The 57,671-nt window shown below is 57.1% G+C and carries 43 protein-coding genes and 7 tRNA genes (1 of these 50 running past the window's edge); 14 read left to right on the top strand and 36 right to left on the bottom strand.

The window, feature by feature from the left end:
* The 9 genes from KO088_RS07995 to KO088_RS07955 all read right to left on the bottom strand — a co-directional run.
* On the bottom strand, positions 1-113 hold the 5' portion of the coding sequence (locus KO088_RS07995; protein WP_009433277.1) for a DUF4295 domain-containing protein. 37 nt of this gene lie to the left of the window's left edge; 113 of the gene's 150 nt are visible here — the first part of the coding sequence; the start codon lies at positions 111-113; its stop codon lies off the left edge, out of view.
* A gap of 18 nt (positions 114-131) precedes the next feature.
* Positions 132-320: a 50S ribosomal protein L33 gene (rpmG, locus tag KO088_RS07990; protein WP_009433251.1), complete on the bottom strand. Its 189-nt coding sequence runs from the start codon at positions 318-320 to the stop codon at positions 132-134.
* A 10-nt stretch (positions 321-330) separates the two neighbouring features.
* Positions 331-582, bottom strand: a complete 252-nt coding sequence (rpmB, locus tag KO088_RS07985) for a 50S ribosomal protein L28 (protein ID WP_009433260.1) — start codon at positions 580-582, stop codon at positions 331-333.
* A gap of 210 nt (positions 583-792) precedes the next feature.
* Positions 793-1,341, bottom strand: a complete 549-nt coding sequence (locus KO088_RS07980) for an FHA domain-containing protein (RefSeq protein ID WP_060935608.1) — start codon at positions 1,339-1,341, stop codon at positions 793-795.
* Between the two features lie 4 nt (positions 1,342-1,345).
* Positions 1,346-3,058, bottom strand: coding sequence for a S41 family peptidase (locus KO088_RS07975; RefSeq protein ID WP_215494300.1), 1,713 nt, complete (start codon positions 3,056-3,058; stop codon positions 1,346-1,348).
* Between the two features lie 71 nt (positions 3,059-3,129).
* On the bottom strand, positions 3,130-3,831 hold the full coding sequence (locus tag KO088_RS07970; protein ID WP_215494299.1) for a YggS family pyridoxal phosphate-dependent enzyme: 702 nt from the start codon (positions 3,829-3,831) through the stop codon (positions 3,130-3,132).
* On the bottom strand, positions 3,812-4,258 hold the full coding sequence (locus KO088_RS07965) for a DUF4494 domain-containing protein (protein WP_188807987.1): 447 nt from the start codon (positions 4,256-4,258) through the stop codon (positions 3,812-3,814). The genes KO088_RS07970 and KO088_RS07965 overlap by 20 nt, the downstream gene beginning before the upstream one ends.
* Before the next feature lie 48 nt (positions 4,259-4,306).
* On the bottom strand, positions 4,307-6,130 hold the full coding sequence (locus KO088_RS07960) for an AMP-dependent synthetase/ligase (protein ID WP_215494298.1): 1,824 nt from the start codon (positions 6,128-6,130) through the stop codon (positions 4,307-4,309).
* A 62-nt stretch (positions 6,131-6,192) separates the two neighbouring features.
* Positions 6,193-8,085 (bottom strand): RNA/DNA-binding domain-containing protein, encoded by a 1,893-nt coding sequence (locus KO088_RS07955; protein ID WP_215494297.1) that lies wholly within the window; start codon positions 8,083-8,085, stop codon positions 6,193-6,195.
* 511 nt (positions 8,086-8,596) lie between these two features.
* On the opposite strand from KO088_RS07955, the gene KO088_RS07950 reads away from it, so the two are divergent.
* Genes KO088_RS07950 through KO088_RS07925 form a run of 6 tightly spaced genes read left to right on the top strand, consistent with a single transcriptional unit; the run spans position 8,597 to position 14,080 of the window.
* On the top strand, positions 8,597-8,974 hold the full coding sequence (locus KO088_RS07950; RefSeq protein ID WP_251419899.1) for a DUF3276 family protein: 378 nt from the start codon (positions 8,597-8,599) through the stop codon (positions 8,972-8,974).
* Between the two features lie 28 nt (positions 8,975-9,002).
* Positions 9,003-9,410, top strand: a complete 408-nt coding sequence (locus tag KO088_RS07945) for a hypothetical protein (RefSeq protein WP_215494295.1) — start codon at positions 9,003-9,005, stop codon at positions 9,408-9,410.
* Complete coding sequence (gene mtaB / locus KO088_RS07940; RefSeq protein ID WP_215494294.1) at positions 9,407-10,717, top strand: tRNA (N(6)-L-threonylcarbamoyladenosine(37)-C(2))-methylthiotransferase MtaB; 1,311 nt, start codon at positions 9,407-9,409, stop codon at positions 10,715-10,717. The genes KO088_RS07945 and mtaB overlap by 4 nt, the downstream gene beginning before the upstream one ends.
* A gap of 13 nt (positions 10,718-10,730) precedes the next feature.
* The gene (locus KO088_RS07935) at positions 10,731-11,690 is read left to right on the top strand and encodes a lysophospholipid acyltransferase family protein (RefSeq protein WP_215494293.1); all 960 of its coding nucleotides are present in this window, start codon (positions 10,731-10,733) and stop codon (positions 11,688-11,690) included.
* Positions 11,691-11,704: 14 nt separating this feature from the next.
* On the top strand, positions 11,705-12,742 hold the full coding sequence (locus KO088_RS07930; RefSeq protein WP_215494292.1) for a glycosyltransferase family 2 protein: 1,038 nt from the start codon (positions 11,705-11,707) through the stop codon (positions 12,740-12,742).
* A 27-nt stretch (positions 12,743-12,769) separates the two neighbouring features.
* Complete coding sequence (locus KO088_RS07925) at positions 12,770-14,080, top strand: replication-associated recombination protein A (protein WP_215494291.1); 1,311 nt, start codon at positions 12,770-12,772, stop codon at positions 14,078-14,080.
* A 111-nt stretch (positions 14,081-14,191) separates the two neighbouring features.
* On the opposite strand, the gene KO088_RS07920 is transcribed toward KO088_RS07925, so the two are convergent.
* From KO088_RS07920 to KO088_RS07870, 11 genes are all read right to left on the bottom strand, one after another.
* Positions 14,192-16,195 carry a DUF4954 family protein gene (locus tag KO088_RS07920; RefSeq protein ID WP_215494290.1) on the bottom strand — a complete coding sequence of 668 codons (2,004 nt, stop codon included), beginning with the start codon at positions 16,193-16,195 and terminating at the stop codon, positions 14,192-14,194.
* A 380-nt stretch (positions 16,196-16,575) separates the two neighbouring features.
* Positions 16,576-17,889, bottom strand: coding sequence for a cobyrinic acid a,c-diamide synthase CobB (locus tag KO088_RS07915; protein WP_215494289.1), 1,314 nt, complete (start codon positions 17,887-17,889; stop codon positions 16,576-16,578).
* A gap of 24 nt (positions 17,890-17,913) precedes the next feature.
* Positions 17,914-18,750, bottom strand: coding sequence for a 4-(cytidine 5'-diphospho)-2-C-methyl-D-erythritol kinase (ispE, locus tag KO088_RS07910; RefSeq protein WP_251419897.1), 837 nt, complete (start codon positions 18,748-18,750; stop codon positions 17,914-17,916).
* A gap of 63 nt (positions 18,751-18,813) precedes the next feature.
* Positions 18,814-18,897: transfer RNA gene (locus KO088_RS07905), tRNA-Leu, on the bottom strand.
* Positions 18,898-18,938: 41 nt separating this feature from the next.
* Positions 18,939-19,021 (bottom strand) — tRNA-Leu (locus KO088_RS07900).
* A gap of 88 nt (positions 19,022-19,109) precedes the next feature.
* Positions 19,110-20,915, bottom strand: a complete 1,806-nt coding sequence (locus KO088_RS07895; protein ID WP_215494288.1) for a THUMP domain-containing class I SAM-dependent RNA methyltransferase — start codon at positions 20,913-20,915, stop codon at positions 19,110-19,112.
* 139 nt (positions 20,916-21,054) lie between these two features.
* Positions 21,055-21,129, bottom strand: a tRNA-Pro gene (locus KO088_RS07890).
* A gap of 66 nt (positions 21,130-21,195) precedes the next feature.
* A tRNA-Asp gene (locus KO088_RS07885) sits at positions 21,196-21,272 on the bottom strand.
* A gap of 67 nt (positions 21,273-21,339) precedes the next feature.
* Positions 21,340-21,410: transfer RNA gene (locus KO088_RS07880), tRNA-Gln, on the bottom strand.
* Positions 21,411-21,642: 232 nt separating this feature from the next.
* The gene (locus KO088_RS07875) at positions 21,643-22,812 is read right to left on the bottom strand and encodes an OmpA family protein (RefSeq protein ID WP_251419895.1); all 1,170 of its coding nucleotides are present in this window, start codon (positions 22,810-22,812) and stop codon (positions 21,643-21,645) included.
* 28 nt (positions 22,813-22,840) lie between these two features.
* Entirely contained in the window at positions 22,841-23,974 is a 1,134-nt protein-coding gene (locus KO088_RS07870) for an OmpA family protein (RefSeq protein WP_215494287.1), read from the bottom strand.
* A gap of 232 nt (positions 23,975-24,206) precedes the next feature.
* Between KO088_RS07870 and KO088_RS07865 the strand changes: the two genes are divergently transcribed.
* From KO088_RS07865 to KO088_RS07845, 5 genes are all read left to right on the top strand, one after another.
* Complete coding sequence (locus KO088_RS07865; protein ID WP_215494286.1) at positions 24,207-24,695, top strand: hypothetical protein; 489 nt, start codon at positions 24,207-24,209, stop codon at positions 24,693-24,695.
* Between the two features lie 462 nt (positions 24,696-25,157).
* Entirely contained in the window at positions 25,158-26,390 is a 1,233-nt protein-coding gene (gene hflX, locus KO088_RS07860; protein WP_215494285.1) for a GTPase HflX, read from the top strand.
* A gap of 27 nt (positions 26,391-26,417) precedes the next feature.
* Positions 26,418-27,539 (top strand): ferrochelatase, encoded by a 1,122-nt coding sequence (locus KO088_RS07855; RefSeq protein WP_215494284.1) that lies wholly within the window; start codon positions 26,418-26,420, stop codon positions 27,537-27,539.
* Positions 27,540-27,558: 19 nt separating this feature from the next.
* Complete coding sequence (locus KO088_RS07850) at positions 27,559-29,631, top strand: alpha-L-fucosidase (RefSeq protein ID WP_215494283.1); 2,073 nt, start codon at positions 27,559-27,561, stop codon at positions 29,629-29,631.
* A gap of 1 nt (position 29,632) precedes the next feature.
* Positions 29,633-30,133: a low molecular weight protein-tyrosine-phosphatase gene (locus KO088_RS07845; protein WP_215494282.1), complete on the top strand. Its 501-nt coding sequence runs from the start codon at positions 29,633-29,635 to the stop codon at positions 30,131-30,133.
* A gap of 63 nt (positions 30,134-30,196) precedes the next feature.
* On the opposite strand, the gene KO088_RS07840 is transcribed toward KO088_RS07845, so the two are convergent.
* The 9 genes from KO088_RS07840 to KO088_RS07800 form a co-directional block, all read right to left on the bottom strand.
* Positions 30,197-30,273: transfer RNA gene (locus KO088_RS07840), tRNA-Arg, on the bottom strand.
* Positions 30,274-30,311: 38 nt separating this feature from the next.
* A tRNA-Arg gene (locus KO088_RS07835) sits at positions 30,312-30,385 on the bottom strand.
* A gap of 890 nt (positions 30,386-31,275) precedes the next feature.
* Positions 31,276-31,806, bottom strand: a complete 531-nt coding sequence (locus KO088_RS07830; protein ID WP_215494281.1) for a shikimate kinase — start codon at positions 31,804-31,806, stop codon at positions 31,276-31,278.
* Position 31,807: 1 nt separating this feature from the next.
* Entirely contained in the window at positions 31,808-33,862 is a 2,055-nt protein-coding gene (locus tag KO088_RS07825; protein WP_215494280.1) for an HD family phosphohydrolase, read from the bottom strand.
* Between the two features lie 208 nt (positions 33,863-34,070).
* Positions 34,071-35,897 carry a lamin tail domain-containing protein gene (locus KO088_RS07820; protein ID WP_215494279.1) on the bottom strand — a complete coding sequence of 609 codons (1,827 nt, stop codon included), beginning with the start codon at positions 35,895-35,897 and terminating at the stop codon, positions 34,071-34,073.
* 11 nt (positions 35,898-35,908) lie between these two features.
* Complete coding sequence (locus KO088_RS07815; protein WP_215494278.1) at positions 35,909-36,070, bottom strand: hypothetical protein; 162 nt, start codon at positions 36,068-36,070, stop codon at positions 35,909-35,911.
* A gap of 560 nt (positions 36,071-36,630) precedes the next feature.
* On the bottom strand, positions 36,631-36,801 hold the full coding sequence (locus KO088_RS07810) for a hypothetical protein (RefSeq protein WP_215494277.1): 171 nt from the start codon (positions 36,799-36,801) through the stop codon (positions 36,631-36,633).
* A 266-nt stretch (positions 36,802-37,067) separates the two neighbouring features.
* Positions 37,068-38,243 carry a hypothetical protein gene (locus KO088_RS07805; protein WP_215494276.1) on the bottom strand — a complete coding sequence of 392 codons (1,176 nt, stop codon included), beginning with the start codon at positions 38,241-38,243 and terminating at the stop codon, positions 37,068-37,070.
* A gap of 13 nt (positions 38,244-38,256) precedes the next feature.
* Entirely contained in the window at positions 38,257-38,433 is a 177-nt protein-coding gene (locus tag KO088_RS07800) for a hypothetical protein (RefSeq protein ID WP_215494275.1), read from the bottom strand.
* Between the two features lie 634 nt (positions 38,434-39,067).
* Between KO088_RS07800 and KO088_RS07795 the strand changes: the two genes are divergently transcribed.
* Entirely contained in the window at positions 39,068-40,975 is a 1,908-nt protein-coding gene (locus KO088_RS07795; protein WP_215494274.1) for an RNA/DNA-binding domain-containing protein, read from the top strand.
* Between the two features lie 98 nt (positions 40,976-41,073).
* On the opposite strand, the gene KO088_RS07790 is transcribed toward KO088_RS07795, so the two are convergent.
* From KO088_RS07790 to KO088_RS07760, 7 genes are all read right to left on the bottom strand, one after another.
* The gene (locus KO088_RS07790; protein ID WP_156430001.1) at positions 41,074-41,757 is read right to left on the bottom strand and encodes a hypothetical protein; all 684 of its coding nucleotides are present in this window, start codon (positions 41,755-41,757) and stop codon (positions 41,074-41,076) included.
* Between the two features lie 95 nt (positions 41,758-41,852).
* Positions 41,853-44,543 carry a zinc-dependent metalloprotease gene (locus KO088_RS07785; protein ID WP_215494273.1) on the bottom strand — a complete coding sequence of 897 codons (2,691 nt, stop codon included), beginning with the start codon at positions 44,541-44,543 and terminating at the stop codon, positions 41,853-41,855.
* An 11-nt stretch (positions 44,544-44,554) separates the two neighbouring features.
* Entirely contained in the window at positions 44,555-47,161 is a 2,607-nt protein-coding gene (locus KO088_RS07780; RefSeq protein ID WP_215494272.1) for a zinc-dependent metalloprotease, read from the bottom strand.
* Positions 47,162-47,363: 202 nt separating this feature from the next.
* Positions 47,364-48,854, bottom strand: a complete 1,491-nt coding sequence (locus KO088_RS07775) for a hypothetical protein (RefSeq protein ID WP_215494271.1) — start codon at positions 48,852-48,854, stop codon at positions 47,364-47,366.
* 21 nt (positions 48,855-48,875) lie between these two features.
* Positions 48,876-49,718: a DUF4843 domain-containing protein gene (locus tag KO088_RS07770; protein ID WP_215494270.1), complete on the bottom strand. Its 843-nt coding sequence runs from the start codon at positions 49,716-49,718 to the stop codon at positions 48,876-48,878.
* Between the two features lie 12 nt (positions 49,719-49,730).
* Positions 49,731-51,179: a RagB/SusD family nutrient uptake outer membrane protein gene (locus KO088_RS07765; RefSeq protein ID WP_215494269.1), complete on the bottom strand. Its 1,449-nt coding sequence runs from the start codon at positions 51,177-51,179 to the stop codon at positions 49,731-49,733.
* 21 nt (positions 51,180-51,200) lie between these two features.
* Complete coding sequence (locus tag KO088_RS07760) at positions 51,201-54,269, bottom strand: SusC/RagA family TonB-linked outer membrane protein (RefSeq protein ID WP_251419893.1); 3,069 nt, start codon at positions 54,267-54,269, stop codon at positions 51,201-51,203.
* Between the two features lie 1,300 nt (positions 54,270-55,569).
* Here KO088_RS07760 and nhaA point away from each other — a divergent pair.
* A complete protein-coding gene (gene nhaA, locus KO088_RS07755; protein WP_215494268.1) occupies positions 55,570-56,916 on the top strand; it encodes a Na+/H+ antiporter NhaA in 1,347 nt (448 codons plus the stop codon).
* A gap of 151 nt (positions 56,917-57,067) precedes the next feature.
* Positions 57,068-57,604 (top strand): hypothetical protein, encoded by a 537-nt coding sequence (locus KO088_RS07750; RefSeq protein WP_215494267.1) that lies wholly within the window; start codon positions 57,068-57,070, stop codon positions 57,602-57,604.
* Positions 57,605-57,671 lie beyond the last annotated feature (67 nt).

The following is a 57,671-nucleotide window of genomic DNA, read 5'->3' as shown; positions in this document are numbered from 1 at the left end:
ATCTCTTCCTGGAAGATGTAAGCACCCGTCTTAGGGGACTTGACCATCTTGATGACCTTAGAGTAGGTACGACCGTCGGCCTTCTTGAATGATGCGACTGCTTTCTTTGCCATTGTCTTGTCTCCTCGTGATTACTTGATTTCCTTATGGACCGTCATACGCTTGAGGATGGGGTTGTACTTTCTCAGCTCAAGACGCTCGGTCGTATTCTTTCTGTTCTTGGTCGTGATGTAGCGGGACGTCCCTGGCATACCACTCTCCTTGTGCTCAGTGCACTCGAGGATGACCTGTACTCTGTTTCCTTTAGCTTTCTTTGCCATGATCTTCCTACTACTTTACTTTGATTTCACTTAGGTAGCCATTGTTTGCAGCCTGACGCACAGCGGCATCGAGACCGATCTTGTTGATGAGGCGGAGGCCTGCGGCAGACACCTTCAGGACGATCCAGCACCCTTCTTCTGGCCAGAAGAACTTCTTGGTAAACAGGTTGACTTCGAAGCGGCGCTTTGTCTTGCGATTGGAGTGCGAGACATTGTTGCCGACCAGGGCTTTCTTACCTGTAATCTGACAAATCTTTGACATTACTCTTATATTTTAGTTTGTTATTTCTAACGTAATCAGCGACTTGTATCTTCACCTCCCTCAGGAGGACTCTACAATCGGTCTGCAAAGTAAGCAAAAAATACGCACATAAGCAACCCACTATACTATGCAGACGTAAAAAATCGTCCACCACGACGAGAGCGGTGAGCGTAGCTCGTTGGCCCCGCGAGTGGAGAGGGAAGGCGCAAGCTACGACTCCTCGATGGTGGGATCTTCGGGGAGAGGTTCGTCGCTGAAGATGATGGAGGTAGCGCCGAGCGTGAGCACGTCTCCAGGCTGGAGGTAGCGCCACTCCTTCGGGGCGAGAAGCTCGCCTGCGAGGAAGGTCCCCACTCGGCTATCGTCATCTGCCACAGCGAAGCGGAGCTTCCCCGTGCGCCCCTCGGTGACCTTGATGATCGCATGATGGCGATCCATACTCGGGTCGGAGGTGATGATAGGGATATCCGTGGCGGTATCCTTGTTGCGACGGCCGATAGCATTCACCCCGACGTAGAGGGGGAAGAGCTGCTTATAGCCGAAGACATTCTCTACCACGATGATATGCCCGACGGAGGTGCGCTGCTCTTGTCGCTTCGTGCTCTTAGCCGAAGGCAAGCGCAGACGCAGGTTGAGCTGATGCGTGCACTGCGGGCAGATGATCGAGAGGCGATCCTCTCCCGAGGCCTGTAGCTCCTCGATACGCTCCCTCCTCAGAGGGATCGCCGTATCGCACTTGGGGCAAAAGATTTTCTTCATCGCACTACTTCGCTGTAGGGGTAGCGGCGGTCTTAGCCTCGGGGCGGCTCAGGACCTTCGTGTAGCGTGCAGGATCTGCGAGGAGATCCTCTGCGGCACGCACCATCTTATCCTCGGCGACACTGCGCTCCAGCGCCCCTCTATTGTAATAGTAGCGGGTGAGAATAGCCCCCGTCAGATACTGCTCGATGAAGGGACGATGCTCCTCGAGGTCGTGCTTGAGGTCGGGGACGAGGAGCTTCTTCAGCGCCTCAAAGGCCTCACGACTCTTGTTGTAATAGCCCTCGAACTTCGCCAGGTCCTCCAGCTTCTTCAGCTCCTTGCCGCTCTGGCGGTCGTAGTCGAACTTCTTCTCGATCATATGATTAGAGAAGGAGGTATAGTCTGCATCCGTGAGCTTGAAGTCACGGGGCGAAGCGATCGTGCGGTGGCTGCGCACATAGTCGGTGATCCAGTCGAAGGCATCGTTATTGACACGCAGGTAGTACACCATCGTGGGCAGCGAGTCATTCGTGAGAGCGATGTCGGGGAGGATACCACCAGCATCACGGACCTCACGGCCTGCTCGCGTATGGAAGACCTTCGTCAGGCTGTCAGGCAGGATCGTAGCGCCCTTACCCTCACGTAGCGACTGGTAGTTGATGCGCTGGATACAGCGACCGCTGGGGATGTAGTACTTCGCCGTCGTGAGCTTGATCGTCCCATCATAGGGGAGCTGCATCGTCGTCTGCACAAGGCCCTTACCATAGCTCTTGACGCCCATGACGACAGCGCGATCGAGATCCTGCAGAGCACCACTGACGATCTCGGAGGCCGAGGCCGACTGCCCATTGATGAGCACTGCGATGGGGATCTGCGTGTCGAGAGGCTTGTCAGTCGTGCGATAGACGACCTCCTGACGGCGGGCATTGCGACCACGCGTCGTCACGACCTCCTCACCTGCAGGGACGAAGAAGTTGACGATCTTGATGGCTTCGTCGATGAGCCCACCACCATTGTCGCGCAGGTCAAGGATGAGCCCACGGAGCTGGTGCTTGGACTTGAGGTCCAGGAAGGCCTTCTTCACCTCAGCGGCTGCCGTGTTGGGGAAGCCAGTGAGGGAGATATAGCCCATATCCTTCCCGATGACACCATAGTAAGGTACAGGGCTGACCTGAATCTTCTGACGGCGGAACTCGATGCGGCGAGGCTTCGACTCCCCTGGACGCTGGATCAGGAGCGTGATCTTGCTCCCAGGCGTACCCTTGAGGGCGGCACTCACCTTATCGCTGGTCGACTTACGGAAGTCCTGACCGTCGACCTCGAGGATGACGTCACCGGCACGCAGACCGGCCTGTGCAGCAGGCATACCCTCCATGGGGTCGTTGATGATGATCGTGCTATCGGGGCGCTGCGAGATGACCGACCCGATACCGCCATAAGCCCCAGTCGTCAGGAGACGGAGCTTGTCGGTATCCTCCGACGAATAGTACTCGGTATAGGGGTCGAGGCTCTCGAGCATACCGTCCAAGCCGATACGGCTCAGACGCTTGATATCGATGGAGTCGACAAAGTGGCGGTCAAGGAGCGCCAGTGAGGAGCCGAAGATATCGACAGCCTGCACGTAGCTAAACTTATTATCCTTCTTCTTCTCTTCCTTGCCCTTCGTCTGAGCCGACGCAGGCGTGAGGAGGAGTAGGCCGAGCGCGAGGCTCAGGATCTTCGTCCAGTAAGTCATAGATGGATTGCTAAATTGAGGTAGGAGCCCTCTCCACGCTGGGCAGCGGGGCGAAGACACCTCGATATATACTATGCGCGGTCTCCGAAGATAGCGGAGCCGACACGCACCAGGGTAGCGCCCTCACGGAGCGCCAGCGGATAGTCTCCACTCATCCCCATAGAGAGCTCGGTGAAGAGCTCGGGCTGGAGGAGCAGTCCCGAGGAGCGGATCTCGTCGAAGAGACGATGCACCGTGGCGAACTCACCACTGATGACAGCCTCATCATCGACATTGCTCGCCATAGCCATCAGACCATGGAGAGCGACGCCACGATAGGTCTCGGGGCTCGAAGCGATGCGCCCGAGGAGCTCACGTAGCTCATCGGGGGAGAAGCCACTCTTCGTCTCCTCACGAGCTACATGCACCTCGAGGAGGATGGGAATGGTGCGCCCCACACGCTGGGCTTGACGGCATATCTCCAGAAGGAGACGCTCAGAGGTGACGCTCTCGATCATATGGATGAAGGGAGCGATGTACTTCACCTTGTTCGTCTGCAGCGGCCCAATGAAGTGCCAGACGAGGTCGGGATAGCGCTCACGGAGGCCCTCCCACTTATCTACCAGCTCCTGCACACGGCTCTCGCCGAAGAGGCACTGGCCTGCAGCGTGCGCCATCTCGATATACTCCGCAGGATGGAACTTCGACACGGCCACCAGCCGCGCCCCACCCGTCAGCGTAGAGCGTATCTTATCGAGGCGCTCAGCTATATCCTCACTTCTCAGGGGCTTCATATTGGAAGACGTCTAAGATCTGCGTGTCGGTGACTGCAGCGATCTCGTAGCTGGCCATCTGGCTATCGAGCTGAGCCTTCAGCTCGGTGACAGCGTTAGGCAGCGAATCGGACTTGACGATCATCGTAGCGGAAGTCTTCTTCTCCGAGCCACTCTTCTCATCAACGGTGATGAAGTTCACCTTAGCACGGAAGTAGCGGTCGTCCTCGGCCTCATCGTTGAGGAAGAGCTCAGCGATACGAGCACGGCGGATGTTCACCACCTCCAGCTCACCGACCGAAACGAAGGGTCTAATCTCCTTGATGATACGCTTCTCTGCCTCTGTGAAGGAGAGGGCATCTACCAGGTAGCTTTCGGAAACCTTCTTCATACCCATCGAGTCGGCCTGGCGCTCGTAGGAAACTTTGCATTCGAACCAATAGTTCATCGTCTGTATCTAATTCTTGTATTTGTATTCTGTATCAGGGTGTCGAGGCTACTCCTCGTACATATGGGCGATCTCGCTGGCGTAGTGCTCAGCGACGACCTTACGGCGTAGCTTCAGCGTATTGGTCAGCTCGCCGCTCTCCAGCGTGAAGGGCGTCGTCATCAGGTGGAATTTCTTCACCTTCTCATACTGCGCTACGGAGCTGAGAGCAGCCTCTACGTGCGCCATCACGAGGCGGTGCACCTCATGCTGCTTGCTGAGCTCCTCTTCGCTGAGGTCGCGAGACACGCCACGCTCGGCAGCCTCACGGCGCAGCACCTCCCAGTTGGGGTAGATGAGTGCACTGACGAACTTATACCCGTCAGCGATGACAGCGACCTGCTCGAAGAGGGGATCGACCGTGAGCAAGCCCTCGAGCATCTGCGGAGCGATGTACTTACCGTTGGCAGTCTTAAAGAGGTCCTTGATACGCTCCGTGAAGTAGAGCACGCCATTCTCCATACGACCAGCATCCCCCGTGCGGAAGAAGCCGTCTTCGGTGAACGCCTCAGCATTGGCCTCGGGATTATTGTAGTAGCCCGTCGTCACCGTCGGGCCCTTGATGAGGATCTCACTCGTCTCGGGATCGATCTTCACCTCGAGAGCGGGCATGATCGTACCGATTGACTCGAGGTCAAAGCCCACCATAGGCTGGGAGGACACCGTCGCCGTCGTCTCCGAAAGCCCATAGCCCACACACATAGGCACATTGATCGAGCGCAGGAAGCGCAGGATCTCGGGTGAGACCGAAGCCCCTGCCGTGGGGAAGAAGCGACCGCGCTGCAGCCCGATAGCCTTCTTCACCTTCGCAAAGAGCGTCTTATCGTAGAGCTTATAGAGGAGCTTGAGGAAGAGTGGCGCTTTCTTCCCCTCGTTCACGAAGTCGAAGAAGTAGCGATCCCCTACCTGGATGGCGTGGCGAAGGACGTAGCGTAGGGGCTTAGGCGAGCGGTTGATCTTATCCTGCACACCGATATACACCTTCTCCCAGAAGCGGGGCACATTGCCCATCATCGAAGGGCGTACCATAGGCAGCGCCTCGAGGATACGCTTCGGATCGCTGAGGACAGCCACCTGACAGCCCATGCTGAGGCAGAGGTAGCTCCATGCCTTCTCGAGGATGTGGTTCAGCGGGAGGAAGCACATCGAGACGTCGCGATTTGTGATGAAGGGGTACTTGATCTGGTGCGCATAGAGCTGCTCGATGAAGTTGCTATGATGCAGCATCACGCCCTTGCTCTTACCCGTCGTGCCGGAGGTGTAGATGATGACCGCCAGGTCGGTAGCCAGCGATTGGCTTGCCGTCACGTTCGCCTTGTTCTCATAGGCGACGGAGTCCCCACGGCGTACGAACTCATCGTAGTACATCGAGGTCGTGTCCCCAGGGGCGAGTACCACCTCGTTGTCGAAGATGATCAGGCGGCGAAGTGACCCGCCACGCTGCTGCACCTCATAGGCATTGTTGTACTGGAACTGACCGCCGACGAACATCGTCTCGACACCAGCATCCTCCACAATGAACTGCACCTGATCGGGCGTACTCGTCGCATAGAGGGGCACCGAGACGGCACGCATCATAAAGATCCCCAGCTCGGTAGTGATGCAGCCCACACGGTTGGGCGAATAGATCGCGATACGGTCGCCCGTCTGGATCTGCAGGTAAGCCAAGCCCTTGGCTGCCGAGAGGCAGAGGTTAGCGACCTGCTCACCATTGAGCTTCTCCCAGCGCTCATTATGCTTGTTGTAGTAGCGCATAATGGTCTTACCTGGGTAGCGTACACGGAACTGGTGGGGGAACTCCGCCAGGTGATACTTAGGGTATGGAGGTGTCATTGGTCTGTCTATACAAGTGTGGTCGGGGTGGGATGCCCCGCTAATTCTCTTACAAATTTAGCCTATTCTTCTCGTCCCGCTCTATATTGCTGATTGGGATGCCGTTTTACAGAGAACCTTTGCTCAAGCACGCCCTGCTTAAGGAGGCGAGGTAGGATTACATTTCTCACATGATCCTTTGTCCGATGTAGGTAGTCAGCTATCTCTTGAGCTGTCCGCCATTCAGTGCAGAAGCAGCAAACGAGTCGCTCCGTCTCCTGTGCACTGAGCTTACGCTTGGTAGCTTGCATCATTTGCTCTTCCGAGCTTGCATCGTTTGAAGGCATAGCTTGCATCATTTGCTCTTCCAAGCTTGCATTATTTGAAGGCGCAGCTTGCATCATTTGAGCTTCCGAGCTTGCATTATTTGAAGGCATAGCTTGCATCATTTGCTCGCTCGCTTCACCACCATCATTAAGATGATAAACACACCCTCTCCCACGCCCTTCTGCTATCAGTAGCCCATCTCGACGAAGCTTCTGAAGAACCTTTGTGATATCTGCTGGATGCATCGGGAGCAACTCTTTGAGTCGCTCATGATTAATAACATCTTCACTCTGAGCGGTCGCGAGAAGTAGCAGTTCATTCTCATCAAGCTCATCAATGGGGCTACCGAGCTGATCCTTCAAGGAGGTAAGGATACGAGGATCCAGCAATGACTCTAAGGGCATCACAAGCTCCACTTTATTGGGGCGCAAGAGTTCGTTGGGATAGGGTCTACCCCAGCGCGAAGCCTTCCACCCTCTGAGGATCTTGTCGACACCGCTACCCGCCTTTTCGGCTTGCCCCATCATCATAAACATCTGCTGGAGCGATGTATTCCGACAGACACTCTCCCCGCCCCTAAAGAACTGTTCGCGAGAGATGAGTAGCACGCCTGGATTAGATAAGATGATCTTATCTGGATATTTGGTGACCAGAAGTGAAGCCTCCTCGCTGTAGTCCGCATGCACACACAGATTGGCCATAGCTTCACGAAGCGCTTCATGAGCCAGCGTCCCATCTCGGCGCACACCATCCTCTAAGCGAAAGGGGGTGGGCAACGATGCTTGAAGCTTCGGTAGCACCCGACGATAGAACTGAAATAGGTTGACCTCCCATGTGCCATCAGGATAAATACGATCACTCCAGCGTTCACTATCGGAGGTAATCTCCTTATAATCGGGGAAAAAGTTCGGTGCACAGGCAGGATCCTTGATGGCCTCGAACTTCCCAAACATCAGAAGCCCAGCCAAGGTGAATCCTTCTTCACCACTCTCTCGATCCCGTCGATAGCCACCCAGCTTACGCATTAGCCCATCATTGTCCTCTGTCACCCAAGGGTGGTCGGGATGGACTGTCATAAAGAGACGCCGATATTGCTCGAGAGAGGGGAGATCAATATCTTCCCACGTAAATCCCTTAAGAATACGACCATCAGCAGGGCGGGATAAGTCCGCATCGGCCATCATACGACGCACCTCTGCTGGGGTACAGAGGAAGTCCCCTGTAGCATTGCGCCTGTAGGTCCCATCATCGGGTATGCGCTTGCAATAAACGGGTCGCTGTATCCGAGTTGCTTGAGGCACCCTCACAGTCAACACAAACGATCCATCCACATCTATGATCTGCACATCCTCATTGGATAGAAGACAAAGACTGATCACCTCCTTATTACGCACCTGTGACCAAAGCTTATCCTTACACTGCTCAGCCTCCTCTCGCGTGAGGCCACTTAGGCGCAAGGCATCGTTTTCCTCCTTGACTCCAAGGACGATGACGCCTCCATGAGTATTAGCAAAGGCCGAATACGTAGGCCAAATCTCCTTCGCAAAGCCTCCCTTTGCACTCTTAAATTCAATCTCTTCACACTCACCTATGCCAAGTAGCTCATAGATGTAAGCCACTTGGTCCTCTGTGCTGTATTGATTGGTCATACTGATTGAAGTCATATTGAACTACCATGGGATGCCTACAAAGATATGCCTTAAACGCACCCTTGCACCCTACAAAGATACGACGAGCCCTCCGTTTCTGCGGTGTGGCTACCACCACTCTTTAGAGGCGGAAGGAGTAGAGGATGAATGCCTATTCTCAGCGAAGAAAAGGCGTGGAGCAGTAGGAGATTTCCTTCGTCCACGTACGTGGATATTAGGACTACGCACGAGGATAATAGGGGTTAGGTGCGTGGACGATAAATCTACGTACGTGGACAGAGGAATTGTAGCGGTGCTGCGGGAGAAAATCCATAGTCGGGGCGAATTATCCCTGTAGTCATCGGGAGGAATAGACGTAGTGCGCGGGTGTGAGGACGAATAGCAGAGCGGAGCTACAAGCGGGCGAGAAGCTGGGCGACATCCCTACGGGGGCGGGGCAGTCCGCCCGCAGGACAATGGAGGTATTTCCGTAACTTCGTAGCGTATAAAAAAGAATTGATCACTTATGAGTATGGATAAAGATTGGGGAGGATCAACCCTTTTGGCCTCACGTAAGCTCAAGGCCGGGACCAGATACTATTACATAGACGCTAAGCTCGACAGCAAGGGCAATAAGTACATCGTGCTCTCAGAGACCAAGCTCAAGGAGAGCGAAGGTAAGCTCGAGCGTCACCGTATCTTCATCTACGAAGAGGACTTCGCGAAGGTCTCAGAGGCCCTGCGCCAGACCATCCTCGAGGTCTCCGACGCCGCCCTCGCAGGCGATGAGCCCACTGCCGCCGAGGCAGGCACCACGCACGCTCACCACACAGAGGCCACGACCGAGGGGCTTCACGACGAAGACCTCCAGCTTCAGTCCTTCGATATCGAGTGGACCGACGAAGCTTAACCCCACACCCTTCAGTCACCCACCTCTGATGACCCATCGTCAGCTCTATGGGCTCGCTGCCCTACTCTGGCTCATCGCTGGGGTCAATGTCCTGCGCATTGGCCTGGTGAACTGGCCCAGCGAGACGAATATCCTCGTGAGCATCCTCTGGCTCATCGGGAGCTTGGCATTCTTCGCCGGCTTCATCTTCCCCCGTGTCGTGAAGCGTAATCTCACCGCCCTTGGACAGCGAGCCGAAGGTACCCTGCGCTGGTACCAGTGCTTCACACCCTCCTCGTGGATCATCATGGCGGGTATGATCACCCTCGGCATCACCCTGCGTGCCCTTGACCTCGTGCCCCACTCCTTCGTCACGGGCTTCTATACGGGGCTGGGACTCTCGCTTATGCTCTCCACTTACCCTTATCTCCGCCTTCTCTTCCGACCCAACCGATGACCGATACCTCTGTCTTCGAAGACAAGAAAGCCGCCTACTACACCCTCGGCTGTAAGCTCAACTTCGCCGAGACGTCGACCATCGGGCGCTCGCTGCTTGCCCAAGGGGTACGGAGTGTGCGTCCGAGCGAGGTGGCCGATATCTGCGTCATCAACACCTGCTCGGTGACGGAGCTAGCGGACAAGAAGTGCCGTACGATGATCCGCAAGGCTGCCCGTGAGCATCCTGGCTCCTTCGTCGTCGTGACGGGCTGCTATGCCCAGCTCAGCCCCGAGGAGATCGCAGACATCGAGGGCGTACATCTGGTCATCGGATCGGAGAAGAAGCTCGACATCGCCGACTACCTCGATCTGGAGCGCCCCCGCGATGCGGGTGCCAGCATCGTGAGAGGGCGTACGAAGGACATACGTACCTTCCGCCTCAGCTCGTCCTCCGACGAGCGCACGCGCCACTTCCTCAAGGTACAGGACGGCTGTGACTACCACTGCACCTACTGCACCATCCCCAAGGCCCGAGGGCGAAGCCGTAGCGGCTCGATCGCCGAGATCGTCGCCGAAGCCGAGCGTATCGCTCGCGAAGGTGCTCGCGAGATCGTGCTAACGGGCGTCAATATCGGGGACTTCGGCAAGGGCCATCCTGGCGAAGACTTCTTCGCCCTCATCAAGGCACTGGATAAGGTCGAGGGTATCGAGCGCTTCCGCATCGGCTCCATCGAGCCCAACCTCCTCAGCGAAGAGATCATCCGCTACAGTGCCACCTCACGGCGTATCGCCCCCCACTTCCACATCCCCCTACAGAGCGGTAGCGACGAAGTCCTCCGCCTGATGAAGCGCCGCTACGATACAGCGCTCTTCCGCTCCCGTGTGGAGCTGATCCGTGAGCTGATGCCCCATGCCTTCATCGGCGTGGACGTCATCGTCGGCACACGTGGCGAAGAGGAGCGCTACTTTGAGGAATGCTATCAGTTCCTAGAGGGCCTACCCTTCTCCCAGCTCCACGTCTTCAGCTATTCGGAGCGCGAAGGCACGGCAGCCCTCTCCATAGAGCATGCCGTCACGCCCCGCGACAAGCACAAGCGCAGTCAGCGTCTGGCCCGCCTCTCTGAGGAGCGTCTGCAGGACTTCTACCGTGCCAACCTCGGCCGTGAGCTTACGGTCATCTGGGAGCACGGCAACTATGACGGCCGCATGATGGGCCACAGTGAGAACTATATCCGTGTGGCGCAGCCCTACGATGAGGCGGCTATCGGCACGACGACACGGATCACCCCACAGCACCTCGATGCGTCGGGGGCCTTCGTCTATTGAGCACGTACGAGAGATGACTGAGCAGCTGACCTACTACCTCCTTCGCGGACTCTTCGGCCTTTTGGCACGCCTACCGTGGGCGGTCATCCACGCGCTGTGCCATGCGACCGCCTTCCTCATCGGGCGGGTCGTGGGCTATCGCCGTGCCGTCGTGCGAGGTAACCTCTCCCGTAGCTTCCCCGAGAAGACAACAGAGGAGCTGCGACAGATCGAGCGGGACTTCTACCTACAGTTCGCCTACAACTTCCTCTCCACGCCGAAGCTCCTACACCAGAGCCCCGAGCGCCTCACCACGGAGCACTTCATCATGCCCGACCTCTCGCCCCTCGTGGAGGCAGCGAAGGAGTATGACTGCGTGCTCGTCGCCCTCGGGCACTACGGCAACTGGGAGCTCTTCTCCACGGGGCAGATCCAGCTCGCCACCATCGGCTACAGTATGGATCAGGTCTACCGACCGCTGAAGAGCAAGGCCCTTGATCGCCTCTTCGCTGAGCAACGCCAGCGCTTCGGCGCACGCCTCGTCGCCAAGGACAAGATCGCACGCCACATCGTCGAGTATGTGCGTGCTAAGGACGGCCGTCACTGGTTCGTCGCGATGATCACGGACCAAGCTCCAGGCATCGGTCACGCCACCTACTTCACCGACTTCCTCCACCAGCCGACAGCGATCCTCGACGGCATCGAGCGCCTCGGGAAGAAGTACCGCGTGCCCGTCTTCTACTTCGACATCGAGCGAAGGAGCCCCATCCAGTTCGTAGGGCACTACGTGCCTATCTACGACCCAGCGGAGGGCGACCTACCCGTCTATACCGTCACCGAGCGCTATGCCCGTATGCTGGAGGCGAATATCCAGCGCGACCCAGCAGCCTGGCTCTGGTCGCATAAGCGCTGGAAGCGCCCCCTCGAGAACTACCCCGAGGCTGTACGCAGTGCCCGACTCCAAGCACTCCTTGACTCTGAGCAAGACAACTAACTATACTACACTCTATGCATCCTACCACACACGCCGAGGTGGCCGTCCTCGTCCTCAACTGGAATGGCCGTAGCCTCCTGGAGACGTTCCTCCCCTCTTGGGTGCAACACACCCCCGCAGGCGCAGACCTCATCATCGTGGACAATGGCTCGACGGACGACTCCGTAGCCTTCGTCCGCGAGCACTATCCCGAGGTGCGCCTCCACCTCTTCACCGAGAACCACGGCTTCGCAGCGGGCTACAACAAGGCCATCGCCGAGCTGGACTACAAGACGGTCGTCCTCCTCAATAGCGACGTCGAGCTCAGCCGAGGCTGGCTCGATGAGCCCCTCCGCCTCCTCGACTCCGACCCCACGATCACTGCCGTCCAGCCTACGATCCGTGCACAGCGTGACCCGAAGAGCTTCGAGTACGCCGGTGCTGCTGGTGGCTTCATAGACTCGCTGGGCTATCCCTTCTGCCGTGGCCGTCTCTTCGGCACGCTCGAGGAGGACCACGGGCAGTACGCTACCCCCACGGATCTCTTCTGGGCATCGGGCGCCTGCCTCATCATCCGCCGTGACGTCTATCTCGAGGTCGGCGGGCTGGATACGATCTTCTTCGCCCATCAGGAGGAGATCGACCTATGCTGGCGACTCAATGCCCGCGGGCATCGCATCGCCTTCGCCCCCACCTCGGTCGTCTACCACGTCGGTGGTGCCAGCCTCTCAGCAGAGAGCCCAAGGAAGGTCTTCCTCAACTTCAGGAACAACCTCCTGATGATCTACAAGAACCTCCCCGCACCTCGCCTGCACCGTGTGCTGCTCTGCCGCTTCTTCCTCGACGTCTTCGCCGCCTTCGTCTACCTTCTTCAGCTCAAGCCCCGTCACTGCTACGCCGTCCTCGAGGGCTGGCGCTGCTTTATGATCAAGCGCCAGCGCTACGAAGAGGTGCGCAAGGAGAATATCGCTAAGACCGTCCGTCCCCTCCCCACGAGCCTGATGAAGCCTTACAGCCTCCTCGTGCAGTACTACCTTCGTGGACGCCGACGCTACAGCGACCTCCCTCAATAACCCCCGCCTACCAGCCCACTCCCGCCTATGACCACCCTCAAGCCGCTGGCCGAGCGCATGCGCCCGACGAGCCTCGAGCACTACTTCGGCCAGTCCCACCTCGTCGGGCCGCAGGGTATCTTACGCCCTATGATCGAGCAGCAGCGCCTCCCGTCGCTGATCTTCTGGGGCCCTCCAGGAGTGGGCAAGACGACGCTCTCGGAGATCATCGCCCGCAGCCTCGATACCGCCTTCTACTCGCTGAGTGCCGTCCACTCGGGCGTCAAGGATGTGCGCGAGGTGCTGGAGCGCATCCAGAGTGAGCAGAGCGGGATCTTCGGCTCGTCGGTACGCCCCATCCTCTTCATCGACGAAATCCATCGCTTCAGCAAGAGCCAGCAGGACTCCCTCCTGGCGGCCGTGGAGCAAGGTATCGTCACGCTCATCGGCGCCACGACGGAGAACCCCAGCTTCGAGGTCATCCGTCCGCTCCTCTCCCGCTGTCAGGTCTATACGCTTAATCCCCTCTCCAGCGAGGAGATCATCGGCCTCCTGCAGCACGCCATCACGACCGACGAACTCCTCTCCCAGCGCCGCATCGAGCTCACCGAGACTGCGGCACTCCTACGCTACGCTGGTGGTGACGCACGCCGTGCGCTGAATATCCTCGAGCTGGTCGCCCTATCAACGACCTCCGACCCACTTCTGGTCACGGACGAACTGGTCAGCCAGCGTGTGCAGACGAATCCCTTGGCCTTCGACAAGGGCGGTGAACTCCACTACGACATCGCTTCGGCACTCATCAAGAGCATCCGAGGAAGTGACCCCGACGCCGCTATCTATTGGCTCGCACGCCTCATCGAGGGCGGCGAAGACCCCTCCTTCATCGCACGCCGACTGATGATCTCCGCCGCCGAAGACATTGGCCTTGCTAACCCCAATGCCCTACTACTCGCCACCTCCTGCGCCGAGACCCTCGAGCGCATCGGCTGGCCCGAGGGGCGCATCCCCTTGGCTGAGACGGTCATCTACTTAGCTTGTAGCGAGAAGAGCAATAGCGCCTATATGGCGATCAACCGTGCCCTCGCCTTCGTCAAGCAGACGGGCAACCTCCCCGTACCGCTCCACCTGCGCAATGCACCCACGGAGCTGATGAAGGACCTCGGCTATGGCGAAGGCTACCGGTACTCGCACGACTACCCAGGGCACTTCGTACAGCAAGCCTACCTCCCCGAGAGCATCGGGCGGGAGCGCTTCTGGCAGTCGGACGAGTCCAACGGTGCCGAGGCGAAGATGATGGAGCGTCAGCGCTCGCGCTGGCAAGGCCGCTTCACCGCCCCGACCGAGCCCGAGAAGTAAGCTCCCACTACAAAAAGCACACGGAGCGAATCATTGTCCCCCAATGATTCGCTCCGTGTCTTTTCCCCGCCCCGTAGCCGAAGCTCTGCGGGGCGTCGTCGTATCGTCTCCTTAGCGCAGCGGTGCGAGGCGACCGAGTAGCTCTTCGCCGAGAGCACTCTTCTCCTCGATATGCTGGAGGATGGACTTCACATAGGTATTGCTGTCGAAGTCGCCACGGACCTCCTCGAAGTCCTGCGCCTGCACACGCTCATCGCCGTCGGCGCCGAAGCCCGTCATCGCCGAGAGGGAGAATTCCTTCTTCGCGTCGGCATAGAGCTCACGGTCCAGCTCGACGACCGAGCTACGCCAGCGCTCGACGAGTTCGGCGATCTGCTCTGCCGTCACCTCCGTAAGGTCAATACCATAGAACTCCTGGATCTTGTCATACGCCCACGTCCATTCGTACTCGTAGTAGTGGAGGTGCAGGTCGGCAAGGCGCTGCTGTAGCTCGCTGATAGCCTCGATGCGGCGCATCTCGATGTCCTCGATGATACGCAAGACCTCGGCCTTCGGTGCGATAAGCCCCGAGAGGTCAACCCAGTCCCCGTGTCCGATGGACGTGCGGGGCTGTAGAGCTTGGCGCACGACTTCGATAGAGGTGCAGTCTATGCCCTCGAGGCGCTTGATGAGGGAGTTGCCGAGGAACTTATGGATCGCCAGCTCGTAGAAGTGGATCCCCTTACGGAGCGAGGAAGCCTTGATCTTCGCACTCTGATAGGAGTAGATCTCGGAGGTCGCCCCAGCCACGCGCCTCAGCTCGGTGAGGATCGTGCGCCCGTTGAGCATCTTCTGGATGGTATAGGGGCTCAGGAGGTTGTAGTTAATCTGGTCAAGGCGGTGCGGGTCGGTGCGGGCATCACGGCGTGGCCACTTCTGCGCATCGCGGATCGTCCCCACGCTCTTGAGGTTGACCCCAGGGATGAGGAAGGTCGTATCGCACGACTCGATGAGGTAGGAGAAGGGGAGGTTCGATAGGTCAGGGTGCGTGGTATGACGCCCCATGACGAGCGAGAAGGCACCGATACGTGCGGGCCAGAGGATGTAGGAGTCGGACGAGGTCTTCGCACCGCGCTCCATAATGCCCTGATGGATGGGCCCGAGCTTGTACATGTGGTTGCTCTGATTCGAGCCCGAGCCAGCGTTCATGAAGGAGAACTGGCTGGCGATAAGCAGCGTGGACTTGTGGTGCGTCACGGTGAAGGGCCCAGCGAAGATCGCACAGGCCTCGCCATTCTCCTCGTGGCAGTTGCTGAAGAAGAGTGAGTCCGAGGCAGAATAGCCATGAGCGAGCGTACACGCCTGCCCGATGAAGCAGCGGGAGAGTGCCGTGCCACTCTGCACACTTGAGCCTGAGGAGATGATGAAGTCCGTACAGATGACGCTGTAGCCAAGGCTGATGGGCGCTTCCTTCACGCTATTGATACTCCCGTTGTATAGGCGGCGCGTACCGACGATGCTGGCGTAGGGGCCGATCTTCACATTCGTGATATTCCCCACATCCGTGATATGCGCGTGGGCGCCGATCGTGCCGTGGGCGGAGCGCAAGCCATCGATATAGCCCCAGATGAGGTGGCGTAGCTCCGAGATGAGCGCAGGGCGGTGGCGGTAGATCGCCATGAAGTAGGCTTCGTGCGCTGAGAGCTGGTCGTAGCTCAGCACCTCACGCCCGCCCGTCTCATTGAGGACGGAGACCTCGACGCCATTGCCGAAGGTCGTCTCGCCATCGACGAGGATGGTATCGACGTTACTGATGAAGGACTCTTCGCCGATGGTATAGTTGGCGATATAGTTATTGACGTGCTCGATGCAGCAGTTGTCGCCGACCTCGACATTGTGTAGGTAGGTGTAGTAGAGTCCTGAGTGCTTTGAGATACCCCCAGGTAGGTCAAAGGTCTTCTCGAAGAGCCCCAGGCGTACCCAGCCCGAGAAGTGCGTATTGAGGATGTAGCGGGGGACGAAGCCTTCCTTGACCCAGACCTGGCTCCAGTCGTCGGCGGAGTTGGCGTGCTCGCGCAGGACGCTGATCTCTTCAGCCGTCAGCGGGCGGTATTCTTTATGAAGTGCGGTGCTCATTGCCTATACATTTATAAAAGTACACCACAAATGTACAGACTTTCCATAAGTAGTCTCCCCAGCATGGCCTATCCCTCCGCGCAAGCTTCCACCACCCGACAAGCTCCCATAGACACACAAACGCCAGTAGCAGCTCTAAGGCCGCTACTGGCGTAGGAATAACGAGGGATCTCCCCCACTCTATCGGAAGTCGCATACACTCCCATTAGAAGAGGTGATATGAACCTATATTGGTCAGCGGGTGAAGCTATATAGGTCCAAGGTATCAACCTATATTGGTTCGCCCGCCGACCAATATAGGTTCACCCACAAAGCAATATTGGTTCGCCCGCCTCCCTTAGAGAAGTAAGCGAAGAGGAGTCGTAAAGGGGATGGAAAGCTTAGGAGAAGAGCGCGAAGGGATCTTGCTCAGCGAAGTAGAGGTGGGTATAGCCCGCCAGCACATTGCCACGGCGATAAAGGAGTGTCGGAGCGACTTCGTCACGTGCCGTGAGCTGCTCGCCGACCGTCTCTTCGCCGACCTCCTGAGGTACGATGGACGAGTAGTGGAACTCATGCCCACGGTATTCACGTCCCCCAAGACGGAGCTTGCGGTAGCCTAAGCGCAGACGCATGCCCTCCATCGTGGCCTCTTGATCCAGCACACCACACATCGGGTAGGCCTTCCCCTCCTCATCACGGATAGCACGACAGAGGTACATCATCCCCCCACATTCGGCTAAGACACGCCCGCCAGCAGCGGCGTAGGCAGCGATAGAGCTACGCGAGCGCTCGGCAGCAGCCAGCTCGCTGAGGTAGAACTCCGGATAGCCACCAGGCAGGTAGAGGAGGTCGCACTCGGGAAGTGCCTCATCCTTGAGCGGGGAGAAGAAGGATACTTCGCCCTGTGCAGCGAGTGCGCGGATATTCTCCTCGTAGATGAAGTTGAACGCTTCGTCACGGGCAACGGCGATCTTACGCCCAGGGGCGGACGTAGGCACTGCTTCCTCCGCAGGGAGTGCGGGGCGAGGGCGCATACAAGCCTCGAGCAGGCGATCCACATCGACGTGCTTCTCGATGAGTGCTGCCACATCTTCGGGGAGTGCATCCAGCTCCTGCAGCTCACGAAGTGAGAGGCCAAGGTGGCGTGATGGTACTTCGAGGAGCTTCGTCTTCGGAATATAGCCGAGGGGAATGACCCCAGCATCTTCGGCAGCCTCACGCAGGAAGCGGTAGTGATTCTCCGAGGCCACGCGATTGAAGACCACTCCGACAACCTCCGTATCCTGACGGAAGTGCTTGAAGCCGTAGAGGAGTGCCCCGACGGAATAGGCAGACGAGCGAGCGTCAACGAGCAGCACCGTCGGGATACCCACGGTCTTGGCGACCTCGGCCGACGAGCCATGCATACGCACATAGCCATCATACAGCCCCATCACCCCCTCGAGGACGACGGCATCAGCCTCCTGCGTGTGGCGTGCATAGACCGCACGCACATGCTCGGGGCTCATCATGAAAAGGTCAAGATTGATAGAGGGGCGACCGCTGGAGAGCTGGTGGAACTTTGGGTCGATATAGTCGGGGCCGCACTTGAAGCTCTGCACGGCGAGGCCACGACGCTTGAGCGCACGCAGTAGGCCGAGCGTGAAGGTCGTCTTGCCACTGCCCGACGAGCCAGCTGCCACGAGGAGCTGGGGAATGGATGTAGAAGTCATAAGGAAGGTCTTGGTGAAGGATCGTTAAAGCTTCCCCTCGTAGAGGAAGTAGTCCGCACGGCGGAGGGAGTCGAGCTGGAGGGGCTGACGTGACAGGGCGTAGAGCGCTGCACCCGAGCCCGTCATTAGGGCAAAGTCTGCGCCCAAGGCATAGAGCTCGTCCTTGATCTCTGAGAGGACGGGATGATGAGGGAAGAGGCTTGGCTCGAAGTCATTGAAGAGGCTGTCACGCCACTCTGCTACGGGGCGAGCAACAAGCTTCTCGATAGGAGTCGCTACGGGCTTGAGCGGAAGAAGGCCACGGAAGGCCTCTGCCGTAGAGATATGGATGGGAGGCTTGACGATGGTGAGGTGATAGCCCTTGAGATCGAGAGCAAGGGGCGTAAGCACTTCGCCGATGCCTCGCCCTACGGCTGGCTGATTGCGCACGAAGATGGGGCAGTCGGCGCCGAGCGTGAGGGCGATGGCCTCCAGCTCCTCGGTAGAGAGGCCGAGCGAGCACAGCTCATTGATAGCAGTTAAGGTAAAGGAAGCGTCCGCTGATCCGCCACCCATGCCCGCTCCCGAGGGGATCTGCTTGGTGAGACAGAGGCGTACTGAGGGGAAGGAGCGCAACTGGCGCAGGGCGCGTACGGCGCGTAGGACGAGGTTGTCCTGCAGGGCTCCCGTCTCTACCCCACCCATGACGATGAGTTCGTCTTCAGCGGCATCAGTGGGCTCGAGCTCCAGCGTGTCGCATAGCGATATAGGGAGAAAGGCAGTCTCCAGTAGGTGATAGCCATCGGAGCGGCGCCCCGTGACGAAGAGCCCAAGATTGAGCTTTGCATTAGGATAGACGATCATCGTAATACGTATCGACATATATGCATAAACGAAGAGACTCCTCAAGAATTACTTCTCGAGGAGTCTCACTCTCTTTCTTTGTACGCGGGATGAGATTTGAACTCACACGCCGTAACCGGCACTACCCCCTCAAAGTAGCGTGTCTACCAATTTCACCACCCGCGTATTTGAAGCTTGCAAACTGAGGACGCTGTGCGTCAAGGCTGTGCCCAGGACAGGAATCGAACCTGCACGTCTTTTGAACACTCGCACCTGAAACGAGCGCGTCTACCAATTCCGCCACCTGGGCTGACCTGTTTGCACTGCAAAGGTACAACAAAATTTGATACTACCAAATGCCAGGCCCAAGTGGTGGCTGCAAACTCCGCTATCAGTAGCTACTCATCGCCACCTCCAGAGAAGGTCTGGATATGCTTAGAGCGCTTATTCCTAATATGTTCACGACCCTCTTCATCGCGGTAGCGGAAGCGATCATTAGGCCACAATCCCCCTTCATTTTTTTTCGCGGGACGGCCTCCTTCACGGCGATCTTCGCGGCGGGGGCGATCTGAGAAGCTCGGACGATCACCATCACGACGGCTACCTTCACGGCGATCTTCGCGGCGGGGGCGATCTGAGAAGCTCGGACGATCACCATCACGACGGCTACCTTCACGGCGATCTTCACGACGTGGACGATCTGAGAAGCTCGGACGATCACCCTCGCGACGGCCTCCTTCACGGCGATCTTCACGACGCGGACGATCTGAGAAGCTCGGGCGATCACCCTCACGGCGGCCTCCTTCGCGACGATCTTCGCGACGTGGGCGATCAGAGAAGCCGGGGCGATCACCATCACGACGGCCTCCTTCGCGACGATCTTCGCGACGTGGGCGATCAGAGAAGCCGGGGCGATCACCATCACGACGGCCTCCTTCGCGACGATCTTCACGACGTGGACGATCGAAGCGACGGGGCTTCTCGGAGCGAGACCCACGCTCACGCTCGGGGCGTGGAGTACGAGGAGCACGCTCCTCTTCGCCTTCGCCACCAGCACGCTTGAAGTCCTCACGCTTACCAGCGAAGAGGGTGTAAGCACGCAGCTCACACTCCAGCGAGCCGTTGAGCATCTTGATGCGGTCGCTGTGGCGCAGACCGATCTTATCGAAGTGCTCGAGCTTGTAGGCCAAGATCCAAGCCGTCGAGCCAGCATAGTTATGCTTGAGGCGCTCGCCGATCATGCGGTAGAGCTCCTCGCCATCGCGCAGACGCAGACGCTCGCCGTAGGGCGGGTTCGTGACGATGAGGGCGGGAGCCTCGGGAGCTGGGCAATCCTGCATAGCACGATGGCTGACGGTGATGAGGTCGGCAAGGCCTGCCGTGCGGACGTTGTGACGTGCTACCTTCACCGCCTCGATGGAGCTATCCGAGCCATAGATATGGTGCTCAAAGGGCTTCAGCTCACGACACTCGGCCTCTACATCAGCGAAGAGAGCGGGATCATAGTCCGCCCAGCGCTGGAAGGCGAAGCTCTTACGGAAGGAGCCTGGGGCGATACCACGGGCGATGAGGGCTGCCTCGATGAGGAGCGTCCCCGAGCCACACATGGGATCGATGAAGTCCGTCTCACCCTGCCAGCCAGCCAGAAGCAGGATACCAGCGGCGAGGACTTCGCTCAGCGGAGCCTCCGTCTGTGCTGCTCTCCAGCCACGCTTGTGCAGGCTCTCACCCGAGCTATCGAGTGCCAGCGTCACCTCGTCGTGCGAGATATGGATATGGAAGAGGCGGTCAGGATTGTCCAGACGCACCATGGGGCGCTTCTCCCCACGCTCAGTGAAGAAGTCGACGAGGGCATCCTTAGCGCGGTAGCCAACGTACTTGCTGTGGGTGAAGGTCTCTGAGTAGACGACGGTGTCGAAGGCAAAGGTGTCGCCAGCCTGCATCCACTCGCTCCAGTCCAGACGCTTGAGCTGACGATAGAGCTCATCGGGGTCATTGGCGCGGAAGGAGGCGATAGGCAGGAGGATACGCAGGGCCGTGCGCAGACGATAGTTCGCACGGTAGAGCACCTTCTTATCCCCTGTGAAGGAGACCATACGGCGCCCCTGCTCGATATCGGTAGCCCCGAGGGCCTCGAGTTCTTGTGCCAAGACAGGCTCCAGGGCCTGCAGTGTCTTGGCGATCATACGTGATTCTTGCTTCATTAGTCTATTGGAGAGAGGGATGGAGGCGACGGCCTCGTAGCGTAAAGGTACGACATCGGCACTGAAGCCCACCCCCTCGGAGATGATATAAACGAAGGAGGTCTGACGTAGTGCTCTACATCAGACCTCCTTACTAGTGTCGGGATACCAGGATTCGAACCTGGGACCCCCTGCTCCCAAAGCAGGTGCGCTAACCGGACTGCGCTACATCCCGAGCTTGGCTTTTCGGAAGAGAAGCTGTGCTCACTCCTCCTCGTGGAGAAGGGGACACAGCTCCTTCTGGCGGTATGGACGGGACTCGAACCCGCGACCCCCTGCGTGACAGGCAGGTATTCTAACCAGCTGAACTACCACACCGTACTTGGCCGTTTGCCTTTTGATGGTGCAAAGATACATATTTCTCATCACACTACCAAGAGGCTTGTTGTCTCGCAAGGATTCGAACCTTGACAAACAGAACCAAAACCTGTTGTGCTACCATTACACCACGAGACAGCCTAATCACTCGCCCACCCCAGCAGGGGCGGAGAATGCGGTGCAAAGATAAGACATTGCCCCCAACTAAGCAAGCAGGCAGCGAAGAAGGCACTGCCGACTCCCCCACCCCAGAGGGTCACTCCCCACGGATCGACATAAAAGAGCCCGCCCTCGGCGACACTGTGGTCAGCCGAGGGCGGGCGTTGGGTGGTGAGCGACAGGGCTCACCTTAGGGAGCTATGAGCGAGGATTACTCAGCGCTCATGAGGACGATACGGTTCCAAACGTTTTCGTTGTAAGGCTGTACCGTGTCACCCTTCCAGTCGATCTTCAGACGATCGCGAGAGATGCCGTACTTCTTGACGAGGATGTCAGCGACAGCTTCTGCACGACGCTTAGAGAGAGCGAGGTTGTAAGCAGGGTTACCAGTCTGGCGGTCAGCATAACCAACGAGCGTGATCGTCTCGGTGTTGCTCTTAGCGTATTCGGCGATATTGTAGACGTTGACCATCTGGTTCTTGTCGACGACAGCGCTGTTGATACGGAAGTAGATCACGTTACCGATGACCTTAGAGTCAGCTACGGGGACTTCTACGTCAGGGCAGTTGACAGGGCGCTTAGCGAGCTCAGCGTTTTCAGCGCGCAGGGCGTTGATCTGGCCGTTGAGGTCAGCGATGAGCGCGGGATCGTTAGGCGTGATAGCTTCGAATTCCTTGCGACCGAGGTGGAAGGTGAGCGAAGCACCAGCCTGAGCGATGAAGCTGGCGTTGCTGAAGTTTTCGCTTGCCGTACCAGCTACACGAGCTTCACCCGCAGAGGGGAGACGCAGGTCGGTAGCCGTGACCTTACCTTCGAGGTTGAAGTCTACGAAGCGAGCGAGGCGGAACTTCAGCTGAAGACCAGCGTCAGCCTGAGGACCGAAGCGGTGGCTGTCATCCTTGACACCAAGGAGTTCCGCCTGATGCTTGTAACCCACACCAACCCCTACGAAGGGAATGAGGTGGAAGAAGCGATCCTCCTTGTAAGGAGCGAAGTAGTTGATGACGTCAAGCATGAAGTCATACTGAGCGGAGCCGTAGATGACGTCAGTGCGAAGGTGTGGACCACCAGGGACAGGGTTCGAGATGTAGTCGTAGAGCTTACCACCCTGGAGCTGGAGGCGCATCCCGAAGGCGGGAGTTACCCAGCGACCGATAGCGAGGTTAGGGTTGATGAAGCTAACGCGATCGCCGAACTTGACGTCGTAGTTGTAACCGCCGAGGCTGAGGGTAGCAGCGTCCCCGAGTTCGAGGAACCAGTGTGCAGCACCATCCTTGACGAAGGCAGTCTTGTGAGAAGGCTGCTGAGCGGGCTCCTGAGCCTGCAGGGCACTCGTGGCTGCAAGAGCGCAGAGTGCAAGCGTCATTATTTTCGTCTTCATTAGAATTGAATGTCTTGACTAGAGGTGATTACTTAGAGCGAATGATCACAACGCGGTTCCAGGCCTGCTGGTCAGCGCTATAAGGAGCTTCACCAGCATCCTTCCATTCGACGGTGATCTTATCAGCTGATACGCCGTACTGCTCCGTCAGGAGAGTAGCGACAGCCTTAGCACGCTTTTCGGCCAGACCTGCGAAGCGGCTTTCGTTCTTAGCTACATAACCCGTGACGACGAGTTCACCTTCGCCCTTGTTGACGAATTCAGCAGCGTCGAAGACGGTGATGAGCTGATCCTTGCTAACAACAGACTGACCCTGTGCGAAGAGGATAGACTTATCAGCTACGAAGCGGTCGTTAGCGGCGGGAGCTGCGACTTCCAGGTCGGGGCACTTTTCGGGGCGCTTAGCGAGCTCAGCGTTCTCAGCACGAAGTGCGTTGATCTGAGACTGCAGGCCATCGATGTAAGCCTGATCGAGGGGCTCAACAGGAGCGAAGCCCTGACGACCAACGTTGAAGGTCAGACCTGCGACAGCAGACAGACGGAGCGAGTTGGAGAAGTCAGGAGCGTAAGACTTACGGATGTGGAAGCCGTTGTACGTAGCTTCACCCTCGACGAAGATGTTGACGCGGGGAGCGACGTGGAAGGACAGCTGGAGACCACCATTAGCCGTAGCAGCGTGCGTGTTGGGCAGACCTGCTACCGTGTGGTTGAACTTGTACTCATAGCCTACCCCTACGTAAGGAATGATGTGGAATACGCGGTTGGGGTTGTAGGTAGAGAAGAAGTTCACTACATCGAACATGAAGTCATAGTGACCACCGACGAAGTAGTTGTCGTTGCGAAGCGCAGAGTTGAGCTTGCTGTAGGTGTAAGCTTCACCACCGACGACCTTCAGACGGGTAGCATAGTAAGGGTTGTGCCACTTACCGAGAGAGAGGGCTGCCGTCCAAGAGAGACGGTCGGTGAACTTGGGCGTGTTATTTCCTTCGAGGAACATGGCGCCTACACCACCGGCGAGCGAGATGAAGTAGTTAGCTCCGGGCTCGTGAGCGAAAGCTACACGGTGAGCGGGAGCTTCGATCGTTGTGGGCTGCGAGGTCTGAGCCTGTGCGGCCAGGGAAGAGATCCCTGCTAAGACCAGCAGCGAGTACTTGAGATTCATAATTTAACTATACTATTAAGCGAGTTAGCGTACATAGGGACGATGCAAAGTTAACCGATTTTCTCTATCGTGGTACTCCCGCAGGTCTCGCGCTCTACTTTTTTACAATTCACACTATCGCCCACTATATGCAATTCCCTTATAATCAAGCGTTAGAAGAGTAGTCACTCGGGCATTCGCTTGCGGTGCCCTATCTTTGCAACCACAGACAATACATAATAGTAAACCACAGATGAAGCGATTCACCACTCTTTTACTCCTCGCCTTCGGGGCGATTCTCGGCCTCACGGCCTGCTCCTCAGAGCCTGAAACGGATGCCCTCACTGGCACGGTGTGGACTATCCCCAACCTCACGACCACCTCGGGTGGCACCACGACGACGATCGACGTCACCATCTCCTTCATCCGCAAGGGTCAGGCCTCGATCGAGGTCGGCTATGGTAAGTTCACCCAGAACATCCAGGATGGGGGCTCTCAGACCAAGAAGCGCGAGCTCTCGGCTACGATGTCTACGAGCTACGTCTACCGCAATGGTGTCGTCCACCTCAACCGCCCTACCTACACCTCCGACGTAGCGCGCAGCATCAAGGGCACCGAGGTCGAGACCATCATCAACCGCCTCGAGGCCGACGCTGCCGTCGATATCCAGGCTGGCACGATGACCTTCAACCCCACGGACAACGCTAAGCGCTTCACCGCTCACCTCAAGTCGAAGAAGTAAACGTCTCCCACTCCACCCTATCACAGCGCCCGCACCGAGTCAATGGCTCGGTGCGGGCGCTGTCCGTTTCACTACAAGCATTCGCTCGAAGAGCCGGAGCAAAAGCTCCCAAGCTGTAGTGCTATTGCTCCCAAACAAGCGAGCTATTCCTTGGTCTACGTACGTGGATCTAAGGTCTACGCACGATGATCCTATGGACTACGTACGTAGATGATAAGACCAGGTACGTGGATCAAACTATTGCCAATGATTTGGCACGTTTTTCTCACCTCAGGCCGCCCTTTTTCTTGCGCTAACGAAGGATCTTTCTTGTGGAGGGAAGCACACACGCTTCACGAGGTGTCGCCCGCATAGAGCAGGGAGTAAAGAACGAGCGGTCGTAGAGCGCCCAGCACCGAGCTTTCGGTCACGGCGATGTAGCGCTGGGCGAACTCCTTATATATTATCGTATTTTTGTAGAGTATGAGAGAGTTTATCATCACTGAAGCCAAGAGCGAGGAAGCGGTCCTCGTCGGGCTCATCACTAAGAACCAAAACGAGGAGCAGGCACGCGAATATCTCGACGAGCTGGACTTCCTCTCCTCCACAGCTGGTGTGCGAGCCGTACGTCGCTTCACCCAGCGCCTCGATCAGCCCCACTCCGTCACCTTCGTCGGTAAGGGTAAGCTGGAGGAAATCCGCCTCTTCGTCGAGGAGAATGAGATCGGTATCGTGATCTTCGACGACGAGCTCAGCCCCAAGCAGCTTCGCAACATTGAGCAGGCTCTGAAGGTCAAGATCCTTGACCGCACCAGCCTCATCCTCGATATCTTTGCCTCCCGAGCTACCACGGCCTACGCTAAGACGCAGGTCGAGCTGGCTCAGTATCGCTATATGCTCCCCCGACTGACCCGCCTGTGGACGCACCTCGAGCGCCAGCGTGGGGGTGTGGGGATGCGTGGTCCTGGGGAGACGCAGCTCGAGACCGACCGCCGTATTATCCAAGACCGTATCGCCCACCTCAAGGCCGAGCTAAAAGTCATCGATCGCCAGATGTCGATGCAGCGCAAGAACCGTGGCAAGCTCGTACGCGTCGCCCTCGTCGGCTATACCAACGTAGGGAAGTCCACGCTGATGAACGTGCTGTCGAAGAGCGAGGTCTTCGCTGAGAATAAGCTCTTCGCTACGCTCGACACGACCGTCCGCAAGGTCATCGTCCACAACCTCCCCTTCCTCCTCTCCGACACCGTGGGCTTCATCCGCAAGCTTCCCACGGAGCTCATCGAGTCCTTCAAGAGCACGCTCGACGAGGTGCGTGAGGCGGACATCCTCCTACACGTGGTGGACATCGCCCACCCCAACTTCGAGGAGCATATCGAGGTCGTCTCCTCGACGCTGCGAGAGATCAACGCAGGCATCGACCAGCCGACGATCCTCGTCTTCAATAAGATCGATGCCTTCACCTTCGAGGAGCGTGATGCCGACGACCTCGGCGAGCGCACCCGTCGCAATATCAGCCGCGAAGAGCTCCAGCAGACGTGGATGGCGAAGCTCGGTGAGCAGGGCTGCTGCTTCATCTCCGCCCGCACAGGCGAGGGGATCGAAGAGCTGAAGCAGCTCCTCTACGACCGCGCCCGTGAGATCCACGTGCAGCGCTTCCCCTACAACGACTTCCTCTTTCAGGATTACACTCTGGCCGAAGGCGATGAAGCATAGTACGTCTTTCCCCTCAGCCCCCAAGAGATGAGGACGACACGCCCCTGCCTCTTCGGGGCGGAGTTCCCCGCTGGGCGCGCCACGCTCCTCCTGAACTTAGGTTCCCCCAACTCCCCGTCCGTCCCTGACGTGCGCGACTACTTGCGCACCTTCCTCATGGACCGCCGCATCATCGGGATCAGCTATCCGCTGCGCTACTTCCTCGTCCATCACCTCGTCGTGCCCCGTCGCGCTCCGAAGTCCGCTGCGCACTACCGCACGATATGGGATGCCGATGCGCAGAACTTCCCACTCATCTCCCACTCCGCCTCGATAGCCCAGCAGCTCGCCGAGCTACGCCGTGAGCCCGTGGCAGTAGGGATGCGCTATGGCCACCCTGGTACGGGCGAAGCCTTAGAGGCCTTGGCCGCCCTCCCCGACATCGAGGAGATCGTCATCGTCCCACTCTACCCCCACTATGCGCGCAGCAGCTATGAGACCGCCGTGGCCTTCGCCCTTGAGGAGATCCGTCGCCTCGGTCTGCGCCCTATGCGCCTGCGTCTGCAAGCTCCCTTCTACGGGGAGACGGCCTACCGTACGGCCTTAGCCGATAGCGTCCGCGAGTATCTCTCGGAGCCCTTCGACCGCCTCATCATCTCGATGCACGGCATACCACTCTCTCACATCCCGAAGGCGTGCCGTGAGCACAACGGCCACTCCGCCCACTGCGCTGACCGCCGCACTTGGCATGAGCGCCACGGCGAGGAGGACTGCTACCGCCTGCAGTGCGAGGAGACCAGACGCTACCTCGCTGAGGACCTCGGCCTTGAGCCTGAGCGCGTCGAGCTGGTCTATCAGTCCCGCTTGGGCTTCCACGACTGGCTCCAGCCGTATATGGCACGCCGTGTGAAGGAGTTCGCCCGCGAAGGAGCCGAGCGCATCGCCGTGGTCTGTCCCGGCTTCGTCTGCGACTGCCTGGAGACGATCCAGGAGATCGACGATCAGGGCCGTGCGGACTTCCTCGAGGCAGGAGGCAAGAGCTTCACCTACATCCCCTGCCTCAATAGCAGTACGGCCTTCGTCACGGCCCTCAGCACCCTACTTGACAAGACGATAGCTGAGCCCTCGGCACTCCTCAGTGCAGAGAATCAGCGCAAATACAAATACTAATCCACCCATCCTACCCTTTATGAAGAAGCTAACCGCTGGGATCGCATCGCTACTCCTCGCCCTCAGCCTCCCCATTGGGGGCACGGCACAGAGCAAAGCACCCGCCCCAGTCCACCCCGTCCCTACACGCGCCCAGATCGAGTGGCAGGAGCTGGAGACTTACGCCTTCGTGCACTTCGGCCTCAACACCTTCAACGACCTCGAGTGGGGCTATGGCAACACCCCCGCTAAGACCTTCGCCCCCGAGCGCCTCGACACCGAGCAGTGGGTACGCACGCTCAAGCGCGCCGGCATGAAGGGGGTCATCCTCACCGCCAAGCACCACGACGGCTTCTGCCTCTGGCCCACGAAGACCACCGAGTACTCGGTGAAGAACAGCCCTTGGAAGGATGGGCAGGGCGACCTCGTCCGCGAGCTCAGCGAGTCGTGCCGCAAGCACGGCCTGCTCTTCGGTCTCTACCTCTCCCCATGGGACCGCAATAGCCAGTACTACGGTCAGCCCGAGTATCAGAAGATCTTCCACGAGCAGATCAAGGAGCTCACGACGCAGTATGGCAAGCTCTTCGAATACTGGTTCGACGGCGCCAACGGCGGTAACGGCTGGTACGGCGGCGCAGACTCCACGCGTCAGATCGACCCCAAGAGCTACTACCGCTATGAGGCCGCCTCGAAGATGCTCCGTAAGAACAATAAGGACATCATGATCTTCGGCGGTACCGTGCCCACGATCCGCTGGATCGGCAACGAGCAGGGCTGGGCTGGCGAGACCAACTGGGCCATGTACGACGAGGACAAGGCTAAGCACTACAGCGAAGCTCAGTGGGGTATGGAGGACGCTAAGCAGTGGCTCCCTGGCGAAGTCGACGTGAGCATCCGCCCAGGATGGTTCTACCACCCCCGCGAAGACCATCAGGTCCGCTCCGTGGCTAACCTCGTCCGCCTCTACTACCAGAGCGTCGGACGCAATGCCAATCTCCTCCTGAACTGCCCCATCGACCTACACGGCCGCATCCCCGCCGAGGACTCTACGCGCCTCATCGCTTGGCACGACCATCTGAAGGAGGCCTTCCGTGACAACAAGCTCCGTGGCGTCGCTGTCACCGCATCGAACCTCCGTAGCGGTGATAAGAAGTTCGCCCCCGACCTCTCCAACGACGGCAAGACGAAGACCTACTGGGCTATGGCTGACGGCGTGACGAGCGGCTACCTCTTCTACCGCTTCTCTCGCCCCACGCGCCTCAATACCCTTGTCCTGCAGGAGTACATCGCCCTCGGACAGCGTGTCAAGCGCTTCCGCATCGAGACGGAGACGAGCCCTGGTGTCTTCGAGCCCGTAGCGACCTCCGATAGCCTGACGACCATCGGCTACAAGCGTATCATCCGCTTCGCTCCCGTAGAGACGAAGAGCCTGCGCGTCACCTTCGAGGAGGCACGTGGCCCCGTCTGTATCGCCGAGATCGCAGCTTACCTCACCCCCGAGGTGCTCGAGGCTCCCACGATCCGTCGTGACGAGAGCGACCAGGTGCACATCACCTCCGTCACCCCCGACGTCGTCATCGAGTACGCTATCGAGGATGCCAAGACCAAGCACCCCAAGGGCTGGCAGCGCTATAAGGGTCCCTTCACCCTCAGCGATGACCACGCTACGATCCGCGCCCGCGTCTCCACGTCGACCAATAAGGATCGCCCCGAGACGACCAAGCGCCTCGGCTTCGCTGCCTCACAGATCCAGACACCTTCGCTGGGCGCCGATGACCGCAAGGCACTGCTCGACGGCAACGGCTACACGACGGTCACGCTCGAAGCTGGGCAGACTTCACTCGAGCTGCTCTTCGAGGACGCACGTCCCATCCAGAAGCTCATCTACACGCCTTCGCAGCAGCGTGATGCCTCGGGCCACGTGCGCTCCTACAGCATCTACGTCGACGGGCAGAAGGTCGCTTCGGGCAACTTCGACAACATCCAGAATAACCCCATCCCCCAGGAAGTCCTGCTCCCCGCAGGTACCTCGGGCTCACGCATCCGCTTCGTCGCTGAGGCGATCGTCGGTCAGGGTGGGCGCGTCACCCTCGGCGACCTAAGCATCGAGTAGTATGCCCCACGTGAGTCCACAGCCCTCCCGCCCTGTACGCGTCCTCTTCGTCTGCCTCGGCAACATCTGCCGCAGCCCATCAGCCGAAGGACTCTTCCGCCACTACGTAGCGAGTCAGGGCGCCGAAGGCGACTACGAGATCGACTCCGCGGGTCTCATCGCTCACCACGAAGGCGAGCTCCCCGACGGACGTATGCGTGCCCACGCCGCCCGTCGGGGCTACTCCCTCGAGAGTCGCTCCCGCCCCATCACCTACGAGGACTTCTTCCACTTCGACTATATCATCGGTATGGACGAAGCGAATCGCTCTCGTCTCTTGGAGCTGGCGCCCACCGAAGAGCTGGCACGCAAGGTCAGCCTCCTCCCCGAGTGGAGCGAGCGTAGCCCACGCGACCACGTCCCCGATCCCTACTACGGTGGGGCAGAAGGCTTCGAGCACGTCCTCGACCTACTGGAGATCTGCCTGCCCGACCTATACGAAAAGACCCGCCCCACCGCATAGGTGGAGCGGGCCTACAAAGCGAAAGCGCCGTACTACCTCGTGGTAGTACGGCGCTTCTTCTTGTGGTGACCCCGACAGGATTCAAACCTGTAACCTTCTGATCCGTAGTCAGATGCTCTATTCAGTTGAGCTACGGAGCCATTCCGTCCTTTAGTAGTATTGCCTCATCTCTCCGTTGTGACCCCGACAGGATTCAAACCTGTAACCTTCTGATCCGTAGTCAGATGCTCTATTCAGTTGAGCTACGGAGCCATTCACTTCTCGAGAGGACTCTCTAAAGATTTCGCTTGCAAAGATACACCTAATTTCCGTTTCCACCAAACGAATCTGCAGAAAACGACAAGACAACTGCATCAGAAGCCGAGGGTAGATCGAGGAAGTGGCTACCAGCCGTAAGCGATTCCTATGGCAAGATGCCACACTCTGGAGAGCACCTTTGTCCTCACGCTCAATGCGCTCACAGCGATAGGTGAGGCGGGTATTTATAGCACCTCACAGATGAAGTACTATAGGGAGGTGGCCGAAACCAATACTCGTCTACGCTCAAACGACTATTGGTGTGGGGTGCAAACCAATAGTGGTTCACGAGTCAACCACTATAGGTTCGTAGTAGTAACCTATAGTGGTCAGCGCGTCGACCAATACTGGTCGCCCCACTGACCTATATTGGGTGGTTGCTCCGCGTAGGTATAAAAGTTGTGGACGAGTGGCAGATAAGTTTGGACTACGTACGTGGATCTAATAGCTACGTGCGTGGATATTTGGATTGAGGTGCCTGGTCTTAAAGACTACGTGCATAGATAGAAGAATACCACTACGGGAAGGCGCTTTTTTCTTCACGAGAACGATACTTTTCCCTCCGCTGGATAAGAGGAATACTTGCGATAAGGCGAAGGGCTTGCGTGTCACTTCGGAGAGGTGTATCGGGGAGCTGAGCGTGCGATGCCTTAGCACGCTAAATAGAGGACAGGACTCTCCCGCAACAATCTCCTATAGTGCTTTGCCTGCGAACAACTATTGCTTCTACCCCACTACCCTACGACCCGCTACCAGAGCGAAGCGCAGAAGGGAGCCGACAAATAAGCACGCCCCACCGACAGACAAGTGCTGTCGGTGGGGCGTAGCTGTATGCTTATGCGAGCTTAGCGTGCGAGTTCCTTCGCCAGCTCGAGGGCAAAGAGTTGCTCCTTCTGCGGCGTGTCCACGTGGTCGATCTCGCAGATACGGTGCGCACGGCTATAGATAGGCTCGCGCACAGCGAGGGTGTCCTGCACGAAGGCAAGGAGCTCTTCCCCACTCTTATCGCGTATCGTCGGGCGTGTGCGCTTGCACAGCTCGAGGCGCGCCGTGAGGATGGGCGTAGAGCAGCGCAGGTAGATGACGTGCCCCGCCTCCAGTAGGTGATCCATCGTGTCGGTATAGCACGGTAGCCCGCCTCCCGTAGCGAAGACGGTATCGGGCATACTCATCAGCTCCTCGATAGCCATACGCTCACGACGACGGAAGACCGCTTCGCCGTGCTCGGCGAACATATCCGTGATGCGCTGGCGGAAGCGCGTCTCGACGAAGACATCCGTATCGATGAAGCGCCGCCCGAGGGCTTCGGCCAGATGGCGTCCGATGGTACTCTTACCCGAGCCCATGAAGCCGACGAGGAAGATGGGGGCGTGCATGCTACTTCTTGTCGGGGTAAGCGATGCGCGCGTGATACATCGTCTTGAGCTTGAGGTAGAAGACTTCCTTGATCTCCTGTATATCGTGGAAGGTGAGCGGCGTATCGTTCAGCAGCCCTTCGGCGACGATACCATCGACGATCTTAGCGATGAGACTGCGGATGCCCTCCTCGGTGTACTCGCCGAGACTGCGGCTGGCGGCCTCTACACTGTCGGCGAGCATAAGGATCCCCTGCTCCTTGGTGTAGGGGTTAGGCCCGGGATAGGTGAAGGGCTCTGGGTCGACGACCTCGTCGGGATGCTCGTTCGAATACGAATTGTAGAAGTAGCGTGTGGTGCTGCGCCCGTGGTGCGTGCGGATGAACTCAATGACGGGATCGGGCAGGCTGTGCTTCTGCGCCAGCGTGATCCCGTCGAGGACGTGACGGATGATGGCGCGCGCACTCTCGTGGTAGGTGAGGTACTTGTGGGGATTGTTCGCAGCCGAATTCTCCGTGAAGAACTCAGGGTGGAGCATCTTCCCGATATCGTGGTAGAGCGCCCCTGTACGGATGAGCTGGGCATCTGCACCGATCTTCGTAGCTGCAGCCGTAGCGAGGATAGAGACTTGGTACGAGTGCTGGAAGGTCCCTGGTGCGATCTCCGACAGCTCCTGCAGCAGCGGCATATTCGTATCACTCAGCTCGACCAGACGCACGCTCGACACATAGCCGAAGATACGCTCGACGATGAAGGCGAAGATATAGGAGAACATCAGGAAGATGAGGTTCACTCCGTAGAGGAAGAGCTGGATCCAGTAGCCGCGTGAGATAGCTCCTTCGTGCCCCCACTCGACGATCATCGAGGCGCCGATATAGACGAGGAAGACGAGGAAGGCGGCACGTATGATCTGCCCGCGCGACGTCAAGCTCTGCAGTGAGAAGAGCGCCGTGAAGCCCGCCGAGAGCTGGATGAAGATGAAGGACAGCGGCTCCGAAGGCACGAAGTACGCTGAGGCAAGGATCGTGAAGAGATAGGTATTCAGCGCCAGATGGCTCCCGAAGAACGCACGCAGCAGGATGAGAAGCATCACATACGGGATCACCTGGATGGGGAAGAACTCCGTGCGGGCCTGCAGCTCCGTCATCGCGACGAAGGCAAAGAGCAGCGTAAGGAGCAGCACAAGATTGCGCGGCTGCTGGAGGAAGGGCTGGCAGAAGAGGATGATATAGACGCCGAGGATCGAGAAGAGCAGTAGCAGATAGAGGAAGAGCCCGACGTTGATGATCGAGGCAGTATCTCCGCCGAGGCGATTGACCTGCTCGATGTTGTACGAGCGCAGGATATTATAGATATGTGGCGTGACGATCTCCCCACGGTCGATGATACGCTCACCCTGCTGCACCATCCCCGTAGAGGCCGAGAGACTGGACAAGGCATCATCCAGCACCTTCGCCGTGTACTCCTTGTCGTAGCGCACGTTGTCCTCGAGGTAAGAGGCGACGCTGAGCTTCTGCAGCTCCGAGCGCTGCAGCCCCGCCTTCTCCGCATGAGCGAAGATCATATCATACACTTCCTTCAGGCTATAGAAGGTCGTGATAGGCGTACGCGAGAGCACATTGTCCGCTCCGAGTAGGTTGATCTCCAGATGCCCCTCATCCTTGAGCGAAGAGAGTGCCGTAGCCTGCATCATCCCTCGCGTGTAGTACTGACGCAGCTCTTCCTTGAGGAAGTTGTAGTACTCGCGTGGCAGCGTCTTGCTGAAGCTCCGCTCGTAGTCGTCGTGTAGCTGATTGAGCTTGCGAGGCAGGAGCTCGGAGTTGTACGTATAGACGGGCAGCGTCTCCTGACGGATGCTGTCCTGCTCCATACGCAGCTGCTCGGCGGACTTGTAGATGGGGAAGTCGTACGGCGCCGTGATGAGGTCGTACGACCAAGGCTTACCTTCGCTGAAGGCATACTGGAAGCTCCTATTGCGGGGCGCCAGGAGCATGATGACGAAGGCCAGGAGAGCGAAGGCCAAGAGCACACGGAACGCCTGCCCTTGGACGATCTTTTTGATGGAGAATGAGAACATATCTGCTAAAGGGTTGCTTCACACAAAGATAACGAAAAGCGCCCGAGAGCGCTACGCTACAGGCCTCCCCAGCCCCCCGCGTCTACCCACCGTACGGTGGACCTTCACCGAAGGAAGGGGTATAAAACGACCAGCCCCCGAAGCGCCATGCGTGGCACCTCGGGGGCTGGCATATCAGGCCGCAGCCTGAGAGAGGGAGGGTAGATGACTACTTATCGGCAGCCTGAGCGCGTGCCTTCGTCCACCACGTGGGAGGTGTGTATTTGCCCTTCGTTGAAGCATCCGAAGTAGAACGGGTAGCATCAACTGTGTAGTCCACATTCTTGATGGGGTTACCTTTAAGATCCCCTGTACCCTTATTCTGAGTATCTTCCAACCAGTGGTTACCATAGAAGTTGTCGTCATCCTTACGGCTACGATCATAGTAGTAGCTGTAGCGATAGCCAAGGTCTTCGCGGGCAGTTCTATCACGGACAACCCAGTCTGAATTTTTGATATCAATCTTCATCTGCGTGCGGGGCAGGTTACGACCAGGCTTACGCATGAAGTTCCCCGCAGGAATCTTATACTTCGTCGTACCATCGCCATAGAAGAAGTTATCCACGATCTTACCATTCTTGGCCAGCGCATGACGTGAGTACTGAGGCACGCGGAAGGCCTGACCATAGTCATTCTTCTGCTTATTCAGACCAAATGCTCCTGTAACGGCATAGTTAGCGATATAGACAACCCCTGGACGCTGCTCCACTTCGCTGTAGTAGCCTGTCGAAGCAGACCAGTAGAGGATTGTCTTGTGAGGGCCGAGCTTCGTCGTGGCAGCACCATGAAGCGTTTTCAGCCACAGGTGGGAGTCTGTCAGCTTGGACTCATAGGTTGGAGTAGAGGGATAAGAGCTTCCGTTCAAGTCGAAGCGCTGCATCGTGTACGGGGTGAGATCGATAGTCTCTTCAGTAGGATTATAGATCTCCCAAAGCGTATTCGCAGGCAGCAAGCCCATATACACCTCCGAGATGATCAGGTCACCCTTAGGAGCCTTGAGCTCCTCAGCGATACGGTGCACGCGGCGCTGCGAGAGGGGCTTGACATTGAAGTTCTTCGTGACTTCAGGGTCGGTAGCACCGAGGTTGTCATCAAAGTTATCGGTACGGACATCGAGCTTGAGGGTCTTGGTACCCGTATAGGTCGAGGGGTGTACCCAGAAGAAGAGGGTCTTCTTCGTACCGACCTTGATATCACCGTGGTCGAAGTCGACGCGCTGCTCCGTCGTAGCCGTCTGCGTCGACGTCCACGTGGGCAGGACCTCAGCAGCACCCGTAGCGCTATTGGCTTCGGAGGCAGCGAGGATATTCATCGTACCCTCGGTCGTGAAGGCCCCAGTCTTGAAGGTGACTTCGTGTGGTGAGTAGGTCATGTTACCACCGACGTTAGAGACGGTGACACCTACGACAGAGCCGAAGAAGTGCAGGCTCATATCTGCGACATAGGACGAACCATTGGAGGTCACAGGACGCTCCGTGAAGTACATGGGCAGGGTCGTGAAGCTGTCTGCCTCACCGAAGAACTTGCTCGAGGAGATCGTAGCTTCACCCGTGTCCTTAAGCTCAGAGACACCCATCACACCAGCGACGGTCACATTGCCTGCTGCGAGGTTGATCGTCGTAGGCGTAGCTTCGAACTTACCTTCGTAGCGCTTGGAGGAGGCATTGTATGCCCCGATCTTGATCTTGGTCGTGACCACTTCCTTCTTCGTGCCCTGCTTGAAGAGGAGGTGGATCGTCTCCGTATCGCCTTCGGCCCACACCTGCTTCAGACCAGCATTCTGGCCATTAGAGGTCTGCGACTCGATGGTGAGAGCACGAGCGTCCTGCTCGGGAAGGCTCTCCATATCGAAGGTGAAGACGACGGGCGTACCCTGATTGATGCTTTGCTCAGTACGGCGAGTCAGATCGTCGTCGGCCTGGCTCTTACAGGAACCAAGGCTAAGTGCGGAGGCGAGGAAGAGCGCCCCGATAGAATAAGTAAAGATTTTCTTCATAGACAGATGGACTAAATAACGGTGAAGAGATCGTCGGCACCTTCTTCGAGGGTGCTATCCACACCGGCGCTACCCGACACTAAGAGATTCTGAAGGCTCGAGAGGCGATAGACCTCGCATACTGGAGCCGAGTAGGGGACACGTTCCCCTGCAAAGGACTTTGTCTGTTGCATAAAACTTATGACTTATGTTAGTTATTTATTGAATACCCCTTCCCCTCGCCCTATCAACCGGCTTTTGCCAAGTCCGACCCGATATCTATTGGCCGGCTAAGCAGTCAAATATAAGGGAGAAGAGGTGCATCACACTGGAGGGGGATCCCTCTCATGCGAGAGCGTGTATCCCGAGTCGCCTCGAGAATCTTCTTGACCTTATCGCGAAATATATAAACTCGCTTCAGTGGTCCTCCCCACATCTATAATATACGTGGGGGTTGCCTCAAGCGTCTCAAGCGACACCCTTAGCGACCACAAAGGTAGTAAAAATTTGCAATATACAACAACTCTCTGCACGTATATTGTAAATATTCCTCAGCATCCTGTACACATCACCTCCTACTCTCGTGCTTAGGAAGCATGCTACAGAGGATATCAAAGCCAGCCCCCGCGATGCGATAGACACTGCGGGGGCAGCTTCTTCTGAGAGCTCCGCGGGCCTTCTCAGGGGCGCAAAGCACAAGACACTCGCCCCCTAAAGGGCGAGCCACACACTCGTTATTGGGATACTTTATTAATTACCACCCGCCGAGATCCAGCGAGGGCAGATCGTCTTCATCATACTCATCGCCCTCGAGGCCACGACCAGTATGGCTACCTGCGACGAGGAGATCTTGCGAAGAAGTAAGGGAATAGCGCCCACAGCGTGGGGCTTGGTAAGGCTTGCGAAAAGAGGTAGAAATAGCCATAGGCAAATAACTCAATGGGGAGAAAATCGGGTGATCACATAGCGGGCGCACCGTATTTATTTAGTGGTCCAAGTAGAGTCCACGGCATCCTACACCTCCGCAGTCATATACGAAGTATCAGAAAGCTCCGTTGCACTCCACGAGCAAAGGTAGTAAATAAAGCCTAACGACCAAGAGACCAATAAAAAGAACACCCCTCAGATGTGCTCTATCGCACATCTGAGGGGTGGAGAGGAAAGGGCTAAGCAAGCCCTTGAGATGGGATACTAATTCCAGCCTCTGCCAGGGGTATCGGTCCCTACATCACGGCCCGAGAAGACGGAGTAGTCGGTCTTCTGATTATCCCCCTTAAAGATCCCAATGCCGCTATCGCCATTATAGAAGGCTATCGTCATATCATACACGATAGAGCGAGAACCCTGGGGAATCCCTTCTACAGTAGTAGGGTAACGAGGAATGACAAACTCCTTTGCACGGCTCTGGTCATACTGACGAGCTCCAATCTTCGGATAATACCGCCCATACAACGTAGGCTGCATACCAGCATAGGTATCAAGACGTACAGGAAAGACATAGAGAATGTGAGTCTTCGACCCGTCGCCAGAGATCACCTCAGTCTTACGTAGAGGATGCACATAGGTCGAGCTACTCGTACGCGTCAGCGTGGGCGCCCCACCCTGAGAGAGGTCCACCTCGACTTGAGACTCCGTTAAGCGATTGGGTCCAAAGGTAAAGACTTCGGGAGTAAAGACCTGATCCTCAACCCTTACCGAAGATCGATGTTCGGTCCATTCAGCCTTCACGACGACAGGCATCACGACCAGCACACCGAGGAACTTGAAGCGCAGCCCCGCCAGGTGGGTAGAGCTTGCACTAAGAGCCGTCTTAGGGAAGTACATCGGCATCGTCTGCATCTCCTCGCCTTCGACGATGGCGGGCGGAGCTGTGACGGTGATCTTCCCCGTCGTAGCATCGACACTCGTCGCCCCAAGCACCCCAGCGACCTCAATATCTGAGCGCGTGACACCCGAGAGAGCAGCAGGGAGTGTCGCCTCGATATCGCCACGGTAGTGTCCGTTGACATTCTTGAGACTGATTTGGCTCTCTACAGGATAGGCTTTACCGCCGTGATAGAAGACGAGGGTCACAGGCTCCGTAGCTTCGGCGGAAAAGACCGCCTTCGAAGTCTGCTTCCGGAGAAAGCGATAACGTACATAGTTATAGTCTGACCAACCAATATTTGTTTTCTTCTGCAAGATAGAGCCTCCAGAGGTGACGGTCATTGCACGGGCATTAGACTCCTCCGAAGCAAAGTCCACAGAGAGCGTGATACGCTCCGCCGTCGTAGCTCGCTGATGGGTGATTGGGGTATCTTCCTGTCCACACGAAGAGAGGCCAAGGCCTAAGAGCAGCTGTGCTGCAAGGAATAGTTTCTTCATCATAGCTGTATCCTGGCTAAAGAGAGTTATCATCAGCAACCTCCTCAGTGGCCCAAGTGCCGTCATCAAAGTCCTCATCGATATTGGCGCTAAAGCTCACCAGCAGGCTGGGGTTCGCAGCTGCGAGAGCAAACAGCTCGGCAGAAGGTGCCGTATAGGGCAGACGTCCGTCTACCTGACTTCTAATATTCATTCTGTCTTTTATATAAAGTAAAGCGTACAGTGAGTCGCTCCTCCATCCCTCATCCGTTGCTCCTCCAAGAGCAAGCGAAAGGATGAAGGCACCAACAAAGAAACGTAAAAATACCCGGACTTATACATAATTTCTATCTATTATTGCATAAACACACAGCATAGCCAACAAAAAGGCAAGCCCTAAGCTCCCGAAAAAATAAGCACAAAGCTACTCAAGGGAATCGGTCATATCCTCATAAAAACACCCACCATCCAGCAGCTGTCTAAGCTCTAAATATCCGAAGAAAAAATCTCCACCCAGCACCAGAGAAAGTGCAAGCACCCACCGAAAAACCTCTACACCACTACGCTAACTCCCCTATCCACGTACCAAGTCTTTATATCCCCGCACGTAAATCCTAAAGACTACGTACGTAGATCTAAGGACTACGCACGTAGACCCAACTCTTCCACTACGGGAAGGCAATAAATACCCGCGAGCTAAGCACGACTTCGCCTACTCCTGCGCACCTATTATAAATAGTGGATGGTGCATCGCCCAGCGGAGCATCCCACAATTAGTCTGTACCTTTATATCACATTACCTCTATCTCTTGACACTCGGGCCTCAAGCCCCCAATACCAGCAAGGCAATGAACACGACGACTAACACGCAAGAGCTTATCAATAATCTACTCAACGAGCGAGAGTCTGAATACCTCGAATTCAAGGCGGCCAAAGGCGGCTTACCCAAGTCTCTATGGGAGACATACTCCGCTTTTGCCAATACCCACGGCGGACTCATCGTGCTGGGGATCAAGGAGGAGCCTCCAAGCAAAGCACTCAGTCTCGCAGGGCTCACCGAAGAGCAGGTGGAGCAGATGAAAGACGAACTCTTCCGACAGCTCAGCAACAGGCAAAAAGTCAGCGCCTGCCTACTTACCGACAAGGATGTAAGCATCGAAAGCATTGAGGGGAACTATCTGCTATTTATTCAGGTGCCTCCAGCTTCCCGTAGCCAGCGCCCGATCTATATAGGGAGGGACCCTGAGCAGGGGAGCTACCGCAGGAATGGCGAAGGCGACTACCACTGCACCCCTGCAGAGGTACGTCGTATGTATGCAGACTCTGACCTCGCTCACCCCGCCGATAGCCGTATCCTCAAGGGCTTTACTTGGGATGATATTGACCTCCCTTCGCTCGCACAATATCGTAGACTTTTCAGCCTGAGTGACCCCAGCCACATTTGGCACTCCGAGGATGACCAAAGCTTGATGAAGAAGCTCGGAGGCTATCGAGTAGATAGAGAAAGCGGGGACGAAGGCTTCACGCTGGCTGGATTGCTTATGTTCGGAAAGATCGACTCCATACAAGACCCTCAATGTACCCCACATTACTTCCCCGACTACCGCTCTATACCAGGAGAGGACAGCGACCAACGCTGGGTAGACCGCATCTATCCCGATGGCAAATGGGAGGCTAACCTCTTCCAATTCTATCGCCGCGTCTTACCCAAGCTCCAGGAGGTACTCCCAAGCCCATTCGAACTGGAGGGTAATCAGCGAAAGGATGAGACCCCAGCACACATAGCCCTTCGCGAGGCCTTTGTGAACAGCTGTGTCCACGCTGACTATGGGGAGAGTACGTCCCTGAAGATCTTACGCTACCCCGATCGCATCGTCTTCTCTAATCCAGGCACCCTACTCATCTCCCGAAGCCAGTACTACGAAGGTGGAGAGAGCGTCTGCCGAAACCCCAGCCTACAAAAGATGTTCATGAGGATCGGTGCTGCAGAGCGAGCAGGTAGCGGTACGGGCAAGATCTTCTTAGGCTGGAGGAGCATCGGCTGGAAGGCACCTTCCCCTCATGAAGAGACAGAGCCCAATAAGATCATACTACTTATGCCCCTGGAGTCTCTACTGGACGAGCGTATCGAGTGTGCACTCCGTGCCCAGCTGGGGGAAGAGCGCTGGTATCAGCTGGATCAAGAGGAGCGAACGATCCTATCTACCGCCTACACAGAGAAGATCATCAACCACCAATGTGTCCGCGCCTCTTCTACCCTGCATCCAGCTGACATTACGCACCGCCTACAGCATCTGGTCAGGGAAGGCTACCTCTTTTCCCAAGGACATGGTAGAGGGACGACCTACACTCTAAATCCTGATACATATTCGATAGAAGAGATTGATGCGCTACACCCGAATATGGACAGCTCTGGAGCAAATACGGATAGCTCATCGTCTAATATGGGTACCTCATCGTCTAATATGGGTACCTCATCGTCTAATATGGGTACCTCACCTGCTAATATAGGAACCTCGAAGAGCAGAAAGCCCTCTAAGATGCCCTTTGGCAAGATGCGTCTATTGATACTGGAATACTGCTGTCAGTGGCGTAGCCTGGAGCAGATAGCTAACTATATGGAGCGGACAAAGGAATATCTGGGCACCTTCATCCTCCCTAAACTGAGCGAAGACCTTTGCAAACGCTTTCCCCAAAAGAACCACCCCAACCAAATGTATCGACGACGAGACATACAAGAGTCGGAGAGCAAGTGACCCCAATATGATGGGACACAACAAAGACTCCCGCCCTGATGAACTGAAGCTCATCAGGGCGGGAGGCTGTATAGGGGAGGGCTTCGTCCGCCTCCTCGCTACAAGGTCATACCGATACGCAGGGTGAAGCCCGTCGCTCTGTAAGGAATAGGCTCTCGGTCGAGCAGAGGATCGCCACTGGAGGAATTGCGCACCGTGCTGACCCCGACGCCACAAGTAAAGCGCCAGAGATCAAGCCCTACCACGGCAGAGCCGTAGAAGCCTGAGACTCTATTCACCAGAGTGAAGCCATAGCCAGGACGCAGGTCTACAAAGGGCTTGATCGGACCACGGATGGGGAGGTAAGCACGCAGATGCCCATAGATGGGGATCACCAGATCTGCCGACTCAGCCCTATCACACATGACGCCTGACCCGAGGCCAAGGAAGAGAGCTCGGCTGAAGCGAGCCCCGTAGCTCACAAACGCCCCTATATGCTGGCGCTCAGAAGGCCCGAAAAGGTACCCCGCATCAAGATGCCAGTTAAGATAAGGCTCACGCGGCTCGTCATAGAAGGAAGCTCGCCCCGTGGAGTACTCGATGCGCTCTAAGTCGGAATAGGGACAGATGAGGAGGGAGCCATCACGGAGGCGAATCTTCACCTGCGTATCGGGGAGTTCCTCGATGATCTGGCCATAAAGGATCGAGCCATTCTTGAGGTAAATGGTGTCGTGCGTGCGCTGCGCCTCGGCCAGACAGGCAAACATAAGGCACGCCAAGAGGGAGAGGAAGAGACGTTTCATAGATACAAAGTTAGCCGAGTTTACAAAACAAGTCCTCCCCTCACTCTTCAAGAGAGATGAGGGGAGGACTTTAGGTAAAGGAGCAGTCGAGAGGCCTACTTCGTGATCTTCTCGAGCTTGCGCAGGAGCGTCTGGTAGTGCATGCGCAGGCTTTCGCTCTTCGTAGAGGCGAGGGCCTTCTTCAGCAGCTCTTCAGTGCGATACTGCAGGGGCAGATAGAGGTCGCCCGTCATGTTGATCGCAGAGGTGAAGAGGTCAGCAGGCTCACCGTAGCTATTCCCGAAGTTGAGGTAACCGACAGCATCAAGCTTCGTGAGCGGATCATCCGAATGGTCGTGATCCAGCGAGCAGAAGTGCGAGCCGCGGAGCTTAGGCAGGAGCGCGATGAACTCCTCATCGCTCATACCCTCAGTACGGACAGGCTCACCAGCCTTGGCAAGGCCCGTAAGCTCAGCGATCGTCAGAGCAGAGCGGCCCGTGGTCTTCGCTACAAGCTCCTCCGTATAAGAGGTGATGTAGCGGACGTAGAGCTCCTGCAGATGCTTCTCTGCGGCAGTGAGATCCTCGCGGCCAGCCTCGGTCTTCGCAAAGACACGAGCATAGACATCATCGGCATACTCCATAGGAGAGTAAGACGTCGAGTCGAGGTAGTAGCTCATGCAGAGGTTGTTGATATTGCGGATCGCCATAGCACGCGTCATCGCACCGACGACGACGTAGGGTGACGAGCCTCCCAGATCACCCATCGTAGCCTCGAGCGCATCGTTGCGCAGGCTGTCGATAGAAAGCGCCTGGTCGAGGAGCCACATAGCCGAAGCCTTCTGCTGAGCCTTAGGTACGACCTTGTAGCGAGGGAGGCCAGAGGCTTCGCTTGTCTGATAGAGGTAGATACCAGGGACGTTGAGGAAGACATTCGACACGTAGCGCAGGGCCTGATCGGAGATACCTTCGTAGAGCGTAGCACGATGCTGAGCTTCCTCGTCGCGTGGGAACCACTCACCCAGATGAGCGATGATGTACTTGAGGTTCTTCAGCCCGAGGGTGCTGGCAGCTACGGGGTCATTCGACAGGTCTTCCTCGATAGAAGAGGGGTCGTAGCGGTAATCGCCGACCTGCTGTACGCCATAGCGGTACTCGGGATCAGCAGCATGCTTCTCGATAAGCTCATTGAGATAGCGAGCTTCCTCGATGGGATTACCCTTGCTGTCGGGGAAGTAGCGGTAGGTCCAGTCGACGGCATACTTATCGTACGTACCGACGGTGGGAGGGTCAAGGCTCACAGCACGGTCTTCGGGCTGGGCAACATAGTTGAAGCGCGCATAGTCCATGATCGAGGGCGTCGTACCGTGCACTGCCGTGAAGGAGGGCGAGCGGAGCGAGTCGATAGTGTATGCAGCCGATGCAGCCATGTTGTGCATGAAGCCGAGGGTATGGCCGATCTCGTGTGCGATGACGTACTTGAGCGACTTGACCATCAGCGTATCGGGGAGCTTCATCGCTCGGACGAGAGGGTCGACCTGAGCCGTCTGGATGAAGCGCCAGTTGTTGTTCAGCTTCGAGACATCACTCCAGACAAGTACCGAGGCATTGATGATCTCACCCGTGCGGGGGTCAGCCCAGCTGGGACCCATAGCGTTCTCCGTAGCGATGGGCACGTAGCGGATACAGTTGTACTTGAGGTTGTCGGGGTCGAAATTGGGATCATCCGTGGGGAAGTCACGCACCTCGATAGCGTCCTTGAAGCCGATAGCCTCGAAAGCCTTATTCCAGCGCAGCGTACCCTCCTTCATCGCAGCCTTCCACACTGCGGGGAAGGTATTCTCGACATAGAAGACGATGGGCTTCTTGGGGCGAACGAGCTGACCAGCCTTGTAGGCAGCTACATCCGAGGGCTCGAGGCGCCAGCGCTTAGCGAAGCGCACGGCCTCGATCTGCTTGGACTCGGGGTCGTAGGCATTCTTCGAGATGTGGAAGACACCTATACGCGTATCAGCCAGACGGGGCGTCATCGGCTCCTCGGGCAGGCGGAGGATGGTGAAGGTCGCCCCGAGAGTCACGGGGTAGTCCTTCAGCGGGCTCTTGCCCCCACGCGAGGAGTTGAGGGTGATGCGGTAGCTGCGGTCGATCTTGATGGAGACGTTGTCCTCGAAGGCCTTGATCTCGCGGATGTAGCCGAGGTCACTCTGCAGGCTTGACTGCACCTGATAGGAGCCGAGGCTCTTCCCGATCAGCGGGAAGTACTTCTGATCCTTCGTGACGAGCGAGGTGATGTCGAAGACGACGGCGGACTTATCCTTGTTCCACGCCTTGATGGGGAACTTATAGAGGGCGAGGTCCGTGTAGCTGGGAGCGAAGGTCGGACGAAGCTCCTTCTCCAGCTGCCCCGTGAGGTAGGGGTCGGAGTTCACCGCCTCGAGCACGATAGCGCTGTCACGCTGAGCGAAGCGCATATGCACGGGGTTGGAGTTCTTGAAGCCGACCATCCCGAGCTGAGGATTGGAGATGGAGGAGAGGGTGACGGCGACGAGGATTTCCTTGCCGATGGTCTTGACAGGGAGCTCGACATAGAGCTTATTGTCCGTCTTGTGCAGGGTGAGGAAGTCGCCCTTAGCAGAGACGATGGGCTTATCAGTGAGGATCTTCTCGTAGGCACTCTTCTCGGGTGCCTTCTCCGTCTTGGGCTTCTTCTTCCGCTTGAGGAAGTCGAAGATCCCCGCATGGGCTGTAGCAGGAGCCAGCGTGAGGGTCGCTGCAGCCAGGAGGAGTGCTATCTTTCTATTGATCATCTTCGGGTAGTCTATTTCTTAGCATCGAGGAGCTTCGCGACCTTGAAGGCCAAGGTCTGGTAGTGGGCCTTGAGCGTGCGGTCCGTCGTGGAGGCAGCGCGCTGCTCGAGCAGAGGGCGTACCTTCAGCAGGGCAGCGTACATATACTGCTCTGACGTGTCGAGGGCAGGGACGTTGGCCATAGGATAGATGCTTGCCGAGGGGTCGCCACCACCATAGTTGACGCGGCCAGACTTGAGGGCATCGCTGTAGTCCGTCGTAGAGGCGAGGCTGATGAGCTTGCCACCGACAGAGGCGGGTGCACCGGCAAAGCTGTAAGGCATACCAGGCGTAGCGTTGCGGGGATTGACCGTACCAGCGACAGACTTGTCGATGAAGGCGATCTGCATCAGACGCTCCATGTGGTTGGGGCTCTTGCCAGCGATGGTCGAGGCGAAGGTAGCCTGATAGAGGTCGTCGAAGTATTCGCCGAGGCTATACGTCTTCGAGTCTACCTGCGAGGCGATGATGATACGTGAGCGCAGGTCATAGATATCCTTGACGAGGAACTCGAGGAGCTGGTCGTAGTAGCTCACGTCGATGAAGCCCTTACGCTCGAAGTTGCGGTCAGCCTTGCCCTGGAAGTCCTTTGCCTGACGGAGGAGCCACTGGAAGGCTTCGCGCTGCTTCGCCTTAGGCACGACCTGATAGCGGGGCAGGCTCGTCGAGAGACGGCTCTCCTGACAGACGACACCACCGACGAGGCTCATAGCATTCTTGAGCTGGAGGTAGTAGCCCTGTACGACAGCCAGATAGAGACTCTTCTTCTTGCGGCTGTCGGGGTCGTTGGTGATCCACTTAGAGAGGTTCGACTGGATGAAGGCAAGGTTCTTCATCGTAAGCTCGGCCGTCTTGATAGGATCGTTACCGAGGTCTTCGGTACGGACGGTGGGGTCGACAGCGTAGCGCTGCTCAGGAGCATAGCGGAGGTAAGGCTCGCGAGCACGCTTGTCGACGCGGCTCAGCAGTTCCTTAGCCTCAGCAGCGGGATCGCCCTTGAGGTCGAAGTAGCGGTAGCCCCAGTCGATAGCGAAGAGGTCGTAGACACCGAGCTGGTCGTTGATGAGGCGTACCCCCTTGTCAGAGGGCTGAGCGAGGTAGTTGTAGGTCACACCGTCGAGGATAGAGGGTGCGAGCCCCGACTCCTTCGTGAACTTAGCCGAGCGGAGCTGGTCCGTGGTGTAGGATGCCGAAGCAGCGTAGTTGTGCAGCAGACCGAGGACGCTCCCCATCTCCTGCGTGACGAGCTGCGAGAGCGACTCTTCGAAGAGGGCCTGTGGCAGACGAGACGAGCGCACCTGTGGGTCGACAGCAGCCGTACCGATGAAGCGCTGCTTGTGCAAGAGTGCCTCTACATTATTATAGATCGTGAGGTTCCCGCTGAAGATCTCACCCGTGCGGGGATCCGTCCAGTTGGAGGCAGCTATCGTCTCCTGGCTATTGGGGATGTAGCGGATGCAAGAGTACTCGAGGTTGTCGGGGTCGAACTGCTTATCGTTCTTGGGGAAGTCACGTACCTCGATAGCGTTGCGGAAGCCAGCGGCTTCGAAGGCCTTGTTCCAGCGAAGGACACCCTCACGGATGGGGCGCTGCCAGCTGGCGGGGAAGGCGCTATCCAGATAGAAGACAATCTTCTTCTCGGGCTCAGTGAGCTGACCCTTAGCGTAGGCCTTCTTATCCTTGGGGACGAGCTGCCAGCGGTGTGCCAGATAGACGGGCTCACTCTGGTCGAGGTAGTCGGGGAAGGAGACCTTGCGCGTCGTCTGATAGCCTACGCGGGCATCAGCGAAGCGGGGGATGGCGTTGGAGGCTTCTACGGGGAGGATCGTATAGGTCACCTCAGCCGTCAGAGGCATATCCTTAGCCACGGTGAGTACACCCATGAGCGAAGCGTTCACAGAGAAGTTCATCTCGACACGGACGCTGGCGTTGGAGTCGAAGGACTTCAGCCCCCTGACGAAGGTCAGGTTGCTATTGCGCGAAGAGGTGATCTTGAAGGGACCCTGCTGCGAGGGGACGATCTCGAAGAAGGGGCTGGACTCCGTGACGAGCGAATTGATCTTCAGGACGACAGCGGAGCTATCAGCCTTGTACGCCTCGGGGGTGAAGGACTCGACCGACTGGTCGCGGTAGTTCAGCTCGAGGGCCTTCTGCAGCTCGGGCGAAGCGTCACGGCGATAGACGATGGAGTTGGGTGCCTTCATGACGATGACGCTGTCCTGCTTCTCGAAGCGGAAGACGATAGGAGCGGAGTTCATCGAGCCGACAGCCAGATAATCGGGGTCGGTGGTCGAGGTGACCTTGGCACCCATCATCAGCTCCTTGCCGAGGTACTTCGTGGGGAGCTCGAGGTAGACGCTACCATCGATCTTGTGGAGGGTAACGAACTTCCCGCGGGCGGTCTCGACCTTCTTGTCCTTGAAGAACTTCGTGTACTTGTCTTCTTCTTTCTTCTTCTCCTTCTTGGTGTCGTCACCGAAGGCGCGAGAAGAGAGAGCTGAGGGAGCCGCAGCGAGGCTGAGGGAGCCCGCAGAGATGGCAGTAGCCACGAGCAGGCATCGGATACAACTCTTGTGCATGGATGGGGATTATAGTGTGATACTTGATTCAGTGGAGGGTGAGGCTGAAGGGCCTCCTGCTCCTCCCGTGCGCCCTTCTCTCAGCTAAGCCGCAAAGGACGACCGAAGCCCCGCAGCCTTATCCGTGGAGGAAGAGGCTACTGGGGCGACGGAGGAGCGAGCCTCCTCCCCGCAGGGTATGGTGCGGGGAGGAGGCATGATGTTAGTTGTTGAACTGACGGTAGACGATCTGCTTGATCTTACCCGTGATACCTTCCTCAGACTTGAGGAGGACGGGGGTAATGCCCGCTACATTGTAGCTGTAGATCGAGCCAACCAAGCCTGTGCCTGTACCGTTAGCCCCGATGAAGAGGCGGTTGTCCGACGTCAGAGCCATCGAAGCAATCGTCTGCCCTGCGGGGAGCGAGATCCAAGCTGGGTGGGTCGTCGCCGTGGCGTTCGCCATATTGTAGAAGTACACCTTGTCCGCAGTCGCTACGAGCGCAGCCGTACCACCGAGGTTAGGCTGCAGATGTGTAGGCGTGCCTTCGGTGAACTCAACTATGGAGACCGTAGCACCATCGACATTCTGCGACTGAGCGAAGTCCCCAGCCGTGAGGCGAGCGACGAAGTACTTGTTATCCGTGTTACGCTTGAGCAGCAGCAGGGTGTAGTTATAAGTATAGTTCCCTTCACCAGCACTCTTCATGTCGATAAGCGTCATATCCTTGAAGGGGTTCTCCTCAGAAGTATCACCAGAGGTGGCACTCGCCGTAAAGGTACGCACCTTCTTTACTGAGACGCTTGAGCCAAGGGTCATATACAGCAGGTTGCTTCCCGCATTGTCGAAGAAGGCCATGCCCTCACTGATACGTGTACCCGTCAAGGCACGCCAATTCACGATAGCCGAGGCGAGCGAGTAGCCTGAGGCGACACGCGAGAGGTAACGATCGTGCTTCTTAGCTGGGAAAGTAGCCGACTTCTCCATCTCCCAGACGTTAGCTCCCGAGATGAAGTACTCCCTGACCGTAGCCTGATTGCCACTGGCGTGGCTGAAATCTACGGGGTTCGTGAAGGAGATACGAGGCGTGAGGACCTTCAGCGAGTCAGCCGACACACGATAGTAGCGTGTGGGGAGACCGAGGGCGATACCGAGATAGCTACGAGATGCACCTGCACCTGGCACATAGCGGTAGAAGACCATCGACTGGGGATCCCCCGTCATATCGATGGTGGGGTTGCTTCGCCCAAAGGCGTCGAGGTCAAAGGCATCCGTCTTCTCCCCGCCAGGCAAGTAGGAGAGGATGGTCTTCCCTTCGTTGCTCGCCAGGACGTACAGCCCGTCGACATAGCGGTAGGGTACGTCGATAGTGAAGCGGTAGAAGTAGGAGCCGTCAGGCGTGTACATACGCAGACGAGCATCATGCTTACCATAGCTCGTAGGGCTATAGGAGAGGTCCTTCTCTGTGGAGACGACCACACCATCGACGATCCACTCGTAGGAGGGCGTCACGGATGCGCCCGTCGTGATGGTATATGCAGGCGACTTGATCACGGTGACCTCACCGAAGGTAGCCGTCTGCACCGAGGCGATGGGCTCTGTTACCTTGACGACAGCCAGAGGGTGATCGCCATTGACCGAGTGGTCCTTGTAGCAGGAGGAGAAGAGTGAGAGAGCCAGGAGAAGGCCCAGTGACTTATAGATCTTATTCATCTTCATTCGTACTCTGTGAGGTTAGCGATACTGAGCTAAGAGACGCACCAGAATTGCTGGCTTCTCTTCACCATGCTCATCCATATACTTCTCGAGGCGGAGCAGGAGGGGATATTGGACATTAGCATCAGTCTTGTATAGCGCCTGCTGCACGGGGTCTTCCCCATTCTTGGGGAGGCCGTAGGCATTGATGAGCATACGGTACTTCCCCTCACTATACTTCCCGAGATAGACATCCTGGAGGAAGGCCCACCAGAAGGGGATCTCGAGCTGGTTCGTCACACAGAGGACGACTGTATTGCGTTTATTGACCGCTGTACGCAGGTCTGCCGTAGGAGACAGATGCAGCGTGATCGTGTCGTACTTCAGGAGGGGGACGTCACCAGGCTCCATATCCGAGAGGGCATCCAGGAGGGTGCGGACACCGTCACGGGTGACGATGTACTTCCCGTTCTCCTGCTGCACGGTCGAGATCTTCGAGCGATTGAGCTGCAGGGTGAAGGAGCCCTTGATGGAGTCTGCGGGGATCGTATAGGTATCCTGAAGCGCGTCGAACTGCTCGCCCGACGTAGCCGTAGAGCGAGACTTATCAAGCTCCACCTTATAGCTCAGGGGTGACGAGGAGAGCTTCCCGAGGAGGTTCACATGGAAGGTCAAGGGGATCTTCCCATTGTTGTCCTCAAGGAGGGCGAGGTTCTGTACGACGATGGTATCTGCCCCCGAGTTAGGGAAGTAGATCACACGAGACTCATTGTAGTAGCCATCCTTGCTGTACTCTCCGTCGTAGATGTCCGACTTGGAGCAAGCGCTGAGGAGGCCGAGAGCGGCCAGGGCAAGCGAGGCCAGTGAATATCTTCTGTTCATTGTCGTGGGCTTTTACTTATTACCATAGGTGAGCTCATCCGTAGGCCAGGGCAGGACAAAGATGCTGGAGCTGGGCTGGATCGTACTGCTCCCGAGGAGATCAAGGAAGGAGGAGTTGAAGTGCTTCAGCGCAGGGAAGATCTGCCCTTCACCTGGCATCTCACGCATATACTCCTTGACAAGCTCTGCCTTGAAGTCTACCTGCGTGGGCAGGTCGCTCGAGGTGAGGGCGTTCAGACCACGGCTCTCGCGCACCTTGTTCAGAGCAGCAAGCGCTGCCGTAGGATCGGAGGAGTAGAGGGCTTCGGCCTGGATGTAGTACATCTCTGGCAGACGGATCAGGGTCAGCCCGCGCTGCGCAGTTGCTGCAGCCGTAGCTTCCTCCGAGCTGGACGCGAAGCGGATGAACTGCTGGTAGGTATCTACATTGCGGTAGAAGGCTGCCTGACGATTGTCGATAGCACCCGCAGCCGCTCCCGTGACAGCATAGAGCTGATCGAGGACGCTTCGGCTGTGTGCCTGGACACCCTCATCGGTACCAGCGACATTCTTCAGGAAGCGATTAGCGAAGTCATCGAGGAAGCTATTCGCATAGAGCCCGAAGATCAGCTCGCCCGTGGCAGGGAAGCGACGTACAGACTCGAAGGAGTTACGACCTGCAAGCTTAAAGCTCGCTGTATGATCGGTGACCTTCTTAGCATACTCAGCGGCCTTTGCCGAGTTCCCCATCGCCTGATAGACACGCGCCTTGGTAGCGTAGACCGCATACTTATTGAAGTGTACAGCACGGCGTGACCAGAAGTCCGTAGACTGCGAAAGGTCGAGGCTCACCGTCTCATCGATATCGGAGAGGAGGCGCTCAGCTTCGTCGAGGTCCTTGAGGATATTCTCATAGGTCCCTGCGACGGTGTAGACCGTACGGTTCTTGAGGTTGAAGTCATACGAGTAAGGGATACCGCGTGAGTCCTTGCCTCTCTGATAGTCCTCGGCGAAGAGACGCACGAGGTCAAAGTGCAGGAAGGCACGCAGACCGAGTGCCTCCCCCTTGAGCTGGGAGAGGTGGCTGCTGCTGAAGGAGGGCGACTCGAGGTTCGCCAGGATATTATTGACGTAGGAGATGACCTGGTACTGACCGAGCCACAGGCTGTAGATCTCGGACTTCACGGACACGTCCGTGTAGTTGTAAGCGCGAGTCTTCACTGAGGTCGAGGTCGCACTCGTAGAGCCAAACATCTGAGCGAGCTCGTCGACGAAGCCGTTCGTCATACGCTGCCCATAGAGGTCCGACTTAGCCATCGTCCCGTAGACACCATAGAAGGCATCATAGTACCCCTGGAGCGAAGAGAACTGGACTTCCTGCAGGAGGGTACCCTTAGGCTGGACATCGAGGAACTTATTGCACGAAGGCAGAGCCGCAAGGCTAAGCGCTCCGAAGGCTATATATAAAGCTGTCTTCTTCATAAACACACTTCTCATTTAGGGTTAGAAGGAGAGACGCAGAGACATCTCTACGCTGCGAGCAAAGGGATAGTCCAGACCACGCTCGCGCTTGACCGTGGAGAGGTAGAAGAGGTCGTTGGTGAGGAGCTCGACGCGTGCACGGCGCATGTGGAGCTTCTTGACCCAAGTAGCCTCGGTCTCATAGGCCAGAGAGAGACTACGCAGCGTGAAGTAGTATTCCTTCTGGATGAAGCGGCTCGTCTGATAGGGGCTCTCCGTAGAGGCAATGTCACGATAGCGGGTGACGTCACCAGCCTGCTTCCAGCGACTCTCGAGGACGCGACGGTCAGCGTTCTGCTCCTTCTTTGTACCCTCTACACGAGAGGCGAGCGTAGCGTTGTAGACCGTAGCACCGAGGGAGTAGCCGAAGTTTGCATTCAGCGAGAAGCCCTTGTACATCAGGTACGAGGTGAGCGAGCCATAGGCCCAAGGTGACGTGTCGCCGAAGACGCGACGGTCATTGGGATCATAGGTGAAGGTATAGGTACCATCACGCTTGATGTAGATCTCACGACCAGTAGCAGGGTCGATACCTGCTGAGGGGACGACCTTCAGAGCCGTAAGCGACTCACCTTCCTCGTAGAGAGGCAGGGGCGTCGTACCGCGGTTGAGGGAGTCGACACCGAGGTTCTTCTGGTTGAGTGCCTTGAGAGCATCACTCACCTTCTTGACCTTATTGCGATTGTAGGAGTAGTTCAGCGAGAGCGACCACTGCAGGTCCTTCGTCTGGATGGGGACGACACGCGTCTGGAACTCGATACCATTATTCTCGACCTCCCCTACATTCTGACGGGCGGTGACAGCACCGATCGAGGGAGCAAGAGAGACGTCGAGCAGGAGGTTGTCCGTCGTCTTCTGGTAGGCATCGAGGGTGAGGTCCCAGCGGTTCTTGAAGAGCGTCAGGTCAAGACCGACGTTCTTGCTAAGCGTACGCTCCCACTTCAGCTCGGGGTTCCCGATAGCCAAGGGCACGGAGCCAGCACCTACGATATAGTTGATACGATTATTATAGGTATAGGTCGTGAGGGCCTGATAGGGGTCGAAGGAGATATTCCCCAGATACCCGATACTCGCACGGAGCTTGAGCAGCTGGATATTCTTATTGCCCTCGAAGAACTTCTCGTTGTGGATATTCCAAGCCGTACCGAGTGACCAGAAAGGAGCGAAGCGCTGGTTCTTACCGAACTTCGAGGAGCCTTCGTAGCGGTAGACGACGTCCACCGAATAGCGGTTGTCGTAGATGGCGTTCCCGTTGAAGAAGAAACCAGCAGCCGTAGCGAGCGACTCAGAACCCGAGGGACGGGCGCTACCCCCATAGCCGAGGGCGAAGTTGGGGTGCCCAAGGACGTCCGAGTAGAAGCCGAGGCTGGTATAGCTACTGTTGTCCGCCGTCGTAGACTCGAGGCTCGAGCCCGCCATCGACGTGACGTAGAGCTTCTCGAAGAAGGTACGATTGTAGGACACCATCAGCTTACCGAGGAAGCTCAGCCCGCGACCAAGGTTCTCAGTCATCGAGCCCTTCTTCGTCAGGTCGGTCTCATTACGGAAGGTGTAGGAGAGGGGCGACTTGAAGCTACGCGAGTAGTTATTGCGCGTGGTGAAGGAGAAGTCCCCATCGATACGGAGGTTACGATCGATCCAGTACTGCGCCGTCGTCGTATTCAGGAAGTCCATGCTCCCAGCGCGGTTGAAGCTACCGAGCGAGGCTTCGTAAAGCGGATTATCCAGATTATGCTCAAGCTTTGCGAGCAGCTCACCATTCGCATCATAGGGCGACTGATAGGGATTCTGCTTCGAGAAGTTCGAGAAGGAGCCGTAGCTGGGATCCTGTGACGTAGAGCGGTTCACCGTCAGCGTATTTGAGGCAAAGAACTTACCCTGTCGGTTGTAGGAGAGCTTGAAGGTCCCCGAGAGACGCTCACGCGCGGACTGCATCATGACCCCCGTCTCATTGCCATAGCGGAGCGAGAGGCCGTAGCGCACGTACTTGTCCCCCCCGTCGGCACTGACCGTGTGGGAGTGTGAGACACCGGTGCGCAGGGGCTTAGCGAGCCAGTCGGTATTCGTACCACTCTGGATCATACGCACGACGCGGTCACGGATCAAATCTAAGGAGTTCTGGTTGTCAAAGGAGGTCGCCATCGCCGCACCACCAGCCTTATAGAGCCCTGCCAAGTCCTCATACTGGAGCTTCTGCTGGGGCGTGAGGAGGTGGTAGTCACTGAGGTCAGGCATCGAGAGACGCAGGGTACCGCTATAGTTCACGCGGATAGCTCCCTCGCTGATAGGCTTCGTCGTGATGACGATGACCCCTGCAGCAGCCTTAGCACCATAGAGCGCTGAGGCCGAGGCATCCTTGAGGACGGTGACGCTCTCGATGGTATTCATATCCATATCGTAGATATACTCGACATCCACGATCGCCCCGTCGACGACGAAGAGCGGGAGGTTAGCTGCACCTGAGAAGGTAGCACGACCACGGAGATTGAGGTCGGGGCGTGCGTTGGGGTCCGAGCCGAGGTTATTCTGCTGGACGACCTGCAGGCCAGGGACGAAGGCCTCGAGGCCCTGCAGGAGATTCTTCGTACCTACCGAGAGGAGCTGCTCTGACTTGATAGTCGTCTGTGCCCCCGTATAGCTCTTCTTATCCTTCTTCGTGAAGCCGGTGACGACTACTGATTCGATCGTCTGGTTGTCTGGCTCGAGGTCGATACGCAGGGGCGTACCACCACGCAGGGTGACGGCCTTAGCCTTGTAGCCCATGAAGGTGACGCGTACGCGCTCGGTGGCATTCTTCGTCTTGAACTCGAAGTGCCCCTTGCTATCCGTGATGAAGCCACCAGTCTGACCCAAGATCTGGACGGTGACGAGTGGCATAGGGTCGCCATTCTCATCATATACGGTACCGCTGAAGACGTTCAGCGAAGACGTTGGGTTCTGCTGCGTAGCATGGCCTCCCGAAGATGTGGCCAGGCTGGGAGAAGCGGCCTGGGCGGTGACGATGGAGCTTAGGAACCATCCTCCCGCAAGTAACATTGTAACTAATCTCATGCGACCTCGATCGTATTGTTATTCTACTCGTTGTCTTTCGCTCATACCCACCACGCTGGCGCTCTGCCTGAGCACGGGTGGGACGGTGTGCACCTAATACAAAAAACGCCCCCTAAGCCCTTCGTAAGAAGGACTCCGTGTATGTGGATGGCGCAAGGTATAGGCAAATAGGCTCACTATGAGGCGTCATAAAAGTAATACAATATCATTAAACACGCAAAAATCACTCAAACCTATGGACATTTGACTGAGATCAGAGCCCCTTCTGAGGCAACTTGACGTACTTTCCTGTAAAGAGTAGATCTCAAAAACACAGACTCACACAACTCCCCACCTCCCATATTCCTAAAAATCAACCCTCGAAATCGCCCCGACCACACAATTATAGAGGTGTACATACCGCCCCTTCCTAAACCCCACGCTCCCACCTACGGCGAAGCCCTTCCCATATCCCTCGCCACAATAGCAGCACGCACGCTCTCGCGGAGCCTCTACGAGAGACTGTCGCCGAGAGTCCTGTCCTCTACTAATTGTGCTAAGGCATCGCACGCCCAGCTCCCCGATATACCTCTCCGAAGTGACCGAGCAAGCCCTTCGCCTTATCGTGAGTATTCCACTTATACAGCGGAGGAAAAAGTGTCCTTCTCGTGAAGAAAAAAGCGCCTTCACGTAGTGGTTTTTCCGCATCTACGCACGTAGTCTTAAAGACCAGGCACGCAAACCCAAAGATCCACGTACGTAGATATTAGAGCCACGTACGTAGTCCAAACTTTTCTGCCACTCGTCCGCAACTTTTATCCCTATGCGGAGCAACAACCTTTGCGAAGGGGGAAAAGCAACCAGTACTGGTCACCAATCGAAGCAGTACTGGTCAGTATGAGTAACCAGTACTACTCCATGTCGCGACCAGTACTGCTCACTGAGCCGACCAGTACTGGTCGGAATCACCCCTCCGCACAGTCCTATACTACAAGCATTTACAGAAGGAGTATTTCCCTCGCGTGCGTGCGATGCGCGCGCACGATATTTTATAGTGGTAGAACAACCCGTGCCCCTCTCACGTTATCCTATAGGTGCTCACACTCTACACCCGCTCGCTCCGCAGGCTTTTCTATGAGAGACGAAGCACCATCTTTCCGCGTCTTATCACGGCTGTTTACTGTAAATGCGCTAACTTTGCGATATAGGTTAGGGACATGGCAAGCAGATCTCTCTGCCACGCTTCCCCTTGCATTGATCCGCCCTCAAACACCGACGTACGCACGATGCAATACCTTCATTACAAACCTCTAAAACAAAGATGAGTACGACTCCCGCTCAAAGGCCCTCTCTACGACAGCGTCTCTCGGCCTTGCGCCCCAACCCCTCGATGTTGCTCTTCCTGGCGACCATCATCGCCGTAGCCATCGCGAACTCCCCCTGGAGCACCAGCTACGGGCACGTCCTCCACTACCCCGTCCAGGTCATCATCGGCGGCATTGAACTCTTCCGCCACATGGGCCACACGATGACCATCAGTCAGGTCGTCAACGATGCCCTGATGGCGATCTTCTTCTTCCTCGTCGGGCTGGAGATCAAGCAAGAGCTCCTCGTCGGCGAACTCTCTTCGCCCAAGAAAGCCATTCTCCCCGTCATCGCTGCCCTCGGGGGTATGCTCTTCCCCGTCCTCTTCTTCCTCGGCGTGACTCCCAATCACCCTGAGAGCCTCGGTGCCGCGATCCCCATGGCGACAGATATCGCCTTCGCTCTGGCCGTCCTCGGCTCCCTCGGTGGTCGTGTCCCGAAGAGCCTGTACGTCTTCCTCGCCACGCTGGCTGTAGCAGACGACATCGGCGGAATCATCGTCATCGCCCTCTTCTATAGCAAGGGCGTATCACTCCTGCCCCTGGGTATTGGTCTCGCACTCGTCGCCCTTCTCCTCCTCCTCGGTCGCCTGCGCGTCACCGCCCTTGAGCCCTATATCATCGCAGGTATCGCCGTCTGGGCACTCTTCCTGCAGTCGGGTATCCATCCCACGATCGCTGGCGTACTCGTAGCTCTCTGCATCCCCGCAGGCTCGAAGGTCCACATCCGCGAGCTCTCACGCAAGCTCCACGAGCAGACCAGCGACCTCTCTACCGAAGCCCGTGAGGCTGAGCGTGTAGTCATCCTCTCGCACGACCAGCTCGAGCGCATCGCCGAGATCAAGAGCACCGCAGGGCAGGCTATCAGCCCTGTCCAGACCCTCGAGCACGCACTCAAGCCTCTGGTAGACTACTTCATCCTCCCCCTCTTCGCCTTCGTCAATGCCGGTGTGTCCTTCGGAGGAGTCTCTGCCGATATGCTCTTAGGCCTGCCTCTGGCTATCTTCCTCGGCCTCTTCCTCGGGAAGACCGTCGGCATCAGCCTCTTCACCTACGTGGCTATCCGTGTGAAGCTCTGCGCTTGGCCCGAAGGCATGAACCTCCCCCGCCTCATCAGCCTCGCCGTCCTCGGCGGTATTGGCTTCACTGTATCGCTCTTCATCGCGAACCTCGCCTACGACGGCCCCGAGATGGCACAGCTCCTCAACGAAGCTAAGCTCGGTATCTTCGCCGGCACGATCATCTCTGGTGTCGTGGGCTACATGCTCCTCAGTCGCTTCCTCCCCAAGAGCGAAGCGAAGTAACCTCCCCAACCTTTAGAGACACGCAACGCACTCAACTATAAACGAGTGTAGTTGCTTCTCTGAAGGTTTACCACTATCTTTGCGTCGCAGAGCCTCTGGATTCACCAGAGTTCCTCTCGCGATTTCACAATTCACTTATCCCTATAAACTAATGTTCAAGAAAGTATTCCTTGCTGTCCTCGCTATCGTAGGTAGCTTCAGCATCGCTAACGCTCAGGAAGTATTCCACAAGGGTACCACGGCTATCAACGCTGGTATCGGTCTCGGCTCTTACTACAACAGCCTCTCTATCCCTCCCCTCTCCGTTAGCCTTGACTACGGTGTCACGGACAACCTCATCAACGGCAACAACGGATCTATCTCTGTTGGGGGCTTCGTAGGTTACGCTGCAAGTAACTTCAGCGGCTGGACGGCTGACAAGGTCACCGTTTCTTATGCTGTCCTCGGTGCTCGTGGTGCTTTCCACTATCAGTTCGCCCCCAAGCTCGACACCTATGCAGGTCTGATGCTCTCCTATGACATCGTTTCTTCAAATTACGATGCCTTCGCAAACTATATCAAGGGTAGCCGCGTTGACTGGAGCATCTTCCTCGGTGGTCGCTACTTCTTCACGGAGAAGATCGGTGCCTTCGCTGAACTCGGCTACGGCTTCTACAACCTGAACCTCGGTGTTACCTTCAAGCTCTAATTGAAGTCCCCGAGCTATAAGGCTCACAAATACAGCAGCGGCTGCGACCTCTCGGAGGTCGCAGCCG

Source organism: Porphyromonas bobii (assembly GCF_943169685.1).
Classification (GTDB): Bacteria; Bacteroidota; Bacteroidia; order Bacteroidales; family Porphyromonadaceae; genus Porphyromonas; species Porphyromonas pasteri.
This window is presented reverse-complemented; position numbering and strand designations above follow the sequence as displayed.

Bases quoted from the DNA above. Each gene is read 5' to 3' on its own strand.
- rpmG (WP_009433251.1), bottom strand. From the start codon at position 320: ATGGCAAAGAAAGCTAAAGGAAACAGAGTACAGGTCATCCTCGAGTGC.
- rpmB (WP_009433260.1), bottom strand. From the start codon at position 582: ATGTCAAAGATTTGTCAGATTACAGGTAAGAAAGCCCTGGTCGGCAAC.
- KO088_RS07980 (WP_060935608.1), bottom strand. From the start codon at position 1,341: ATGAAGAAAATCTTTTGCCCCAAGTGCGATACGGCGATCCCTCTGAGG.
- KO088_RS07975 (WP_215494300.1), bottom strand. From the start codon at position 3,058: ATGACTTACTGGACGAAGATCCTGAGCCTCGCGCTCGGCCTACTCCTC.
- KO088_RS07970 (WP_215494299.1), bottom strand. From the start codon at position 3,831: ATGAAGCCCCTGAGAAGTGAGGATATAGCTGAGCGCCTCGATAAGATA.
- KO088_RS07965 (WP_188807987.1), bottom strand. From the start codon at position 4,258: ATGAACTATTGGTTCGAATGCAAAGTTTCCTACGAGCGCCAGGCCGAC.
- KO088_RS07960 (WP_215494298.1), bottom strand. From the start codon at position 6,130: ATGACACCTCCATACCCTAAGTATCACCTGGCGGAGTTCCCCCACCAG.
- KO088_RS07955 (WP_215494297.1), bottom strand. From the start codon at position 8,085: ATGACCAATCAATACAGCACAGAGGACCAAGTGGCTTACATCTATGAG.
- KO088_RS07950 (WP_251419899.1), top strand. From the start codon at position 8,597: ATGGATAAAGATTGGGGAGGATCAACCCTTTTGGCCTCACGTAAGCTC.
- KO088_RS07945 (WP_215494295.1), top strand. From the start codon at position 9,003: ATGACCCATCGTCAGCTCTATGGGCTCGCTGCCCTACTCTGGCTCATC.
- mtaB (WP_215494294.1), top strand. From the start codon at position 9,407: ATGACCGATACCTCTGTCTTCGAAGACAAGAAAGCCGCCTACTACACC.
- KO088_RS07935 (WP_215494293.1), top strand. From the start codon at position 10,731: ATGACTGAGCAGCTGACCTACTACCTCCTTCGCGGACTCTTCGGCCTT.
- KO088_RS07930 (WP_215494292.1), top strand. From the start codon at position 11,705: ATGCATCCTACCACACACGCCGAGGTGGCCGTCCTCGTCCTCAACTGG.
- KO088_RS07925 (WP_215494291.1), top strand. From the start codon at position 12,770: ATGACCACCCTCAAGCCGCTGGCCGAGCGCATGCGCCCGACGAGCCTC.
- KO088_RS07920 (WP_215494290.1), bottom strand. From the start codon at position 16,195: ATGAGCACCGCACTTCATAAAGAATACCGCCCGCTGACGGCTGAAGAG.
- KO088_RS07915 (WP_215494289.1), bottom strand. From the start codon at position 17,889: ATGACTTCTACATCCATTCCCCAGCTCCTCGTGGCAGCTGGCTCGTCG.
- ispE (WP_251419897.1), bottom strand. From the start codon at position 18,750: ATGTCGATACGTATTACGATGATCGTCTATCCTAATGCAAAGCTCAAT.
- KO088_RS07895 (WP_215494288.1), bottom strand. From the start codon at position 20,915: ATGAAGCAAGAATCACGTATGATCGCCAAGACACTGCAGGCCCTGGAG.
- KO088_RS07875 (WP_251419895.1), bottom strand. From the start codon at position 22,812: ATGAAGACGAAAATAATGACGCTTGCACTCTGCGCTCTTGCAGCCACG.
- KO088_RS07870 (WP_215494287.1), bottom strand. From the start codon at position 23,974: ATGAATCTCAAGTACTCGCTGCTGGTCTTAGCAGGGATCTCTTCCCTG.
- KO088_RS07865 (WP_215494286.1), top strand. From the start codon at position 24,207: ATGAAGCGATTCACCACTCTTTTACTCCTCGCCTTCGGGGCGATTCTC.
- hflX (WP_215494285.1), top strand. From the start codon at position 25,158: ATGAGAGAGTTTATCATCACTGAAGCCAAGAGCGAGGAAGCGGTCCTC.
- KO088_RS07855 (WP_215494284.1), top strand. From the start codon at position 26,418: ATGAGGACGACACGCCCCTGCCTCTTCGGGGCGGAGTTCCCCGCTGGG.
- KO088_RS07850 (WP_215494283.1), top strand. From the start codon at position 27,559: ATGAAGAAGCTAACCGCTGGGATCGCATCGCTACTCCTCGCCCTCAGC.
- KO088_RS07845 (WP_215494282.1), top strand. From the start codon at position 29,633: ATGCCCCACGTGAGTCCACAGCCCTCCCGCCCTGTACGCGTCCTCTTC.
- KO088_RS07830 (WP_215494281.1), bottom strand. From the start codon at position 31,806: ATGCACGCCCCCATCTTCCTCGTCGGCTTCATGGGCTCGGGTAAGAGT.
- KO088_RS07825 (WP_215494280.1), bottom strand. From the start codon at position 33,862: ATGTTCTCATTCTCCATCAAAAAGATCGTCCAAGGGCAGGCGTTCCGT.
- KO088_RS07820 (WP_215494279.1), bottom strand. From the start codon at position 35,897: ATGAAGAAAATCTTTACTTATTCTATCGGGGCGCTCTTCCTCGCCTCC.
- KO088_RS07815 (WP_215494278.1), bottom strand. From the start codon at position 36,070: ATGCAACAGACAAAGTCCTTTGCAGGGGAACGTGTCCCCTACTCGGCT.
- KO088_RS07810 (WP_215494277.1), bottom strand. From the start codon at position 36,801: ATGGCTATTTCTACCTCTTTTCGCAAGCCTTACCAAGCCCCACGCTGT.
- KO088_RS07805 (WP_215494276.1), bottom strand. From the start codon at position 38,243: ATGATGAAGAAACTATTCCTTGCAGCACAGCTGCTCTTAGGCCTTGGC.
- KO088_RS07800 (WP_215494275.1), bottom strand. From the start codon at position 38,433: ATGAATATTAGAAGTCAGGTAGACGGACGTCTGCCCTATACGGCACCT.
- KO088_RS07795 (WP_215494274.1), top strand. From the start codon at position 39,068: ATGAACACGACGACTAACACGCAAGAGCTTATCAATAATCTACTCAAC.
- KO088_RS07790 (WP_156430001.1), bottom strand. From the start codon at position 41,757: ATGAAACGTCTCTTCCTCTCCCTCTTGGCGTGCCTTATGTTTGCCTGT.
- KO088_RS07785 (WP_215494273.1), bottom strand. From the start codon at position 44,543: ATGATCAATAGAAAGATAGCACTCCTCCTGGCTGCAGCGACCCTCACG.
- KO088_RS07780 (WP_215494272.1), bottom strand. From the start codon at position 47,161: ATGCACAAGAGTTGTATCCGATGCCTGCTCGTGGCTACTGCCATCTCT.
- KO088_RS07775 (WP_215494271.1), bottom strand. From the start codon at position 48,854: ATGAATAAGATCTATAAGTCACTGGGCCTTCTCCTGGCTCTCTCACTC.
- KO088_RS07770 (WP_215494270.1), bottom strand. From the start codon at position 49,718: ATGAACAGAAGATATTCACTGGCCTCGCTTGCCCTGGCCGCTCTCGGC.
- KO088_RS07765 (WP_215494269.1), bottom strand. From the start codon at position 51,179: ATGAAGAAGACAGCTTTATATATAGCCTTCGGAGCGCTTAGCCTTGCG.
- KO088_RS07760 (WP_251419893.1), bottom strand. From the start codon at position 54,269: ATGAGATTAGTTACAATGTTACTTGCGGGAGGATGGTTCCTAAGCTCC.
- nhaA (WP_215494268.1), top strand. From the start codon at position 55,570: ATGAGTACGACTCCCGCTCAAAGGCCCTCTCTACGACAGCGTCTCTCG.
- KO088_RS07750 (WP_215494267.1), top strand. From the start codon at position 57,068: ATGTTCAAGAAAGTATTCCTTGCTGTCCTCGCTATCGTAGGTAGCTTC.